Raw genomic sequence first — 56,302 nt, forward strand, 5'->3', positions numbered from 1 at the left:
GCGGCGGGGTGGGGGTGGGGTGGGGGTGGGTTACGGGCGGACGGTTTCCTGGTGGACGGTCTGTTGTCCCAGGTCGGCCTGGCTGGCCGTGCTGCGGGCGGTCGACGGGACCGGGTTGTCCGCCGTCTGGTGGAGGCCGGGCACGCGGTCCTCGATCACGAACGAGGCCCGGGTGTACGCGGGCGCGCCCGGCTGACTCACGTACGGCAGCACGTCGAAGTCGGCGGAGAGTTGTCCCGGGGTGATCGTGGTGCGCACGTACCCCCGCAGGTTGTTCTGGAAGCGCAGGTGCGGGTTGAACGGGAACCACGGGTGCGACCCGGACGCCGAGTCCGCGCCGTCGCCGCCCGAGGTGATCGAGGAGCAGACCAGCTCGGTGCCGACGGTGCGCGAGGTCGGGTCGGCGTAGTCCAGCTTCAGGTCGCTGGCCCAGTGCGCGTGCACGTCGCCGGTCAGCACCACCGGGTTGCGCACCCCGGCGGCCAGCCAGCCCCGGGTGATCCGGTCCCGGGAGGCGACGTAGCCGTCCCAGGCGTCCATGCTGGTGACGGTGAGCGGGCCGGCGTTGTTGTCCCGCTGTGCGAAGAACACCTGCTGGCCCAGGATGTCCCAGCGGGCGTCCGAGCGGCGGAAGCCGTCCAGCAGCCACGCCTCCTGCTCGGCGCCGGTGATGGACCGGGCCGGGTCGTACGCCGCCGGGCAGGCGTCGTACCCGTCGCCGCAGGCCTGGTCGTCGCGGTACTGCCGGGTGTCGAGCATGTGGAAGGTGGCCAGCCGCCCCCAGCGGACCCTCCGGTAGAGCTGCATGTCGATGCCGCGCGGGATCGAGGTGCGCCGCAGCGGCATGTTCTCGTAGTACGCCTGGAACGCCGCCGCCCGCCGGGCGGGGAACTCCGGGTCCGGCGCCTCCGGCACCTCGTCGGCCCAGTTGTTCTCCACCTCGTGGTCGTCGAAGACCACCACCCACGGCGCCACCGCGTGCGCGGCCTGCAGGTCGGCGTCGGTCTTGTACTGGGCGTGCCGCTGCCGGTAGTTGGCCAGCGTCCGGGTCTCCGGCCCCTCGTGGTCACGCGGGTTGCCACCCGGGACGGTGTACGTGTCCGGGGCGTACTCGTACTGGTAGTCGCCCAGGTGCAGGATCAGCTCCGGCTCGGTCTCGGCCAGCCGCCGGTAGGCGGTGAAGTGGCCGTGCTCGTACTGGGAGCAGGAGGCGAAGCCCATCGCCAGGGCGGCCGGCATGGTCCACGGCGCCGGGGCGGTGCGGGTGCGCCCGACCGGCGAGACGTGCCGTTCGGCGCGGAACCGGTAGAAGTACTCCCGGCCGGGCAGCAGGCCGGCCAGCTCCACGTGCACGCTGTGGGCCGAACGGGTGCGGGCGACCGCGACGCCGCGCCGCAGCACGTGCCGGAACCGCTCGTCGGCGGCCAGCTCCCAGTGCACCGGGACGTCGCGGGCCGGCATGCCGGCGAGGCCGTCCTCGGCCAGCGGCTGCGGGGCCAGGCGGGTCCACAGCACGAACCCCTCGTGATCCGGGTCACCGGAGGCCACGCCGAGGGTGAACGGGTAGGCCAGCGGCCCGCGGGCCGCCGCCGCGCCGGCCGCCACCGGCAGCCCGGTGACCGCACCGGCGGCGCCGAGAGCGGCGCCGGACAGCAGGATGGTACGTCGGGACAGTGACATGAATCCTCCCCAGAGTCCGATTTCTCGTGACTCAGGGAGCCTCGCGAGCCCTGATGACCGGCAGGTGACGGCGAGTGCCCCGGCTCGTCACCGGCAGTCGAACACCGATCACCGCGATCGATCCCGCCGGGCGCGGCGTCAGGCCTCGCCGAGCATCCTGCGCAGCTCACCGGGCGGGTGGTCGAGGTGGGCGCGCAGCGTCCGGGTCAGGTGGGCCTGGTCGGCGAAGCCCAGCTCGGCCGCGAGCTCCGCCAGGCTCGGCGTGCCCTCCGCCAGGCGGTCCAGCGCGCGGCCCACCCGCAACCGGTTGCGGTAGCGGGTCAGTGGCACCCCGACCAGAGCCTGGAACGACCGGCTCAGCCGGTACGGGGACACCCCGAGTGAGCGGGCCAGTGGCACCAGGCCCTCGGCCTGCGGCCCGCCGTCGTGCAGCGCTGAGCGGGCCGCCTCCACCACCGGGCGGTCCCGCTGCGGGGCTCCCACCGCCGGGCCGGTGGCCGTACCCACCAGGCGAACCAGCCGCTCGGCCGCGGCGAAGCCTGCTTCGGGACGTCGGGTTGCCCGCAACAGCAGGCGGTGCGCCAGGTCGACCCGCGCGTCCAGGTGCACGACCGCCGGGGCGGGCCGCTCGTCGAGCATTTCCCGCCAGAGCCGCGGCGAGACGTGCACCGAGGTGCAGTCGTCGCCGCCGGCCGGATGGGCGAACCGCTCCTCCTCGCCCGGCGTCGTGAGGTAGCCCACGGTCGGGTCGACGAACTCCTCGCCGGCGCGCCCGCGTCGCCGAAAGCCGCCCCGGCGGGCCAGCACGATGGTGTACCCGGTGACCGGCTCGGGGCGCGACCAGCCGGTGTGGTCGTCGCGGCAATGCACGGCGTGGACCGCGAAATCCGGCTGGCGCACGAGGGTGCGGCTGCTGCGCATGCCGTTCAGGGTAGGCGGGCGCACCGACACCATCCGCCCGCAGAACCGCTGCGACGCGGGCCGCAAGGATCTTCAAGACCGGCGGCCCCGGCGGCGGCAGGGTGTCCGGCATGACGACCACGGCCACTCCGGGACGCCGCGCTCTGCTCGTCGTGCTGCTCACCGGGCAGGCGATGGCCTCGATGGACACCTCGATCGCCGCGGTCGCCGCCCCGACGATCCGGGCCGACCTGGCCGGCCCGCCCGCGCTGGCCCAGTTGGTGCTGGCCGGCTACACGCTGGCCTTCGCCCTGCTGGTGGTCACCGGCGCGCGGCTCGGCGCCCGGTACGGCCCCGCCCGGGTCTTCCTGATCGGACTGACCGGGTTCACCGTCACCTCGCTGGCCTGCGGCCTCGCCCCGGGACCGGTGACCCTGGTCGTCGCCCGGGTGGCGCAGGGCGGCACCGCCGCGCTGATGGTGCCGCAGGTCCTCGCTCTGATCCAGGCGACGTACACCGGCGCGGCCCGGGGGCGGGCGATCGGGGCGTACTCGATGATCCTGGCGCTCGGGGTCGCGGCCGGGCAGGTGGCCGGTGGCCTGTTGGTCACCCTGGACGCGGGCGGCCTCGCCTGGCGGACCGCGTTCCTGGTCAACGTGCCGGTCGGCGCGGTGCTGCTACCGGTCGGTCGGCGGGTGCTGGCCACCGTGCCGGCGCCTTCGGCCCGGCCCGGCACGCTCGACCTGCCGGGGGTGCTGCTGCTGGCCGCCGCGATGCTGGCCCTGGTGGCTCCGGCGGTGCTCGGTCGGGACCTTGGCTGGCCCGGCTGGTCGGTGCCGGCCGGAGTGGGTGTGGGCGGGGTCGGGCTCGGGCTCTTCCTGCGCCACGAGGACCGGCTGACCCGGCGCGGCGGTGCGCCCCTGTTCGACGTGGCGGTCCTGGCGCGGTCGGGCGTGCCGGCCGGTCTACTCGCCGGCTGCCTGGTGATGGGCTGCTACGCCGGCTTCCTCTTCACCCTCACCCTGCGTCTGCAGGATGGACTCGGCTTCTCCGCGCTCGCCGCCGGTCTGGCCTTCCTGCCGTACGCCGGTGGGTTCGCGCTCTGCGGGGTGGCGGTGCCCCGGCTGCGCCAGCGGCTGCGGGACGCGCTGCCGCTGCTCGGCCCGCCGGTGCTGGCGGTCGTGGTGCTGGCGGTCGCCGTGCTGACCCGGCACGGCTGGCCATGGCTGCCCGGCAGCCTTCTGCTGCTGGTGGGCGGGGCCGCGCACGCCGGCGGGTTCAGTCCGCTGGTCGACCGGCTGGCCACCGCGCTGCCGGCCAGCACGGCCACGGCGTTCTCCGCGCTGATCTCCACGGGAACCCTGCTCGCCGCGGTGCTCGGCGTGGCCGTCATCGGCGGCCTCCAGCTGACTCTGCCGGGCACCCCGGCCGCCGCCGTGCTGACCGCCGGCCTCCTGCTGGCCGCCCCCGTCGCCGCCGGTCGGTGCGCGCGCGCCCTGCGCTCCGCCGACCCGTTGTCGGCCCGGCCGGCGGCACCCACCCCGTCCCGCGCCGCCCGCTCGACCGGCGTGACCGAACCTGATCGCTGAGCTGAGCGGCCGGCGCGGTGCGTACGATGTGGCCGTGGCGCAGGAGGTCGTTCCCGGAACGGGTGGGCCGGTGGACCGTGCCGGCCTGGCCGCCGACGTGGTACGCCGGATGGCGCACGTGACCGCCGCCCTGCGGCACCGGCAGGGCGCCGCGTTCGCCGAACTGGGGATCACCCCGGCGGCGGCCCGAGCGCTGTACGAGCTGGACCCGGACCGGCCGCTGCCGGCCCGCGATCTCGCCGAGCGGCTGGGGTGTGACCGGTCGAACGTGACCGCGCTGGTCGACAAGCTGGAGCAGGCCGGCCTGGTCGAGCGTCGCACCGACCCGGCCGACCGGCGGCAGAAGACGCTGGTGGTGACCGTGCGGGGCCGGGGCGTGCGGGGCCGGGTGGCCGGGGTGATGTCCGACTCCCGACTCCTGGCCGGGCTGACCGACCGGGAGCTGGACACGCTGCGCGACCTGGTGTGGAAGGTGTCCGACGGTGGCTGTCCGGAGCCCTGCGGGCCGGAGTGAGCCGACGGGTGCCCGCCGTGTCCCACTGGGCGACCAGGGCTTCCGTCGGTAATGCTGTCGGACGTGACCACCCCGCAAGATCTCGACGACCGGTTCCGGGAGACGTTGGCGGCGCTGCCCGCCGCCGAGCGGCGGCGTGACCCCGCCGACCCGGTCACCGACGACGCCCCACTGACCGGCGCGCAACTGCTGGATCTGTTCGACGCGCAGGTGACCAGCCGGCAGCTTGACCTGGCCGGCCGCTGGCTGCGTAGCTTCGGGGAGGGCTTCTACACCATCGGCTCTGCCGGGCATGAGGGCAATGCGGCGGTCGCCGCCGCGCTGCGCCCCACCGACCCGGCGCTGCTGCACTACCGCTCCGGCGCCTTCTACTGCGTGCGCGCCGCCCAGATCACCGCCGACCCGGCGCCCACAGCCGAACGGGAACCACCCGCCGAACCGGCCGAGCCCGAACCGGACGGCCCCGCGCCGCCCGCCGGCGGGTTCGCGGCGTACGCGGGCGCGGCCCGGGACGTGCTGCGCGGGATGGTCGCCTCCAGGCAGGAGCCGATCGCCGGCGGCCGGCACAAGGTGTTCGGCCGAGCCGACCTGGCCATCGTGCCGACCACCTCGACCATCGCCTCGCACCTGCCGCGGGCGGTCGGAATGGGACTGGCCGTGGAGCGGCTGCGCCGGCTGGACAGCGCCGGACGGCGCGCCGGCCCCGGAGTGCGGGTCGGCAGCGGGGCCGGCGCCGAGCACGCCCCGTGGCCACCGGACGCCATTGTGGTCTGCTCGTTCGGCGACGCCTCGGTCAACCACGCCAGCGCCACCGCCGCCTTCAACACCGCCGGCTGGTACGACCACGCCGGGCTGCGCATCCCGGTGCTCTTCGTCTGCGAGGACAACGGGCTGGGCATCAGCGTCCGCTCGCCGGAGGGCTGGGTGGAGGCGACGCTGCGGGCCAGGCCGGGCGTCCGCTACCTGGCCGCCGACGGGGCGGACCCGGTGCAGGCGTACGCGGTGGCGGCGGAGGCGGCGGCCTGGGTACGCCGGCACCGACGGCCGGCCGTGCTGCACCTGCGCACCGTCCGCCTGATGGGGCACGCCGGGGCCGATGCGGAGTCGGCGTACCGCAGCCCGGCGGAACTCGCTGCGGACCTGGACCGGGATCCGGTGGCCGCCACCGCCCGGCTGCTCGTCGACGCCGGCGTGGCGACGGGCGAGGAGTTGCTGGCCCGGTACGACGAGACCGGCTGGCAGGTCCGCCGGCTCGCCGAGGAGGTGCTGGGCGAGCCGAAGCTGGCCTCGGCGGCCGACGTGGTGTCCGCGCTGGCGCCCCGTCGACCGGTGCGGGTGGCGCGCGCGGTGGCCGACGCGGCGGCCCGGGCCAGCGGCCCGGGCGCGGGCGCCCGGGCCGAGGCGTTCGGGGGCAAGCCGCCGGAGCTGGCCGGCGCGCTGACTCTCGCGCAGAGCATCAACGCGGCGCTCGCCGACGGGCTGCTCGACCACCCGCAGATGGCGGTCTTCGGCGAGGACGTGGCCGCCAAGGGCGGCGTGTACGGGGTGACCAAGGGGCTGCGCGACCGGTTCGGGCCGGCCCGGGTCTTCGACACCCTGCTCGACGAGACCTCGGTGCTCGGGTTGGGGTTGGGTGCGGGGCTGGCCGGGATGCTGCCGGTGCCGGAGATCCAGTACCTGGCGTACCTGCACAACGCCGAGGACCAGCTGCGCGGCGAGGCGGCCACCATGCAGTTCTTCTCCCAGGGCGCGTTCCGCAACCCGATGGTGGTGCGGGTGGCCGGGCTGGCGTACCAGGAGGGGTTCGGGGGGCACTTCCACAACGACAACTCGGTGGCCGTACTCCGGGACGTGCCCGGCCTGGTGGTCGCGGTGCCGGCGCGGCCGGACGACGCCGCGCCCATGCTGCGGACCTGCCTGGCCAGCGCGGCGGTCGACGGTAGCGTCTGCGTGTTCCTGGAGCCGATCGCGCTCTACCACACCCGTGACCTGTACGCCGAGGGCGACGGGGAGTGGCTGGCCGGGTACCCGGAGCCGGGCGCCTGGGTGGCCGGGCACGTGCCGATCGGCCGGGCCCGGGTCTACCGGGTCGGCTCGGCCGACGACCTGACGATCATCACCTTCGGTAACGGGGTACGGATGTCGCTGCGGGCCGCGGCCGTCCTCGCCGAGGAGGGGGTGGGCACCAGGGTGGTGGACCTGCGCTGGCTGGCCCCACTGCCGGTGGCCGACATCATCCGGGAGGCCTCGGCGACCGGCCGGGTGCTGGTGGTGGATGAGACACGCCGCTCGGGCGGGGTCGGCGAAGGGGTGATCGCCGCACTGGTCGACGCCGGATATGTCGGTGCAGCGCGACGAGTAGCCGGAGTTGACTCGTTTGTACCATTAGGTCCGGCGGCACGCCAGGTTCTGGTCTCCGAGGAAGCCATTACCGACGGTGCCCGTACGCTGCTGGCACGGTAAATTCCGTTCCACCCGGTGCGCCACTTGCGCGCGGACGCACAACTGTGTGGACTTTGCCTGACGGCGTCGGTTCCGGCGCCGCGAGCAGGGACGAGATGAGGAGGCACGCGACAGTGAGCGCGACCGCTGGTCAGGCCGCCGACGGGGTACGCAGCCTGGCGGACCGGTTCGGAATCGAACCGGGGATGGTCGTCATGGAGATGGGGTACGACGACGACGTCGACCAGGATCTCCGGGACGCCCTGACCGACCGCTGTGGAGATCTGGTCGACGAGGACACCGACGAGGTGGTCGACGCGGTGCTGGTCTGGTACCGCGACGGCGACGGTGACCTCTTCGAGCTTCTCGTCGACGCCCTCGGCCCGCTGGCCGACAACGGGGTCGTATGGCTGCTCACGCCGAAGGCCGGGCGTGACGGGCACGTCGAGCCGAGCGAGGTCGCGGAGTCCGCGCCCACCGCCGGCCTTCAGCAGACCTCGACCGTGAACGCCGGCCGGGACTGGAGCGGCGCCCGCCTGGTGCTGCGCCGAGGGGCCAAGGCCAAGAAGTAGGCCGACCCGTTCCCCTCGCGCGCCCGGCGGTCCGCGCCGCCGGGTGTGGCAGGCTCGTGCCATTCCCTGACCCGACCCGAGGGAGTCCGCATGCCCGTCGAGGTTGGCGCCGAGGCGCCGGACTTCGTGCTGAAGGACCAGAACAACCAGGAGGTCCGGCTCTCGACCTTCCGTGGTAGGCGCACCGTGCTGCTGGTCTTCTACCCGCTCGCCTTCACCGGCACCTGCCAGGGTGAGCTGTCCGAGGTGCGGGACAACCTCGACGAGTACGCCAACGACGACGTCCAGGTGCTGACGGTCAGCGTCGACTCGGTCTACAGCCACAAGGTCTGGGCTGACCGGGAGGGCTACCAGTTCCCCATGCTGGCCGACTTCTGGCCGCACGGCGCCGTCGCCCGGGCGTACCGGGTCTTCAACGACGTGGCCGGCTTCGCCAACCGGGGCACGTTCGTCATCGACAAGACCGGCGTGGTGCGCTTCGCCGAGATGAACGGCCCGGGCGAGGCGCGCGACCAGCAGGGCTGGCGCAAGGCCGTCGCCGAGGCTGCCTGACCGGGTACGCCGTGCGCCCGGGCCGGCGGTGGGCAGGGTAAGCTTGCCAGCCTCCGGCCCGCCGTACGGGCGTTCCGGGCGCGTAGCTCAGTGGGAGAGCACCCGCCTTACAAGCGGGGGGTCGCAGGTTCGAAACCTGCCGCGCCCACCCTTCAGCGATCAGCACGACCGCCAGACCGGTCTCGCGGGATCTGGACCGCTCCTGGATCGGCCCGTTAACTTCGATCCCCATGACCAGCGCGGACGACCACGGTCACCCCGAGCCGCCGATCGCCGGCGACGAGACCGTCACCCTGCTGGGCTCGCTGGATCGCCAGCGCGCCACCCTGGCCTGGAACACCGGCGGGCTCGACGCCGCCGGCCTCCGGGCGACGCTCGGCCCGTCGTCGGTCACCCTGGGTGGGCTGCTCAAGCACCTGGCTCTGGTCGAGGACCTCTACTTCTCGCTGAAGCTCGGTGTCACCTGTCCACGAGGCCGACAACGCGAGTTGCTCTGGCCTCGCTGAGGGCGCCTGCTCCCGGCACCGCCATGATGGGCGCGTGCAGGACACCGTCGCCGTCGCGCTGATCACCGCTCTGTCCACGTTGGCCGCCGCCGCCCTGACCGGGCTGGTCGGCGCGCGCAGCACCCGCCGGCAGCTGGCCCACCAGCTCACCGTCGCCCGGCAGGAGAACGTCGAACGGCGGGCCACGCGCCGCGGCGAGCTGCGCCGGGAGGCGTACGTCGGGTTCCTGAGCGCCTGCGACCAGGCGTACCGGCGGTTGGACCGGCGGTGGGTGGAGGCCGGCGGGGACGAGCCGGCGCCCGGCTATGACGAGACGTACGCGGCGATGCGTGCCGTGGACGAGGCGTACAACCTGGTGTTGCTGGAGGGCCCGGCGGAGGTCGCGTCGGCGGCCCGGTCGGTGCAGGCCAGCGTCACTGCGGAGCACGCCGACCAGCGCCGGCTCGGTGGCGAGCCGGGCAGCGTGACGGTGCCGCTGCGCGAGCGGCACCGGGAGCGATGGCTCGCCGCGATCGAGGTACGGACGAATCGCCGGATTTCATTCGTCAATGCCGTACGCCCGGTGTTGGATCGGGACGAGTGACGCCGACGATCGGGGGTGCCGGGTGAGCTACGCGGAGCTCAACGGGCTCCGGCTCTGGTACGAGTCGCACGGCGACGGTCCGCCGTTGGTGCTGCTGCACGGCGGCTACGGGTCGGTGGAGATGTTCGCCCCGATCGTGCCGGCGCTGAGCCAGCGACGTCGGGTCGTCGCGGTCGACCTTCAGGGCCACGGGCGCACCGCCGACGTCGACCGCCCGCTGCGCTACGAGACGATGGCCGACGACATCGCCGCGCTGCTCGGGCACCTCGACCTGTCCTCGGCCGACGTGCTGGGCTACTCGCTGGGCGGCGGTGTCGCGCTGCGTACCGCCATCCAGCACCCGACTCTGGTGCGCCGGCTGGTGCTGGTCTCCACTCCCTGCAAGCGGAGTGGCTGGTATTCGGACGTGCTGGCGGCCATCGCCACCCAGGACGAGCGGGTCGGCGAGGAGATGCGTGGCACGCCACCGCACCAGCTCTACGAGCGGGTCGCCCCGCGCCCGCAGGACTGGCCGCAGCTCTGGGCCAAGACCGGTGACCTGCTGCGCCGCGACTACGACTGGTCCGCTGAGGTGGCCCGGCTGGTCATCCCGACGTTGTTGGTCTTCGCCGACGCCGACTCGATCCCGACCAGTCACGTGGCGGAGTTCTTCGGGCTGCTCGGCGGCGGCCACCGCGACGCCGGTTGGGACGGCACCGACCGTCCGGCCGCCCGGCTGGCTGTGCTGCCCGGGCACACGCACTACGACATCGTGGGCGCACCTGCTCTGCCGGCCGCGGTGCTGCCGTTCCTCACCCACCAGGTCGGCGCGCCCGCCTGACCCGCCCGTCGAGCGGGGGAGATGGTTGAGGCCGGGCGCGCCGGATGGTGAGCCCGGTGTGCTCAGCTGGTGAATCCGCCGTCCACGTTGACCACCGCACCGGTCACGTAACCGGCCTCGGGGCTGGCCAGGTGCGCGACGGTGGCCGCGATGTCGGCGGGGCGAGCGTAGCGGCCGACGGCGGTGAAGCCGGCGATCGCCGCCGCGTTCGGCCCGTCCGCCGGGTTGGCGTCGGTGTCCGTCGGGCCGGGGTTCACCAGGTTGACGGTGATGCCCCGGGGTCCCAGCTCGCGGGCTAGGCCCCGGGTCAGCCCGACCAGGGCGGTCTTGCTCATCGAGTAGAGGGCCAGCCCGGGGAACACGGCCCGTTCACCGACGTTGCTGCCGATGCTGATGATCCGCCCACCGTCGCCCAGGTGCCGCAGCGCCGCCTGCGCGGCGATGTACGGCGCCCGGACGTTGACCGCGATCGTCTGCTCCAGCTCCGCCGTGCCGAGATCGTCCATGGCGCCGACCAGGAACACCGCGGCGTTGTTCACCAGGATGTCCAGCCGGCCCAGCTCGGCGACCGCCCGGTCGACCGCGTCCCGCACGGCGGTCGGGTCGGCGCCGTCAGCCTGGATGACCAGCGCCCGCCGGCCCAGCGCCTCGATCTGCTTCACCACGATCGCGGCCTGCTCCGCGTTCTCCCGGTAGGTCAGTGCCACGTCGGCCCCGTCCTGTGCCAAGCGCAGGGCGATACCCGCTCCGATGCCCCGGGAACCCCCGGTCACCAGCGCTACCTTGCCGTCAAGTGTCGTCGTCATGCAAACGATCATGTCGGCGCGCCGGCCCCTCGTCTGGCGGCCATCGGACGCCTCGTTCCCACCCCCGGGTCCGTTTTCCGCCATGCCCACCCGGTCCTCCCGCGGCACCGGGGGAGACCGGGAGAGGGGGCGGTGATGGCGGCCGAACTATTGTCGTGAGACGAGCTCAGGAGGCGTGGCTGTGCAGCTGTCAGACATCGAGGCGGTGCTGTTCGACATGGATGGCACCCTGGTGGACTCCGACGCCGCCGTCGAGCGGGCCTGGTGGAGCTGGGCGGTCGAGTACGGCGTCGCACCCGCGGCGGCGCTGGCGATCGCGCACGGCAGCCCCGCCGACCGCACCGTTCGCCGGCTCCTGCCCGGGCTCGATGGCACGGCCGTCGCGGCGGCGTCGGCACGGCAGCTGGCGTTGCAGTACGACGACCTGTCCGACGTCACGGCCACCCCGGGCGCCCACGAGCTGCTGCTGACACTGGCCCGGCTGGGGTTGCCCTGGGCGGTGGTGACCAGCGCCGACGCCCGCCTGGCCGAGGTCCGGCTCCGTGCGGCCGGCATCGATCCGCCCGTGCTGGTCACGGTGGAGGACGTCAGCGCGGGCAAGCCGGACCCCCAGGGCTACCTGCGGGCCGCCGAGCTGCTCGACGTGTCCGCGGCGCGGTGCCTGGTGGTCGAGGACGCCGAGGTGGGGCTGCTCGCGGGGCGGGCGGCCGGGGCGATGACCGCCGCGCTGAAGGGGCTCGACGGCGACCTGCGCCTCGACGACCTGACGCATCTGGCGGACCGGCTCGAGTCGGCACCAGCGTCCCCCTGACCGTTGCGGCACCCGTGCGGGTCGCCGCGCCCCGGGCGGGTCAGCCCAGGCGGTCGACAACCAGGGGAGCAGGGCGTCGGCCTGAGCCTGCTGGAACGCGCGGACCGTGGGGATGCCGGGCGGCGGGCGCCGTCGGTGAAGAAGCCGGCCAACCCGGCGTAGAACCCGGTGAGCACGGCGGGGTCGACGCCGGCGGTGAGCGGCAGCCGGCGCAGCGCCTCGGTCAACGAGGTGCGGGCCCGGCCAGGGACGGCGGATCGGGGCGGGTGAGGCGGACCGCGGTCAGGGCGATCAGGAGCAGGGTCAGGGCGAAGAGCAGCGCGTTGAGGACGACCGTGGGGTACCCGAGTCGGGGTACGTCGAGGAACGGGTAGAGGTAGCGGTCCTCGTCCCGGCCGAGGGCGCCGCGGACCAGGATCACCGTGATCCACACCAACGGATAGCCGAGCAGGCTGACCGCGTACGCCGGACGCAGGGTCGCTCGGGGACGGCGGGTGAGCCACTCCGCGGCGGCCAGCGGCGGCGCGACCGCGTGCAGCAGCAGGTTGCCGGCATCGGAGACCGGCCCCCGGGCGTCGGTCGTCGCCACCATCGCGTAGCCGCTCCACGGATTCGCCAACACCAGGACGAAGACCAGGGCGGTGCCGACCAGGTAGACGGTGAGCGCGGTGCGCAACCGGTCGCCGCCGCCGGCCAGCAGCGCCACCAGGTAGGCCAGGTCGACCTGCACGGTGAAGTAGAACAGCAGCTCGACAGGCTCGTCGCGCGCGGCGATCACGGAGAGGGCCAGCCCGACGGCGATCACCGCGCCGGCGCTGACCCGCAGGACCCGGCCCGACACGCGGCGGACGCTACCATCGCCGCATCGACGGACGCCATGACGAGCAACTGCGCCGGGTGCGGGCGATCCTGGCCGCCGACGTCGACCGGGAGCCGGATGCCGCGCTCGCACTCCTCGGCGACAAGCGGTTCCACTTCTCGCCGTCCGGGGCCAGCTTCCTGATGTACGGGGTGTGCGGCCGCTCCTGGATCGCCTTCGGACCGCCGGTGGGGCCGGCCGCCGAACGGTACGGGCTGCTGGCCGACTTCTGCGCGACGGCCCGGCGGGCCGGCCGGCGCCCGGCCGTGTACCACGTCGGCGCCGCGCTGCTGCCCGAGCTGCGCCGGCTGGGCCTCGCCGTGCATCCGGTGGGGGAGTCGGCGAGCGTTGCCGATCGCGGTGCTGCGACAGCGCGGCCGGGCGGTGGCCTTCGCCGCGCTGCTGCCGACGCCGCACCGGTGGGGCGTGGACCTGCTGCGGTACCGCCCGGACGCGCCACCCACCGTGATGGACCATCTCCTGGTCGAGGTGCTGCACGCGGCGCGGGACCGGGGAATGACCAGCGTCGAGCTGGGGCTGGCTCCGCTGTCCGGGCTGACCGGCGCGGACCCGCTGTGCCGGCTGGGCCGGACGGTGTACGCGTACGGCGAGCACTGGTACCGCTTCCGGGAGCTGCGCCGGTTCAAGGCGAAGTTCGCGCCGGTCTGGTCCCCGCGTCACCTCGCCGCACCTCGGGGATGGCAGCTCCCGCTGGTGCTGGCCCAGGTCGGTCGGCTGTCGTCGCGTCCGCTGCGCTGACGGGCCGCAGCGTCGCGTACAGGGCGGTCAGCTCGGCCAGGTAACGCGGCCCGGACCAGGCCGCCACCGCCGCCCGGCCGTCCCGGACCACCGCGGCGCGCAGCTCCGGCTCGGTCAGCAGCCGGGTCAGCAACGCCCCGAACGCCGTCGCGGTGGGCTCGGCGACCGGCCGGGTGGTGGCGGTGCCGGGCCGCTCGGTCAGCGCGGGGTCCACCATGGCCACGGGCAGTCCGTACGCCTCGGCCTCGGAGAGCGTCAGACCCTGGGTGTCGGTGGTGGAGGCGAACGCGAGCACGTCCGCCGCCCGGTAGTACGCGCCGACCCGGTCGTGCGGCACCGGGCGCAGAAGGTGCAGCGCGTCAGCCACGCCGAGCCGGCGGGCCGCCCGACGGACCGCGAGCCGGTACCGCCGCGCCCCGAGCAGCACCAGCCGTGCCGCCGGCAGCTCGCGGCGGACCCGGGCGAACGCGGCCAGCAACAGGTCCGGGTTCTTCTCCGGCGTGGTGCGGCCCACCGCGAGCAGCACCGGCGCGTCCGCCGCGATGCCCAGCCGGGCCCGCAGCCTCCGCCGGTCGTCGGCGTCGGCGCCCGGTGCGGCGACCGGGGTCGGCAGCACCACGATCGGGGTCCGTCCGGCCATCGGGGCCATCAGCGCCGCGGTCTTCGCCGACGGGGTGATCAGCACGCTGGTGTACGCCAGCAGGCACCGCCCGAGCGCCGCCAGCCGAGCCTGCCGGGCCGGCCCCGGGCGGGCCAGCGCCCACAGGTCCCGGACCCGCCAGCGCAGGCCCAGCCGCAGGCCGGCGTACGCGGCGCCGATCGGCACCTCGGGGTAGTGCGCCGCGTACGCCACCAGGTCGGTGTGCCAGGTGAGCACGGTCGGTACGCCCCGCTCGGCGGCCCAGCGCAGCCCGGCGATGCCGAGCGGGCCGGTGGTGTGGACGTGCACCACGTCGACCGGCGCGTCTGGCGGCCGCGGCGGCGCCAGCCGGTACGGCCGGGTCGGCACCGGCAGCGAGGGCACCTCACCCGGTTGGCGGCGCCGTCGGGACAGCGGGCCGGGGCAGTGCAGGACGACCCGGTGGTCGGCCGCGCGCAGCAGCCCCACGGTGGTGCCGACCGAGGTGGCCACCCCCTCCGGGTTGGCGAGATGGCTGTCGCTGACGTGGGCGATCCGCACCCTGCCATCATCGCCGGGCCGCGCTCGTCGGGTCGCCCCGTCGGGCTCGCCCGGAAGGATCCCGGTGGCACGTCTGGCCCGGTTCTGCTGCACTACCCGCTGGACCCGACGCTGAGGGGGAGACGGTGACGCTGACGCTGACGCCGATGACCGAGCAGGACCTGGGCCGGCTGCGCGAGCCGCTGGAGCGGTTGTACGCCGAGGATCTGGCGGCGCACCGCGGGTTGACCCCGGAGGCGGCCCGGGACCGGTCGGCGAGCCAGTTGCGGGAGCTGCTGCCGGGGGGCGCGGCCACCGAGGGCGTGCTGCTGCGGGTGGCCCGGGTCGACGACGCCGAGGTCGGCTGGATCTGGGTGACCCTGCCCGGAACGGCCGGCGCGACCGACACGGCCGGCTCGCTGCGGGCCTGGATCCACAACATCGAGGTACATCCGGCGCACCGGGGCCGGGGGTACGCACGTCGGATGATCCAGCTCATGGAGGTGGAACTGAGCCGTCTCGGCGTGCCCGAGCTGGGGTTGAACGTCTTCGGCACGAACACCGTGGCGATCGGGCTCTACCGGAGCCTGGGTTTCGAGGTCACCGCCCAGCAGATGGCCAAGCGGATCGACCCGGCGGGCTGATTACGGGTCGTGGCCGGCTCCGGGGCGGTGGCTGTGGTGAGCGGTATACCGGTGAGTCACGAACATGCCTCTGAGGTATAGCGCTCGTTGACGACCTCGCCCGGGCTCGCCCCGGGCTCGCCCCGGGCTCGCCTCAGTCTCCTCGGCAGGACTGTTCACCCGACGAGCGGGAACCCCCGGCGGACCGCACCCGGGGAGGAGCGACGGATGACGCATGGTGCTGCACTGACCATTGGTGTGCTCGGCTCGTACGGTGGCCGAAACCTCGGCGACGAGGCGATCCTCACCGGCCTGCTCGCCGATCTGCGCGCACAGGAGCCGAACGCCCGCATCATCGTCTTCTCCCGCCACCCGGAGCACACCCGGCTCGCCCACCCCGACGTCGAGGCGGTGCCCTGGGAGGGCGTCAGCCGCACCGACTCCGCCCTGATCCTGGCCCAGCTCGACCTGCTCATCCTGGGCGGCGGTGGGATCCTCTACGACCGGGAGGCCCGCCGCTACCTGCGGGTGGTCCGGGTCGCCCAGGAACGCGGCCTGCCCCTGATCACGTACGCGGTGGGGGTCGGGCCGCTCAGCGACGCGGTGGACACCGGGATGGTCCGGGAAACGCTCGCCAGCGCGGTCCAGGTGACCGTCCGCGACCAGGAGTCCCGGATGGTGCTGGAGGAGGCGGGGCTGCTCAACCCGATCACGGTCACCGCTGACCCGGCGTTCCTGTTGCAGCCGGAGGACTTCCCGCTCGAGCTGCTGCGCGAGGAGGGTGTGCCGGCCGGCAAGCGGCTGGTCGGGATCAGCGTGCGGGAGCCGGGACGGGCCGCCGAACGGCTCGACGTGGACGGCTACCACCGGCTGCTGGCCCAGATCGGTGACTTCCTGGTGAACCGGATCGACGCGTACGTGCTGTTCGTGCCGATGGAACGCGACGACATCCGGCACGCCCACGGGGTGCTGTCCCACATGATCGCCGCCGAGCGCGGGCGGATCCTGCACGGCACATACTCGCCGGAGCAGGTCCTCGGGTTGATGCGCCACTTCGACCTGGCCGTGGGCATGCGACTGCACTTCCTGATCTTCGCGGCGATGGTCGGCACCCCGTTCCTGCCGCTGCCGTACGCCGGCAAGGTCTTCGATTTGGCCCAGCGGCTCGGCGTGCCGGCGCTGCGCGGCGTCGAGCGGGAGGTCGAGGGGCCGCTGCTGGCCGAGGTCGACCGACTCTGGGACGAGCGGGAGCAGCGCGCCGAGGCCACCGCACGGCGGGTGGCCGAGGTTTGCGAGCAGGCCCGGGGCACCTCCGAGGTCACCCGTGGCGTGTTGGACAGCCTCCGTAGCCAGACCCTCACCCGCGTCTGACTGGGCCGGTCACACCGCCGGGCCGGTCCACCGGTAGCGCCACTCGCCGGCGTCGTCGCCCGCGGACTCCAGCTCGTAGATCTGCGCCTCGGCCAGCCCGCCGGACCCGAGGTGATGGTGGGTCAACGGTGGACGGCCGTTGCTGTCCAGCTCGACGGTGACGCTCTGCCCGTCCGCCGTGCCGCCGACGAGGAGGATCTGCACGGATGAAGCCATGCGCCCATCCTGCCCGCCGCGCTCCGACCGCGCAGCGGATAGCGGGGCAGTGGGACGGCAAGCTCTTTCCGGCGGCGGTGTTGCCGATCCGCAGCTCGATCGGCTCGACGGTGTGTGAATCGGCGGCCGGTAGCGGCAACGCGGGCACCCGGCCCCGTACGTCCACTCCGAGCCCGCCGACACCAGCAGGTCGACCGTGGCGACGCTAGCCCACCGGGGCCGCCTATTCTGGGCGCGGGCGGCGACGAGGGGGAGTACGTGCTGGTCATCCACGGGCTGTGGTTGCCCGGCGACGGCTCGACCGCCGGCCTCGCGGTCTGGGCCGAGGACAGTGCGGCGCCGGCCGCCACTGCGCCGCGCTCCGGCCGGGCGCCCCGGGAGCGGCCGCACCCCTTCGCCGCCGGGCACACCGCCCTGGCCACCGCCCTCGCCGACGCCGCCGAGCCGGCCCGTCCGGACACCGCGCTGCTCACCCTGCCCACCCGGGCCCGCGCGCCGACCGACTCACCCGAGCTGATCCGGACCGCCGTCGAGCCCGCGACCCGTAACCGGGTCACCCTGGCCCGGTGGCGGGTCCCCGTGCTGGTGTACGCCCCCGACGACGCGCTGGCCCTGCTGCGCGCCCTGGACGAGCTTCCGGTGGTGCCCGGGACCACCCTGCGCCACCTGGCCGAGCTGGCCGACTTCGCCGCCGACCTGGTGGCCCGGGGCCGTGTCCTCCCCGGCGTCAGCACCACGGTGCGTGCCCTGCCGGGTGCTGGCACGGCCGGGTCGGGGGACCGACCGGCCGGAGCGTCGTCGGCCGACGCTGGCGTGCAGGTGCCGGCGCTGGCCGTCTGGCGACCGCTGCTGACCGGCACCGATGCCGCCTGGGCGCGGTCCCTGGCGTTGGCTCTGCCACCAGCCGCCCGAGCCGCCACCGCGCCGGCCGCCACCGCGCCGACCGCTCCCGGGCAGGACAGCGCCGAGTTGACGGCGGGTGTGCTGGTCGCGGACGCGCTCGACGCGCTGACCGACGCGGCCGCCCGGGCCGCCCTTGCGACCACTACGCTGGCCCGGGGGTTGCGTCCGGGCGGTCCGGCGCCGGCCTGGTTGGCGGCGCTCGCCGGCCCTCGCCGCGACTTCACGGTCGATCCGGCGGTGCTGGCGACCCTCCGCGCCGCCCTGGACGTCTGGCAGCGCGACGCCGCCGGCGGCCCCGTCCGGGCCAGCTTCCGCCTGGTGGAGCCGGCGCCCGACGAGGTCATCGAGCCGGTCCTGGCGACCCGCCCGCGCCCGGCCGGCACCGCGCCGTCGACGGTCGGAGCCGGCCCGGTCGAGGCCGAGTCGGTCGGTCCGGGGCTGACCGCGCTGGAGCCGGTCGGGGCTGGGCGGTGGCGGCTGGAGTTCGGCTTGCAGGCGGCCGACGAGCCGGGCCTGCACGTCGACGCCGGGCAGGTCTGGCGGGCGCCGCAGACGCTCGGGGGCCTGGCCGGCCGCACGGCAAGCCCGCAGGAGACCCTGCTCGCCGAGCTGGGCCGTGCCAGCCGGCTCTGGCCGGACCTGGACGCCGCGCTGCGCACCGCCGCGCCCGAGGCGATGGAGCTGGACGTCGAAGGTGCGCACCGGTTCCTCAGCGAGGGGGCCCCGGTGCTGCACGCCGCCGGCTTCGGTGTGCTGCTGCCCTCCTGGTGGCAGCGCCCGTCGGCGCGGCTCGGCGCTCGGCTGCGTGCCCGCAGCCGGACCGCACCCGGCACGGTGGCCGGCGCCGACGCCGGCGTCGGGTTGGACGCGCTGGTCGACTACCGCTGGGAGGTGGCGCTCGGCGAGCACCCGCTGTCCGCCGAGGAGTTGGCCGCGCTGGCCGAGCTGAAGACCCCGCTGGTGCGCCTGCGCGGCCGGTGGGTGGAGCTGGACCCGCGGCGGCTCGCCGCCGGGCTGCGCCTGCTCCGCTCGGCCGGTGAGCTGACAGTCGCCGACCTGCTCCGCCTCGGGCTGGCCGACGGCGAGGACACTGGCGTGCTGCCGGTGCTGGAGGTGACCGCCGACGGGGCGCTGGGCGACCTGCTCGCCGGTGCGGTCGAGCGACGGCTCACCCCGCTGGACCCGCCACCGGGCTTCCAGGGCACGCTGCGGCCCTACCAGCGGCGCGGGTTGGCGTGGCTGGCGTTCCTGCGGTCGCTGGGCCTGGGCGGCGTGCTCGCCGACGACATGGGGCTGGGTAAGACCGTGCAGCTGCTCGCGCTGCTGGCCGGGGACCCGCCGGACGCCGGACCGACCCTGCTGGTCTGCCCGATGTCCCTGGTCGGCAACTGGCAGCGGGAGGCGGCGCGGTTCACCCCGGGGCTGCGCGTGCACGTACACCACGGGGCGGAGCGGGCCCGGGGGGCGGAGTTCACGACGGCCGCGCACGACGCGGACCTGGTCCTGACCACCTACTCGGTGGCCGCCCGCGACGCCGTCGATCTGGCCGGCATCGACTGGCACCGGGTGGTGGTGGACGAGGCGCAGGCGATCAAGAACGCCTCGACCCGGCAGGCCGAGGCCGTGCGTGCGCTGCCCGCCCGGCAGCGGGTGGCGGTGACCGGCACGCCGGTCGAGAACCGGCTCGCCGACCTCTGGTCGATCATGCAGTTCGCCAACCCGGGCCTGCTCGGCCCGGCCGCGACGTTCCGCAAGCGGTTCGCCGAGCCGATCGAGCGGCACGGCGACGCCGAAGCCGCCGAGCGGCTGCGCCGGATCACCGGCCCGTTCGTGCTGCGCCGGCTCAAGACCGACTCGTCGATCATCTCCGACCTGCCGGAGAAGCTGGAGATGGAGGTGCTCTGCAACCTCACCGCCGAGCAGGCCGCCCTGTACCGGGTGGTGGTCGACGACATGCTCGCCCGGATCGAGTCCAGCGACGGCATCGAACGGCGCGGGCTGGTGCTGGCCACCATGACGCGGCTGAAGCAGGTCTGCAACCACCCGGCCCAGCTGCTGCGGGACGGTTCGCCGCTGGAGGGCCGTTCCGGCAAGCTGGCCCGGCTGACCGAGATCCTGGAAGAGGTGCTGGCGGCGGGGGAGCGGGCGCTGTTGTTCACCCAGTACGCCGAGTTCGGCGCGATGCTGCGCGGTCACCTGTCCGCGCGGTTCGGCCGGGAGGTGCTGTTCCTGCACGGTGGGCTCGGCAAGGCCGAGCGGGACGCCATGGTGCAGCGGTTCCAGTCGGCGGACGGGCCACCGCTGTTCGTCCTCTCGCTGAAGGCCGGCGGCACCGGGCTCACCCTGACCGCCGCCAACCATGTCGTGCACGTGGACCGGTGGTGGAACCCGGCGGTGGAGGACCAGGCCACCGACCGGGCGTTCCGGATCGGGCAGCGGCGGCGGGTGCAGGTCCGCAAGTTCGTCTGCGCCGGCACGGTGGAGGAGAAGGTGGCCGCCCTGATCGCTGACAAGCGCAGCCTCGCCGAGCGGGTGGTCGGCACCGGCGAGCAGTGGATCACCGAGCTGTCCACCGGGCAGCTGCGCGAGCTGTTCGCCCTGGAGGCCGGGGCGGTGGTGGAGTGAGCACCGACCGGTTTGCCGACTACGGGCGCCCCCGTCGCGTCGACGGCGGCCTGCGGGCGCGCAGCGCCCGGGGCGCGATCGGCCGGTCCTGGTGGTCCCGGCGCTTCCTGGAGGTGCTGGAGTCGTTCGCGCTCGGCACCCGGCTGACCCGGGGCCGGTCGTACGCGCGGGCCGGTCAGGTGCTCCGGCTCGACATCGCGCCCGGGCGGGTCAGCGCCGTGGTGCAGGGCTCCCGGCCGCAGCCGTACCAGGTCTCCATCGCGCTGGCGCCGTTCCCGGCCGCGCTCTGGTCCCGGATCGAGGCGGAGCTGGCCGGGCAGGCGTTCTTCAGCGCCCGGCTGCTCGCCGGGGACCTCCCCGACGAGCTGGAGGAGCTGTTCGCCGCCGCCGGCGCACCGCTCTTCCCGGCCGGCGTGGACGAGCTGACCCAGCGGTGCAGCTGCCCCGACTTCGCGGTGCCGTGCAAGCACCTCGCGGCCACCTTCTACCTGCTGGCCGAGGCGTTCGACGCGGACCCGTTCGAGCTGCTGCACTGGCGTGGCCGGGCGCGCGCGGAACTGCTCGAGCGGCTCCGGGTCCGGCGGGCCGAGGCCACCGGCGCCGAGCTGCCGCCCGGGCCGATCACCGCCTCGCCCGCGGACGTGGACCTCGAGTTCACTTCGGACGAATCGGGGTCCGCTGTGGACATCGCGGTGTCCGCGGTCGGCGCGGCTCGGGCGCTCGCCGGGCTGTCGGCGACCCCGCTGGCGGAGGCGGTGGACCGTTTCTGGCTGCCACCGGTGCCGTTGCCCGACCGGCCGCCCAGGCTGGCGACCGGGCCGGATCTGCTGCTGCGCCAGCTCGGCCCGCCGGCGCCGGCCATCGGCGGGCCGGGACTGCTCGAACGGCTGCGCCGGGCGTACCGGGCGTTCGGCCCGGCCGACCGGTGAGCCGTTACGTCCAGCGGCGTCGGAACCGCCACATGATCGCGGCGTTCGCCACCAGCACCACCGCGCAGATCGCGCCGGCCAGGCGACCGGCGAACACGGTCATCGCCGGCAGTGACGCCCACAGCACGATGGTCAACAACATCAGGTAACGGCCCCTGCGGGCCCGGACCCGATGGTCCAGCCGGTTGAAGAAAGCCGGGTCGCTCTCCCGGAGCTGACGGGTGATCTGGTCGAACCTGCGCTGATCCTCTTTGCTGAGCATGGCGCTGCCTTCCCCTCACGCGTTCAGCGGTTCGGCGGCATACCCGCTGTGGCGGCGGCTCACGCTCACCCGTTGCTGCTACTTTTCCCCCGCGCGAGGACGCCTCACGTCCGGCTTATCCGAACCTTAAGTTTGCCTGTGGTGGTGAACGGCTCGGAAAGTGTCGCGTACGGCGGCGTGGCCCGATCCGTACCCGGTTGGCGTGCGTCCGCCCTGCTGGGAAGGTCCGGGCCCGACGCCGGTGCACGGCACGCGGGCGATGCGGCGCTGAGGGCTGTCTTAAGTGCCCTCACGAGGGCGTTCAACCCGCCTTGAAGGCGCCTGAGCGCTTGGTTACCTTGCCGTAGCAACCCCCTCAGGCAACAGTCGCCGCACCTGCCGCACCTGCCCGGTCGCAGCTTCCGGCGCTCTTCAGAAATCGGGATTGGTACATGGCCGACCAGAATGTGCCACCACGTCGACCGCGGGACGACCGCGGCTGGGACGGACGCCAGCACCACACCTCGGACGGGTACGGCGACCACAACGCGTCTGCGCCGTACGGGTACGACTCGCCCCACCCCTACCAGGGCGGCCACCCAGCCCAGGCCGACCCGCGTGAGCAGTACGCCGACGGGTACGTACACGCCGGACAGCCCGCACCCGCACCGCGTGGGCCGCAGTGGGTCGGCCCGGAAGGCCTTGGCCGTCCCGCCCCGTCCCGCCCGGCCGGCACCGGACTGCCCACCCTGGACGATGACGACGAGCCCGGCCGCAAGGTCGGTCGCCGCAGGGCCATCGTCGCGCTCAGCGGCACCGCCGCCGTCGTCGCCGGTGGCGCGGCGCTCGCCATGACCCCGCAGTTCCGCGGCCTCTTCGGCGACGACGCGGTGGCCGACGCGACCGGCAGCACCGTCACCGACGGCACCGCGGCCCGGCCCAGCGGCCAGCAGCCCAGCACGGTGCGCACCTACACCGAGCAGAACGAGAGCTACATGGGCTCGCGGGCCGGTGAGGCGCTGAAGAAGAACGCGCCCTCCGGTGGACGGACGTTCTCCGGCCCGGCCACCGCCGCGGCGGAGACCAAGGTGACCGTCAAGACGGTGCTGGCCAAGGACCCGATCCTGCACCTGGCCCGGCGGGCCACCTTCGGGGCGACGCCCGCGGTGGTCGCCGACATCAAGAAGCTCGGCATCGACGGCTGGATCCGCGCTCAGCTCGACCCGGACAAGATCGAGCCGAGCAAGGCCGAGCTGAAGCTCGCCGAGCTGCCCACGCAGAAGCTCTCGGTGCAGCAGCTGCGCGACCAGCGGGACAAGCTCAACGAGCAGGGCGCCCAGCCCGAGCGGGAGATGATCGACGCCACCCTGGCCCGGCAGATCTGGTCGAAGCGCCAGCTGTTCGAGGTGATGGTCGACTTCTGGAACGACTTCCTGCACGTCGCCGCGGAATTCGACGGCGGCGAGGTGTACCGCAACTCGTTCGACAAGGACGTGGTGCGGGCGCACGCGCTGGGCAGCTACCCGGAGATGCTGGTCGCCGCGAACAAGCACCCCGCACTGCTGATCTACCTGAACCAGAAGGACTCCCGCAAGGACGCGATCAACGAGAACCTCGCCCGGGAGAACCTCGAGCTCTACTCGGTCGGCGTGGACGGCGGCTACAAGGAGCCGGACGTGCGCCAGGCGGCCATGCTCCAGACCGGTCGCGGCGTCGAGGACGGCAAGTACGTCTTCAAGCCCGAGCAGCACTACGTCGGCAAGGTGAAGATCCTCGGCTTCACGCACGCCAACAACTCGGCGGACCCGAAGAAGGCCGAAGCGGCGATCGACCAGTACATCACCTACATCGCGCTGCACCCGTCGACCGCGAAGTACGTGGCGCAGAGCCTGGCGACCCGGTTCGTCTCGGACACCCCGCCGAAGTCCCTCGTGGACCGGCTGGCGAAGACGTACACCACCAACAACGGCCTGATCAAGCCGGTGTTGATGGCCCTGTTCAGCTCCTCGGAGTTCTGGGCCGCGGTCGGCCAGAAGGTACGCCGGCCGATGGAGTACCTGGTCTCCACGTACCGCGTTCTGGGCGTCTCGCCGGACCCGTCGCCGAAGCAGGACAACGGCGACAACAAGCGCACCCCGTTCGCCCGCGGCCTGCGGCAGATTTACGACAAGCTGCGCGAGCTGGGCCAGTACCCGATGGGCCAGCCCACCCCGGACGGCTACCCGGACGTCTACGTCGCCTGGACCTCGGCCGGCACCATGGTCAACGGCTGGAACGAGGCCGGCGAGATCCTGGCCGGCTACCGCACCGCCTTCACGTACACGGCGCCGGAGAAGCTGGTCGCCAAGCCGCCGGCGACCGCCGGGGCGTACGTGGACGCGCTGGCCCAGCGGCTGGTGAACCAGAAGCTGAGCGCCCGGGAGAAGAACCTGATCCTCGGTGTGGCCGGCCTGCCGGCGAGCGCCAAGGTCGATGCCACGTTCAACGGGGCCATCACCGCCGTCGCGCGGGCGATCCTCGCGTCCCCCCAGCACCACCTCCGGTGAGGCACCCGATGGAGAAGACTGTGTACAACTCTTTCCCCCTGCACCCCGAATGCCGCGACCTGCGGCGGCTGGCCGACAACCCGGCCGAGGCGCTGCTGCGGGCGGAGGCCGACCTGGTCGCCGCCGAGAACGCCGCCGAGGCCGACCGCTACCGCACCCTGGAGGACCTGGAGGAGGCCCAGCAGGACGGTCGCGGCGTCACCCGACGGACCTTCGTCGCCGGTGCCGCGGCCACCGCCACCGCGCTGGCCACCGCCCAGTTCGTCACCACCTCGGCGTCGTTCGCGGCGACCAAGACCGGCACCCTGATCCACGTCTTCCTCTACGGCGGGCTGGACGGGCTGAGCCTGATCGCGCCGGACAACGACCCGGTGCTCGCCAAGGCCCGCCCTGACCTGCTGCTCGGCAACGACTCGCTGGCCGTGGGCCGCGGCTTCAAGCTGACCAGCGCGTTCAAGCCGCTGGAGCAGTGGCTCAAGGCCGGCCAGTTGGGCTTCATCCCGGCGGTCTCCGACGAGCGGCTGTCCCGCAGCCACTTCCAGGCCGCGGACGCCTGCAACCTCGGTGGGCTGCCCAACGAGACCGGCGGCCGGGGCTGGCTGGACGGGCTGGTCGACAACCTCGGCAAGGGCACCGCGTTCCGCAGCGTCGGCGTCGGCAGCACCCTGCCCCGTTCGCTGGTCGGCAACAACGGCGCGCTCTCGCTGAACAACGTCGGTTCGCTGCGACTCAACGGTGACGACCGGTTCCGGGCCGCCACCGAGAAGGCCATCAAGGGGCTCTTCACCGGGATCAACCACCCGGTCGAGGAAGCCGTGCAGGAGGGCATGGGCGCGCTGGCCACCGCGCAGAAGCTCGCCGCCAAGCCGTACCAGCCCGCCGCGGGCGTCGAGTACGAGGGCGTCGGCAACGCGTTCAAGCAGCTGGCCCGGCTGATCAAGGGCGGCGCGAACGTCCGGGTCGCGACCGTGGGGATGGGTGGCTACGACACCCACGAGAATCAGGGCACCCGCGACGGCGGTCAGCTGCACCGTCGGCTGAACGAGCTGGCCAGCGCGATGGCCGCGTTCTTCACCGACCTCGGCCCGCAGGCCGCCGACGTGACGATCATGGTGTCCAGCGAGTTCGGCCGGCGGGTCGGCTCCAACAGCGGCGGCACCGACCACGGGCACGGCGGGGTGGTCACCCTGCTGTCGGGCAAGAAGCTGGCCGGCTCGCTGCTCGGCACCTGGAACGGCCTGGACAAGCTCGACTCCGGTGACGTGCCGGAGTACAACAACATGTTCAACGTCTATGGCGCGGTGGCCCAGGGCCGGTTCGGGCTCACCAACGCGGAGGTGGACAAGGTCTTCCCCCGCCAGAAGTACGCCCCGATGAAGCTGTACGCGTGACGTATTCGCACACCCACGCCGCCGGCCGCCGCACCGGGACCACGTCCCGGCACGGCGGCCGGTCGGCTGCCCCCGCACCCCCGCAGACCCCGCCCCGGCGCGGCCCCGGCGGCCGGCGGTTGCTGGCCGCGCTGCTCCTGGTCGGCCTGCTCGCCAGCGTGCTGCCGTGGTGGCTGGGGACCCCCGCCGGCTCGCTGCGGACCACCGCGGCGACCCTGACGGCCGCCGGCCGGATCACCGGCCTGGTCGCCGGCTACCTGCTGCTGGTGCAGGTGCTGATGATGAGCCGCCTACCGGTGCTGGAGCGGTGGATCGGCGGCGAGCAGCTGGCCCGCTGGCACCGCGACATCGGCGCCACCCTGCTGGTCGCCGTGCTGGCGCACGTGTCGCTGACCCTGGTCGGCTACGCGGACCTGCGTAACCAGTCGGTCCTCGCCGAGGTCGGCACGCTGCTCGGCGACTACGAGGACATGGTCTCCGCGTTCGTCGCCGCCGGCATCATGGTGCTCGTCGGGTTCACCAGCATCCGGGCGATCCGGCGGGCGCTGCCCTACGAGCTGTGGCACCTGCTGCACCTGTCCAGCTACCTGGTGCTGCTGCTCGGCTTCGGGCACCAGTTCTCCCACGGCGCGCAGCTGTACAGGCCCGGCCCGGTGCGCACCGGCTGGATCGCCCTCTACCTGCTGGTGGTCGCCGCCCTGCTGTGGGGTCGGGTGATCGCGCCGCTCGCGTTCAACCTGCGGTATCGGCTGCGGGTCGCCGACGTGGTCGCGGAGAGCCCCGACACGATCTCCATCTACCTCACCGGCGAGCGGCTGGACCGGCTGGCGATGCTCGGCGGACAGTACTTCCGCTGGCGCTTCCTCACCCGGGGCTGCTGGTGGCAGTCGCACCCGTTCTCCGTCTCCGCGGCGGCCAACGCCCGCTGGCTGCGGCTCACCGTCAAGGTGGTCGGCGCGCACACCGCCGCCCTGCGCGACCTGGAACCGGGCACCTGGGTCTGGGCGGAGGGCCCGTCGGGCACCTTCACCGCCGCGCACCGGGTCCGCGACCGGGCACTGCTGATCGCCGGCGGCAGCGGCATCACGCCGATCCGGGCCATGCTGGAGGAGTTGCCGCCGGGCGCCGCGCTGATCTACCGGGCCCGTACCCCGGCCGACGTGCTGCTCAGCCGGGAACTGGACTGGCTGGCCCAGGCCCGGGACACCTCGATCTGGTACGTCATCGGCTCCCGCGACGACCCCGGCCCCCGCCAGCTGATGAGCCCGGACGGGCTGCGTCAACTGGTGCCCGACGTGGCCCGGCGCGACGTCTACCTCTGCGGGCCGCCCGGCCTCGTCGAGCAGTCGGTGCGGGCGTTGCGCCGGGCCGGCGTGCCCCGCCGACAGATCCACCTGGCCACCTTCGAGCTGTAGGAAGGCATCGCATGCGTCGCGCGTTCCTCGCGATCACCGGTCTGGCCGCCAGTACCACCGCGCTGGTGGTCCTCAAGGGCTCGCCGGGCACCACCCAGGTCGCCCAGGACCTGCCGGCCGCCCAGCCGGTCAACCCCACCCCGCAGGGTGCGGACCCGAGCGTCGCTCCGGCGGCGGCGGGCGACCCGGCGGGCGCGGCGCCGAAGCCGTCGGTGAGTGCCGGCGCGCCGGCGTCGCCCAAGCCGAGCAGGAGCACCGCCCGACCGTCCGGCACCCGCACCACCGCGAAGGCCCCCACCACGCCGCGGACCACCACCAAGGCGCCGCAGCCGACCACACGCCGGGTCACCGGCCCGGGCGTGGACAACGAGTACGGGTACGTGCAGGTGCAGATCGTGGTCTCCGGTAACCGGATCGTCGAGGCCATCTCGCTGTCGCTGCCCAGCGGGGGCGAGTCCGACATCCACAGCGGCGACGTCCGGGACAGGTACAACGGCACGGGCGGCGAGGTGGTGCAGAAGCAGAGCGCCAACCTCAACACCGTCTCCGGCGCCACCGAGACCAGCAACTCCTACAAGCAGTCGCTGCGGGGCGCGATCGAGCAGGCGTTCTGACGTGCCGGCGGCGATGACCCGACCCGGGCTGTGCCGGGTCGAGCAGATCATGGGTACGGCGATCACCCTGGATCTCGCCGACGACCTGGCGCCGGCGACCCTGCACGAGCTGGCGGATCAGGTCTTCACCTGGATGCGCGAGGTGGACGCCCGGTTCAGCACGTACCGGGCGGACAGCGAGGTGTGCCGCTTCGACCGGGGCGAGGTGCTGCTCTCCGAGGCGTCGGCGGACCTGCGGTTCGTGCTGGAGGCCTCCGCCGACCTGTGGGGCGCCACCGACGGGTTCTTCGACGCGTACGCCACCGGCCGGCTCGATCCGTGCGGGTTCGTCAAGGGCTGGGCGGCACAGGTCGCCTCGGACCGGCTGCTCGCGGCCGGCGCGCCGAACCACTGCGTGAACGCCGGCGGCGACGTGCGGGTGCGCGGCCGCTCCCCGTCCGGGGAGCCGTGGCGCATCGGCATCCGGCACCCGTGGGACCCGATGGCGACCTGCCTGGTGCTCGCCGGGACCGACCTGGCCGTGGCCACCTCCGGTGTCTACGAGCGGGGCCGGCACGTGCTGGACCCGCGCCGGGGCGCGCCGGCCGGTGGGCTGCGCTCGGTGACGGTGGTCGGCACCGACCTCGGGGTGGCCGACGCGTATGCCACGGCGGCGCTGGCCATGGGGGTCGCCGGCATCGGCTGGCTGGACCGGCTCGCCGACCACACCCACGCCGTCATCACCGACGACGCCTACCAGCTGCACTCCAGCGCGCTTCCGCTGACGGACTAGCGGAGGGGTCGGTGGGTGCCGGCGGGGCGGGAGCCGGTGGGGCGGGGCCGGCCGGGGCGGGAGCCCGACGGGCGGGTGCCGGCCCAGCGGTGCCGCCGGTGGCTGCGACGGGGCGGTTCGGTGCCGCCGGGATGAGACGCTCTGTCGTCCGTGGACATCATTCCCCCGCTCGTGGCGCGCGTTCGCGCCGTCCCCCTGTCAACGAGGACCGGCGCCCCGGCGACGCTGTCGGCTGCCGGCTGGAATCGCTGCCGGCCGGTTCACATGCCCCGCCGGGGCAGCGGCAGGTGACCGGGGAGCAGGTCGGGGGCGAGTGTCACCCCGGTGGCGCGCAGGGCCTCGATCAACGTGTTCTGCACCAGGTAGGAATCCGGGAGCTGCCAGCGGGCCTGCTCCGGGGCGACCGCCCAGCGGACCGTCCCCTCCGGCAGCCGGGTGGGCGGCGCCGGGATCCACGAGCCCGGCCCGTGCCGGACCACGTGGAAGCAGTGCTCCAGCTCCGGCCGGAGCGGATCGCCGGGGCGGACGAGGAACATCCAGCGCCCGGTGGGGGTGACCAGCACCGGCCCGCGTACGCCGGTGCCGGCCGGGTGGGTCTGCACCGCGCCGAGCACCTGCCGGCCGAGGTGGGCCGGCACCTCCAGCACGTCGAAGGCCCGACCGGTGGGCAGCAGCACGCCGTGCGGGCGGCTCCGCCACCAGGTGGCGACCCGGGCCGGGTCGGCGCTGGCAGCCAGCTCCCAGTTCTCCAGTGCCGGGTGGCAGCCCACGGTGGGGCAGCCGGCCCGGCCGCAGACGAACCGGCTGCGGGCCAGACAGGCCCCCGGGGTCACCTCCCAGCCGTGCGCGGCGTACCGCACGGCGACCCGGCGCAGCCGGACCCGTTCCAACGGCGACAGTTCGGCGACGCGCGGTCCGACGTTCCCCCACATGTGTGCCATCTCCCCTCATCGGGCCCGGCGAACGCCAGGTCGCATGTCGAGCACCGTCACTGCCGTAACCCACGATCGTTGAGGTTGACGAACGGCTCGTGCAACTTGCACGAAAAGTACGAGGACTGGCTGTACGGCTGACGCACAAGCTGTGCGACCAGCGAAAACCTGAAGATGAACGAGGATCGCCGCACCCGCGGACATCGCCCTGGCCCGATGGCCGGGGCGGCAGGGGGAGGGATGGGGAGATGGACGAGCTACCCATAGGGCGGCGAGTGGCCTACTGGCGGGGGCGACGCAAGATGTCGCAGCAGGTCTTCGCGGACCGGTTGGGCAAGTCGAAGAGCTGGGTGGACAAGGTCGAGCGCGGCGTCCGTCGGTTGGACAAGTTCTCGGTCCTCTACGAGATCGCCGACATCCTCCAGGTGGACGTGCAGCTGCTGATGGGCAAGGACCCGGAGCGGCGGACCGACGCGCTGAACTGCATCGACCAGGTCGAGGTGCAGGAGATCAGGGCGGCGCTGGAGCGGTACGACTCGATGAGCGCGTACTTCGACGCCGCGCCGTACCCGCCCCCGCTGGACGACATGCGCAAGGCCGTCAATCACGCCTGGCTCACCTACCAGTACGGCCGCTACGGGATGCTCACCCGGGCGCTGCCGAAGCTGCTGCGCGACGCTCAGGCGGCCGACGCCGGCTACGGCGGCGAGCAGGCCCCGGAGGCGGCACACCTGCTCGGGCAGGTCTACCAGATCGCCTCCTCGGTGCTGCGCAAGCTCGGCGAGTGCGAGCTGGCCTGGCTGGCCGCGGACCGCTCGATGGCGGTGGCCCAGCGGGCCGACGACCCGCTGCTGGCCGGCATCGCCACCACCCGGGTGTGCAACGCGCTGGTCGCGATGGGCCGCGCCCGTCCGGCGCTGGAGCTGAATGTCACCATCGCCAACCGGCTCGCACCCGGCGGCGGCAACGACGCCACTCCGGCCCGGCTCTCTGTCTACGGGATGCTGCTGCTCCAGGGCGCGATGGCCGCCTCCCGGATCGGTGACTCGGCCACCGTCGACGACCTCATCAACGGCGCCGAGGAGGCGGCCACGCTGCTCGGCGGCGACCACAACCACTACTGGACCTCGTTCGGGCCGACCAATGTGGAGCTGCACCGGGCCGCGGCCGCGGTGGAGCTGGGCGACGGGGGGCGGGCGGTGGAGGTGCACCAGCTGCGCATCGTGGAGCCCACCTTCAACGCGTTGCTGCCCGAGCGCCGGGCGCACCACCTGCTCGACATCGCCCGCGGGTTCGCCCAGATCGGCGACGTCGCGAACGCTGGCGAGATGCTGCTGCGCGGCGACCGGCTCGCCCCGTCGGAGATCCGCTGCCGGCCGATCGCGCACGAGGTGATGTCGGACATCCTGCGTCGCACACGTGGTGCGCCGCCTTCTCCGGTAGCGGAGTTGGCTGAGCACATGGGAGTAGGGGTATGAGCGCGGAGCCGGTTTGATGGCCGGTTCACAGCGCACCAGCGGGCACCGCGAGGTGCTCTATGTCATCGCCTGCGGTTCGCCGCTGGCCCGGCACGTCGGCCGCCTGGTCGACCTGGCCCAGCAGGACGGCTGGGAGGTCTGCGTGGTCGCCACGCCCGACGGCGCCAAGTTCGTCGACAGGTCCGCCCTGATCCGGCAGACGGGCCATCCGGTGCGGACGCACTACAAGAATCCCGGTGACCCGGACGTGCTGCCGCCAGCCGACGCCATGATCGTCTGTCCGGCCACCGTCAACACGGTCAACAAGTGGGCGGCCGGGATCGCCGACACCCTCGCGCTCGGCCTGCTGGTCGAGGCGCAGGGCAAGGGCGTCCCGATCGTGGCGGTGCCGTACACCAACGCCGCGATGGCCGCCCACCCCGCGTTCCGGGCCGGGGTGGCGCGACTGGCCGAATGGGGGGTCACGGTGCTATTCGGTGATCACGTGGTCGCCCTGCACCCGCCGGGGACGGGCGAGCAGCACCTGCACGCGTTCCCCTGGCAGATGCCGCTGGCCGCACTGCTCGCCGGCTACCGCCGCGCCGCCTGACCGTCGGCGGGCGCGTCCGGCTCGCCGCCTGATCGTCGGGCGGGGGGCGTCCGGCTCGCCGCCTGACCGGCGCGGCCGGGCCGGGCGTCGCCGCCCGACGGCCCGCGCGACGGTAAGCTGGCCCGCCGTGAGCGTATGCGGATCCACCCCCACGGTGATCGACGTGGTGGCCGAGCTGGAACGGCGCTACCCGCCGGTCTGGGCCGAGGAGTGGGACCGGGTGGGTCTGGTGCTCGGCGAGCCGACCGCCCCGGTCCACCGGGTGCTCTGCGTGGTCGACGTGGTGCCCGAGACGGTCGCCGAGGCGCTGGCCGCCGGCGTCGACATGATCGTTGCGCACCACCCGCTGCTGCTGCGCGGGGTCTCCTCGGTCGCCCCGACGACGTTCAAGGGGCGGATCGTCCATCAGCTGATCCGGGCCGGGGTGGCGCTCTACGTGGCGCACACCAACGCCGACGTGGCCTCCCCGGGCGTCTCCGATGCCCTCGCCGCCCGGTTCGGGCTGACCGGGTTACGCCCGCTGCACCGGCCCGCGCCCGGGTCGCCCGCGTACGGCGACGACCGGGGTGTCGGCCGGATCGGCGAGCTGCCCCGCCCGATGACCCTCGCCGAGCTGACCCGGCATGCCGCCGCGGTGCTCCCCGTCACGTCGTGGGGAGTTCGCGCCGCGGGGGATCCCGGGCGTATGGTTCGTATCCTCGCCGTCAGCGGCGGGTCGGGGGACAGCTTCCTCGGCGCCGCGACCGCCGCCGGGGTGGACGCGTTCCTCACCGCCGACCTGCGGCACCACCCGGCCGGCGAGCACCTCGCCGCCGATGGTCCCGCCCTGATCGACGCCGCCCACTGGGCGACCGAACGACCGTGGCTGGACGACCTGGCCGCCCTCCTGCGGGAGGCGCCGGGCGTCGAGACGCTGGTGTCCGACCTGGACACCGATCCGTGGACCGTGCACGCCGCCGCACCCGTTGTGGACGACAAGGAGCCCGACCATGAAGGCTGACCCCCAGGTGCAGCGCCGCCTGCTCGACCTCCAGGCGATCGACACCAACCTCGCCCAGCTCGCCCACCGCCGGCGTTCGCTGCCCGAGCGGGCGGAGCTGGAGGCGCTGGCCCGGGAGCTGTCGTCGCTGGAGGATGAGCGGGTCCGCGCCCAGGTGGCGGTCGACGACCTGGACCGCGACATCGCCCGGCTGGAGAAGGACGTCGAGCAGGTCCGGGCCCGCAAGGAGAAGGACGAGAACCGGCTGGCCGCCGGCACCGGGCCGGCCCGGGAGCTGGAGGCGCTCCAGCACGAGCTGGTCTCTCTGAAGCGTCGCCAGGGCGACCTGGAGGACGCCGAGCTGGAGCTGATGGAGCAGCGGGAGACCGCGGAGAGCGTGCTGGACGGCGTCGAGCAGCGGCTGGCCGATACCCGGGAGAAGCGGGCCGCCACCGAGCAGCGCCGGGACGAGGCACTGGCCGAGATCGCCAAGGAGGAGGAGTTCAAGCGAGGGGCCCGTCAGCCACTCGCCGCCGATCTCCCGAGCGAGCTGGTGACCCTCTACGACAAGATCCGCCAGGACACCGGGCTGGGCGCCGCGCTGCTCACCGCGGGCCGCTGCGGCGGCTGCCGGTTGGAGCTCTCCGGCGCCGACCTGGCCCGGATCCGCAAGGCCGCCCCGGACGACGTGGTCCGCTGCGAGGACTGCCGGCGAATCATGGTCCGTACCAACGAGTCGGGCCTGTAGGTCGTGGCGCCGCGCGTGGTCGTCGTCGAGGCCGACGGCGGGTCCCGGGGCAACCCGGGTCCGGCCGGCTACGGCGCGGTGGTGCGCGACCCGGAGACCGGCGAGGTGCTCGCCGAGCGTTCCGAGTCGATCGGTACGGCGACCAACAACGTCGCCGAGTACCAGGGGCTGATCGCCGGGCTGACGGCCGCCGCCGAGCTGGGCGCCGCCGAGGTGGACGTCCGGATGGACTCCAAGCTGGTGGTCGAGCAGATGTGCGGCCGGTGGCAGATCAAGCATCCCGGCCTGCGACCGCTCGCCGCCCAGGCGGCCGGGCTGGTGGGCCGGTTCGCGGCGGTCCGGTTCGCCTGGATCCCCCGCGAGCAGAACCGGCACGCCGACGCGCTGGCCAACGCCGCGATGGACGCCGCCGCCGGCCGGCCCGCGCCGGCGCCGACCACCGCCGCGATCGACGCCGCCGCCGGCCGGCTCGCGGCGACGACCACCGGCAGCGACCCGGCGACCGCGCCGGCCTCCTGGGAGCCGCGTCCGAGCTTCACCGCCACCCGGTTGATCCTGGTCCGGCACGGCGAGACCGCCTACACCGAGCAGCGGCGCTACTCCGGCCGGGGCGACGTGCCGCTCTCCGAGCGCGGCCGGGCCCAGGCCCGGGCCACCGCTACCCGGGTGGCCGCGCTGGCCCCGTCCGTCGCGGCCGTGCTCAGCTCACCGCTGTCCCGGTGTACGCAGACCGCGGCGGCGATCGCCGGGGCGCTCGGTGGCGTGCCGGTACGCACCGAGGACGACCTGATCGAGTGCGACTTCGGGGACTGGGAGGGGCGTACCTTCGCCGAGGTGCGCGCGCAGTGGCCGGGGGAGATGGACGCCTGGCTCGCCTCCCCCCGGATCGCCCCGCCGGGCGGTGAGTCGTTCACCCACGTGGCCGAGCGCTGTCACCGGGTGGTCGCCGGGCTGCTCAAGGCGTACCCCGGGGAGACCGTCGTGGTCGTCTCGCACGTCTCGCCGATCAAGTTGGTGCTGCGGGACGCGCTCGCGGCCAGCGACGCCTTCCTGCACCGGCTCTTCCTGGACGCGGCCGGCATCTCGGTGCTCGACATGTGGCCCGACGGCGGCGTCGCGGTACGCACGGTCAACGACACCGCCCACCTCTCCGCTGGCTGATCCGGCCGTACCTCCACGCCCGACCGCCTGCGCCGTTCGGCGCATGCCGTCGGCCGCTCGGCGCAGCACCCTCCGCGCAGCGCACGTGACAGCGGTCACAGAGTCGTAGCCTCCGGCCGTTACATCGCGAGCCACGACTTCCCGGAGGTGTGTCACATGGCTGCACCGGAACCGGAGGCGCCCACCACGGCGCCGTCCAGGGCGAAGGACCACAGCCCCTGGAACTGGTTGCTCTTCATTCCCATCGTGGTGCCGCTGATCCCGGCCTTCTTCAACGGCGACTCGCCCCGGATCTTCGGTTTCCCGCGTTACTACTGGCTTCAACTGGCCTGGATCCTTCTCGGCGTGGCCACCACCACGCTGGTCTACCAGATGACGAAGAAGCGGGGTGAGCGCTGATGTGGCGCGACCATCTCACCGAGATCATCGTCTTCTCCCTGCTTTTTCTGCTGGTCAGCGCGATGGGCTTCGTGGCCGCCCGGTGGCGTGCCCCGAAGGACATGGCCCACCTCGACGAGTGGGGGCTGGGCGGGCGCAGCTTCGGCGGCTGGATCACCTGGTTCCTGGTCGGCGGTGACCTCTACACCGCGTACACCTTCGTGGCGGTTCCGGCGCTGATGTTCGGGGCCGGCGCCGCCGGGTTCTTCGCCGTGCCGTACACCATCGTGATCTACCCGTTGGTCTTCCTGGTGCTGGTCCGGCTCTGGTCGGTGTCGCACCGGCACGGGTTCGTCACGCCGGCCGACTTCGTCCGCAACCGGTTCGACTCGCCGGTGCTGGCGCTGTTGATCGCGATCACCGGCATCGTGGCCACCATGCCGTACATCGCGTTGCAGCTGGTCGGCATCGAGGCGGTGCTCAAGACGATGGGGGTGACCGGCGACAACGCACTGGCCCGGCACCTGCCGATCATCATCGCGTTCGCCATCCTGGCCGCCTACACCTACCAGTCGGGGCTGCGCGCACCGGCGCTGATCGCGTTCGTCAAGGACACGCTGATCTACATCGTGATCCTGGTGGCGATCATCTACCTGCCGTACAAGCTGGGCGGCTGGGGCGACATCTTCGCGGCCGCGGACGCGAAGTTCGACGCCTCGCCCAACCCGAACGACGGGATCCTGCTCAACGCCAACAACCAACTCCAGTACGTCACGCTGGCGTTCGGCTCGGCGCTGGCGCTCTTCCTCTACCCGCACAGCATCACCGGCGTGCTGGCCAGCAGGAACCGCGACGTGATCAAGCGGAACATGTCGGCGCTGCCGGCGTACAGCCTGCTGCTCGGGCTGATCGCGCTGCTCGGTTACATGGCCATCGCGGCCGGCGTGAAGCCGCTGCCGGGGGCGACGGAAGGCAGTGTGGACAACAACACCGTCGTGCCGCTGCTCTTCGACCAGCAGTTCCCGGACTGGTTCGCCGGTGTGGCGTACGCGGCGATCGGCATCGGCGCGCTGGTGCCGGCGGCGATCATGTCGATCGCGGCGGCGAACCTGTTCACCCGCAACATCTACAAGGAGTACCTGAAGCGGGACGCCAGCCCGGCGCAGGAGGCGAACGTCTCGAAGATCACCTCGCTGGTGGTGAAGGTCGGCGCGGTGGCCTGCATCGTCTTCCTCGACCCGCAGTTCTCCATCGACCTCCAGCTGATCGGCGGCGTGATCATTCTCCAGACGCTGCCGGCGGTGGCGCTGGGTCTCTACACCCGCTGGTTCCACCGCACCGGCCTGATCGTCGGCTGGGCGGTCGGCATGGGGCTGGGCATGTGGATGCTCTACCAGGTGGCCAGCCCCACCCGGAAGCACTTCGGTGGGTCGGCCTTCCCGCTGTCGGAGTTCGGTTTCGACACCACCAAGACGATCTACGTGGGCATCGTGGCGGTGCTGGTGAACCTGGCGGTCGCGGCGCTGGTGACGCTGGCCGTGCGCGCCGCCAAGGTGGCCGAGGGCGTCGACGGCACCACGCCGGACGACTACTTCGCCGACGAGGGTGACCCTCGGGTCACCCCCGGTACCGAGCGCGACGCCGACTCCGCCCGGGAACCGGTCGCCTGACGTCCCCCGAAAGGAAGGGCCCCTTGTTGACGCCAGGCGTTGACAAGGGGCCCTACCTTTCACGGGCGGCGTGCGGCGTGCGGCGTGCGGTGCGGTGGCTCAGCGGCTGCGGTTGCGCGATTCCAGGGCCGCGTTGAGGCGGCGCAGGAGCACCGCGAGGGTCTCCCGGTCCTCGGCGGGCCAGTCGCCGAGCATGTCGCCGTAGAGCCGGGTCCGCGCGGCCCGCACCGCGGCCATCCGCTGCAGGCCCGTGGCGGTGGGGGAGATGACGGTGCCCCGGCCGTCGGACGGGTCCGGGGTACGGGTGATCAGGCCGTCGCGCTGTAGCGCGGACACCTGCCGGGTCACGGTCGAGCCGTCCAGGTTGAGTCGGGCGGCGAGCGCGGAGACGTTCTGCGGGCCGGCAGCGTCCAGGTGACGCAGGATCACGTACGCCGCCCGGTCCAGCACCCGGTGCTCGGCGGTGCCGGTGGCCCGGCGGGTCGCCTCGCCGAAGCGCATCAGCAGGGCCACCTCGGTCTCGATCCGGCCCAGGGTGACCTCGTCGGTCTCGGCCTCGGTGTCCCGGTAGGGGTCATCGCTCATAGCTGTATGATACAAGATAAGTACCTGTACCATACAGTTAATTGGGAGTCGGAGTGGATCGGCGTTCCGAACCGAACCGCAGTGCCATCTACGCCACCACACTGGTGGCCTTTCTCGCCATCGCCGGCATCGCCGTCGTCGACCCGATCCTGCCGGCCATCGGCGACGCGATCGGGGTCACCGCCTGGCAGGTCGAGCTGCTGTTCACCGCGTACATCGCGGTGATGGCCCTCGGCATGATCCCGGCGACCCTGGCCAGCGGCCGGTCCGGCTTCAAGCCGGTGCTGATCGCCGGGGTCGCCGTGGTCGGCCTGGCCGCGATCCTCGCCTCGTTGAGCAACAACATCGTGCAGCTGTCCGTGCTGCGCGGTGTCTGGGGGCTGGGCAACGCGATGTTCTTCGCCACCGCCATGGTGGTGCTGGTCAACCTGGCCGTCGACCGGGAATGGGTGGTCGGTCTCTTCGAGACGGCCCTCGGTCTCGGCTTCGCCGTCGGCCCGCTGATCGGTGGCCTCCTCGGCGAGGTCAGCTGGCGACTGCCGTTCTTCGTCTGCGGCGTGTTCATGGTGCTGGCGCTCGGCGTGGCCGCCCGCAAGCTGCGTGAGCCGAGCAACCGGCAGGCGCCCGTACGCGTCGGTCAGATCTTCGCCACCTACCGCCGTCCCGCGTTCATCGCGCTCTGCGTGGTGACCGGCGCGTACAACTTCGTCTTCTTCGTGGTGCTCGGCTACACGCCGCTCTTCCTGGGCCTGGACGTCATCCCGCTGGGGTTGGCGTTCACCGGCTGGGGGCTCGGCCTTGCCGCCGGGATCCTGGTGATCGGCCACCGGCTGGCCCACCGGATCGGCGCGGTGCAGACCGTCGGCGTGGCCATCGCCGGGCTGCTGGTCTGCATGGTCCTCTTCGCCACGTCGACCAGCACCACCGAGGCGCTCGTGGTGCTGGTGCTCGCCGGGCTCTGCATGGGGCTGGCCAACGCCAACCTCACCGACCTGGCGCTCGGCCTCGGCTCCAGCGACCGCCGGGTGGCCACCGGCGCGTTCAACCTGGTCCGCTGGGGCGCCGCCGCGCCCGCGCCGATCATCTCCGGCAAGCTCGCCGAGCACTCGCTGTCGCTGCCGTTCTGGGTCGGCTTCGGGGTGCTCGCCGTCGGCGTGCTGGTCTACCTGGCCTTCGCGCACGTGATGGCCGCCGGCTACGGCGAGCGGGTGCTCTGGTCCCGGTGGAACCGGACCGCCGCCGCCACCGAGCACGCCCCGGAAGAGCCGGTCGGCGAGGCGTACTGACCGCCGTCCCGCCCCCGCCGCGTCCCCGTCCCGTTCCCATCCCTCCCCGTTCCCGTCCCTCCGTCAAGATCCGCGCACTTTCGGGGAAACTGCTGTCTCCGACGCTCATTGAGGCAGCACTTTCCCGGAAGTTGCGCGGATCTTCGGTGTTGGGGGTTCAGCTCAGGGCGCGCCAGAGCAGGTAGAGCCCGATCACCGTGCCGAACACCACGATGATCGTCTTGAGCAGCACCGACGGCAGCCGGCGGACCAGTCGGGCGCCGAGGTACCCGCCGATCAGCGTGGCCGGGGCGACCATCGCGACCGCGGCCCAGTTCACCGGCCCGAAGAGAGCGAACACCACCAGAGTGGTGAACCCCACCACCGCGGAGAGCAGGTTCTTGATCGCTGTCACCCGGGCCAGCGTCGCGTCCAGCACCAGCGCCAGACCGGCGACCAGCATCACGCCGAGCGCCGCGCCGAAGTACCCGCCGTACACCGCACCGAGGGCGACCATCGTCTGCACCGCGACCGTCCGCTGGCGCGGCGACAGGTCCCGGGGGTGACCGACCAGCCGGCGCAGCGGGTCCTGAAAGGCGAGCAGGGCGGTCGCGCCGAGCACCAGGAACGGTACGACCACCTCGAACGCGCGGGCCGGGGTGGCCAGCAACAGCAGCGCCCCGAGGAGGGTGCCGACGATCGTGGTGGGCACCAGCGTGGCCAGCGCACGCCCACGCGGAAGATCCAGGCGGCTGCCCGCCACGCTGGACAGGTACCCGGGGAACACGGCGACGGAGTTGCTGACGTTCGCCGGTACCGGGGGAAGCCCCACCGCGATCATCGCCGGGAAGGTGATCAGTGAACCACCACCGGCCACCGCGTTGACCGTGCCAGCGGCGAGACCGGCGGCGAGCAGCAGCGCGGCGTGGGAGAGATCCATAGCCCCACGAGGCTAGACCCCGCCCGGTTGGGCGGGAACGCCGGACTCCCCGCCCGATGGCCGCCGCCACCGCCCCTGAGCTGCGCGATCTTGACCAGGCGGGGCGGCAATACCGGCGGGCCGCCCGTCGTTAGGATGAGAGCGCGACGGACGAGTCGACCGGGCGGCCGCGTCGGCGGGCTTCGGCCCGCCGCCGAGGAACGTCCGGACTCCACAGGGCAGGGTGGTTGTTAACGGCAACCCGGGGTGACCCGCGGGACAGTGCCACAGAAAACAGACCGCCGACCCCATCGGGGCCGGTAAGGGTGAAACGGTGGGGTAAGAGCCCACCAGCACCCCGGGTGACCGGGGTGGCTCGGTAAACCCCACCCGGAGCAAGGCCAAGTAAGGGCCGTCACCGCAAGATGACGACCCGGCGCAGACGTTTGAGGGCTGCCCGCCCGATGTCTGCGGGTAGGCCGCTGGAGCCTGCCGGCAACGGCAGGCCGAGATGGATGGCCGCCGCCGGCGCACACCCTTCGGGGTACGCGCCGCGCACAGAATCCGGCGTACAGGTCGACTCGTCCGTCGCCCACCAGGCCAGCCGCCGCCATATGACGGCTGGCCTGCCGTTCCTTCGGGCACTGCTGATCGTCGTTGGTCGTCTTCGGCCGGCGGTTGGCGGCACAGACGGCCCACGAACGGACCCCAGAGCGACCCTCGCTCATGGGCTCTGCACCATGCCCCCGTATCCGCTCGCGTTCTGGGCGTCGTAAGGCCCGAAGCTGCGTGTCCCGCCGGCATCGTCGGAATCGTCACCATAGGCTGCCGATCCATGCACGGGTTCACGGACGTCGACCGCCAATCAGACCCGAACTCGTGGGTGGCCGTCCTGGAGCGTCTCAGCGAGGAGCCCTTCTATCAGGCATACCAGCACCGGGTACGTGAACTGCTTGATCCGGCACCTGGCCGTTGCTACCTCGAAGTCGGCGCTGGCACAGGGGCAAGTGCAGCCCAGCTGAGAGACGAGCACGGTGTCAGTGTGGCGACCGTCGACCATGCGCAGACCATGTCCGCAGCAATGCGAGCTTGCGGCTTGACCCAGTCCGCCGTTGCCGACGCCCACCACCTGCCGTTCCTCAGCCGCTCCTTCGACGGGGCCTGGGCCGATCGCACCGTGCAACACCTCGCCGATCCCCGCGCGGCCATCAAGGAACTCATCCGGGTTGTCCGGCCGGGTGGCCGCGTCGTTCTAGCAGACCCCGACTACGACACTCAGGTACTCGACATCGCCGACCAAAGTCTGGCCCGGCGCGTGCTGAGATTCCGGGCTGAAGTCCTCCTCCGCAACGGCACTTTGGCTCATCAACATGCCGGTCTCTTCGCCGCGCACGGCCTGGTCGACATCACCGTCGAACCCCGAACTCTCCTGGTCCGAAACCCGACCGATGCCGACAACGTTCTCGGCCTCCGTAGCTGGGCTGCCACAGCTGCTCAACGCGGCACACTCGACCCAGCCGAAGCCCGTGCTTTCGAAGACCAGTTCGACGAAGCCGTCACTGCCCACCGCTTCACATACGCAGTCACGTTCTTCCTCACCGCCGCCACCGTCAACGGAGACGAGAGCATCCGCTAGGAGATCGTCAAACTTATAGGCGGAACGTAGAGCCGCTGTCCCGCCACCAGCCGGACCGCGACACCTGCTCCGACGGCATGTCGGGCTGCCATCGTTGGTAGCGGCTTGACGACGTTTGACAGCGCCTTGTGCCCCCTGTGTGCCCCACACCGGCGGGATGCGGCAGCGCTTGCAGCGTCCCGGACCAGCGGATTAAGAGGCACACACCTCGGTGTACAGGCCGACTCGCCGTCGCGTACCAGGTCAGATGCCGTCACGTACGGGGCGCCGGCCCCAGCAACCTCACGCCTGCTGTCAGGACGTACAGCTCTCTGCGATCTACGGCATCGCCCTTCTTGTCAAGTTGGTAGCCGTCCAGCCAGATCCAGCCGTCATAGGTGTCCAGATCGGTGTGGATCCGGATGAGGCGAAGGTAGATGGGCCGTGCGAACTGCGGGCTCGCTGCACGGGTCAGGTGCAGGACGTCACCGGCCTTCACTTCGGCCGTTCCTGTCTCGCCAGGCGCGTAGGGTCTCGCCGGCCGCCGTCAAACGCGGGCATCCGTCGTCGGAGCACTTCGAGCAGGCGTTGCGGTGATGGAAGTCGAGGACGTAGCCGGCCATCTGAACCGCGAATGGCGGTTCGGGCTGCCACCGCGGGAGCGACATGGTCACCTCAGGTCGGGGCGCTTGGCGGAGTGCCAGTCGACTGGCTGACCGGGACGTTGGGACCATTTACCTCTAGTCATGAGTAAAGAGTAAACGACTAGAGCGGGTAGGCACTAGGTGTCCATCAACTTGATACGTGCCTAGGCGGCATGTGCCTAGCGTCAGTGCATGGCCAGAAAGCTGCGGTTGGTGGGTTCGGGCGAGATCCGCATCCTGCTCGGCGGCATCTCGCGGCAGCGCGTCTACCAGATCACCAACCGGCGCGACTTCCCTGAGCCGGTCGCCACTCTTCAGATGGGCAACGTCTGGCTTGCCGAAGATGTCGAGGCGTGGATCGCCACCAGGCGCGGGGATCTGGACTAGACCCAGCGAGGCCCGATGTTCAACGTGTCCAGGCGGTAGATTCAGTCACCGTCGCAGTGACCGGTGAAGCAATAGTTGATGTGCCGGCGCACCCACTCGCCCAAGGCGAGTCGTACAGCGGGTGGCAGACGGTTGCGGCGGGCGGGCTGTTGGCCTCCGCGTGACTGCTGGGTCCACGAGGTGCGGACCGACTGGGCGACGGACGTCCACCGGCTGGATGTTTCAGGCTTCCCGGGCTCCTGGCAATCCGGTTACGGGCGGGGGACTGCTCGTAACGCCACGAGCCCGGAGCGCGGCGTTCTAGGCTCCGAGATATGGCGGCGGCGTGCCCATCTTGAGCTGGCACATAAGTCCGGGCAGGGCCTTAACCCCATGATTCCCCTCGCGAGGCGCGAACTCAGACGGAGAGGAAGCGCGCATGGCTGTCAGAACCAAGACGCGACCAGGCACCACGGAAATCCGGCCGTTCACGGTGGATATCCCCGAGGCGGACCTCGATGACCTGCGGAGGCGCATTGCGGCCACGCGCTGGCCCGAGAAGGAAACCGTGCCGGACCAGTCGCAGGGCGTGCAGCTTGCGACGATGCAGACGCTCGCGCGTTACTGGGAGAAGGAGTACGACTGGCGCAAGGTCGAGGCGAGGCTGAACGCCCTACCGCAGTTCATGACCACCATCGACGGTCTCGACATCCATTTCATCCACGTCCGCTCGAAGCATGAGGACGCCCTGCCGCTCATCGTCACGCACAAGTGGCCCGGCTCGGTGATCGAGCAGCTGAAGATCATCGACCCGCTCACCAATCCCACGGCACATGGCGCGAGTGCCTCCGATGCCTTCCATCTGGTGATCCCGTCGATGCCCGGGTACGGCTTCTCGGGCAAGCCGAGCATGCCCGGCTGGGACCCGCAACACATCGCAACCGCCTGGATGGAGTTGATGAAGCGCCTCGGCTACACGCGGTACGTGGCGCAGGGTGGCGCGCTCATCACGGATCTGATGGGTCTGCAGGCGCCTCCGGAGCTGATCGGCATTCACACCAACATGCCGGGCGTGTATCCACCCGAGATCGACGCGCTGCTCCAGTCCGGTATCACCGGCGCGAACAGCCCGCTCGACTCGCTCCCATCCAATCTCTCCGACGATGAAAAGCGCGCGTGTGAGCAGGCGGACTTCTTCTGGAAGCATTCCGGTTACGCCCTCGAGATGGGGCGCGCTCAGACGCTGACCGGATTGGCGGATCCGCCCGTCGCCCTGGCGACCTACATGCTCGACCACGATGTGGCCAGCCTGAAGCTCATCTCCGAGTCCGTCGCCGGTCAGCCCCGCGGCATCACGCCGGAGGACCTCCTCGACAACAGCACGCTCTACTGGCTGACGAACACCGGGGTGTCCTCGGCCCGCCTGTACGCGGAGAACCAACTCTCCTTCTTCGCGGCCAAGGGAGTTTCCATCCCGGTTGCCGTGAGCGTGTTCCCTGACGAGCTCTACGAGGCTCCGAAGAGTTGGGCGGAGCAGGCGTATCCCAACCTCATCCACTACAACAAGCTCGACAAGGGAGGGCACTTCGCGGCCTGGGAACAGCCGAAGATCTTCTCCGAAGAGCTCCGGACCGCCTTCCGGTCGCTTCGCTAGATGAGCGTGTCCGGCCGTCCGCACCTGCCCTCGTTCAGCGGGGCGACCGAGTGGCTCAACTCCGAGCCACTCGGTCACGCCGAGCTGAGCGGCCGCGTCGTCGTCGTGAACTTCTGGACGCTGACCTGCATCAACTGGCTGCGCCAGGAGCCGTACGTCCGTGCGTGGTCGCAGGCATACCGGGACGACGGGCTGGTCGTCATCGGAGTCCACACGCCGGAGTTCTCGTTCGAGCATGAGACCGGCTGGGTGCGACAGGCGATCACGGCGCGCGGGATCGACTACCCGGTCGCGGTCGACAACGACTACGGGGTCTGGAGCGCTTTCGACAACCACTACTGGCCGGCGCTCTACTTCGTCGACACGGACGGCGTCATCAGCGACAGCCACTTCGGCGAGGGACGCTACGAGCAGTCCGAGCGCGTCATCCAGCAGCTGCTCGGCATCGAGCGCGACCTCGTCCCCGTCGAAGGGCGCGGGGTGGAGGCGGCGGCCGACCGGGCCCACCTGCGTACGCCCGAGACGTACCTCGGTTTCGAGCGCGGCGAACACTTCGCGTCGCCGAACGGCGCCGTGCTGGACGAACGCCGCGCCTACGAGGTCCCCGGGAGCCTGGCCCTCAACCAGTGGGCCCTCGCGGGGGAGTGGACGGTCGGCCCCGAGAACGTCGTGCTCGGCCAGGCCGGCGGGCGCATCGCCTTCCGGTTCCACGCACGGGACGCGCATCTCGTGCTGTCTCCCGGAGCGCGCGAGTCGATCCCGTTCCGGGTGCTCCTCGACGGCGAACCTCCGGGCCCGTCACACGGCGTCGACGTCGACGTCGACGGCAACGGACTGCTCCGGGAAGGTCGCCTCCACCAGCTCGTACGCCAGCATGACGCGGTCCGCGAACGGACCCTGGAGCTCTCGTTCGGCGAGCCCGGCGCCGAGGCGTACGCCTTCACGTTCGGGTAGCACCGGCCACCTCTGCACCTGGCGACCCGCGATAGCATCGGCTGCTGTGACGGCACCCGAGATCACCATCGCCACTCCAGCGGACCGTGGCCAGGTGATCGGCTCGCTGGTCGCCGCGTTCACCAAGGACCCCGTCCTGCGGTACCTGTTCCCTGACGAGGCGACCTACCCGCGGTACACCGCCGCCTTCTTCGGGCACCTCTTCGACAAGCGGGTGCACAAGGAGACGATCTGGATGGTCGGGCAGGGCGCCTCGGTCGCCATCTGGGAGCCCCCGGCAACCGAACCCGGGTCGTACGAAGACATGCTTGCCGGGCAGCTCCCCGCCGACGTCCTGGCCCGCGTCCACGCCTATGACGAGGCGGTGCACGACGCTCTGCCGGATTCTCCGTTCTGGTACCTCGGCGTCCTGGGCACCCACCCCGACAGCGCCGGTCGTCGTTGGGGCCGCGCCGTGATGGGGGCCGGACTGCGCCGCGCCGCCGTGGACGGCCTGCCGGCGGTCCTGGAGACCAGCAACCCCGGCAACGTCGAGCTGTACCGCCGCGCCGGCTGGGAGGTGGTCCGCTCCGTGCCGGACCCCCTGCCCACCTGGATCATGCAACAGTCGATCCGCTGACCCCGGCGATTCCGCGTCTGTCCGGTGATCGGCGGGCCCAGCGCCTATTCGCCTGTGCGGACCGCCCCGTCCGGCGGTTCGACCACCACTGCTCCTGACGAGGCGAAGATGCGCGCGTAGATCTCGTCGATGACGTCGTTCTTCGCCAGGCTGTAGTCGCTGGGCCGCTGCGCGGTGTCCCGCGCGAGGCGGCGTTTGGTCGTGGCGTACCGCTCCCGGTCGTCCGGATGCGACCGCAGCCAGTCGCGGAAGAGCCGGTGCCGGACGGGTTCGGGCGCATTCTGCGGCCAGACGTGCAGGTTGACGTCCTCCCCGGGACTGACGAGCATCCGGTGCCCGTGCCACCACGGCTCCCGGAGGACGAGTCGGTACCCGAGCCTCTCCAGGGCAGGCAGGTAACGAGACTCGTCGGTCGTGTCCTCGATGAGGAGGTCGATGTCGATGATGGGCTTGGCCGCCAGCCCCGGCACCGACGTGGACCCGACGTGTTCCACACCGATGACCAGGCCACCCAGCGCGTCGGTGAGCACCGAGTGGGCGGCACAGAACCGATTCACCCAGGCCGGGTCGTAGTCCTCGATGACGACCGACTGCCATGTCCGTGGTGGCTCGCCGACCAGGCCGGCGCCCACCTGCTCGGGGCTGCCGTGGAAGCGTTGCACGACGTCCTGCGGATACTCGGCCACGTCAACCTCCGGAAGAATCAAAGTCCGCCAGGGTACGACACCGGAGATCGCCGCGGTCGCGGCCGGCGATCCGGGGGTCAGCGCCACCCGACCGTTGCGGGCACCGGATGTCGGGTGCGGCACCTGCCCCGCCGCCTAGCGTCAGTGCTCGAAAGGGAAGGAGGCCCGGGTGCTGGAGCGGCTCAACGAGGCCATGGCGCACATCGAACGGCACCTCGACCAGCGGATCGAGGTGACCGAGCTGGCGCGGATCGCGGTGACGTCGGAGTACCACTTCCGGCGACTGTTCTCCGCGTTGGCCGGCATCCCGCTGTCCGAGTACATCCGGCGGCGGCGGCTCACCGTCGCCGGCGCGGACGTGCTGGCGGGGGAGCGGACGTTGCTCGACATCGCGGTGCGCCACGGCTACGGCTCCGCCGAGGCGTTCGCCCGTGCGTTCCACGCCGTGCACGGCGTGACGCCCGGCGAGGCCCGGCGTACGGGGGCGGCGCTGCGCGCCCAGCCCCGGATGTCCTTCCGTCTCACCGTCGAAGGGAGCGGCAGCATGGAGTATCGGATCGTCGGCAAGGACGCGTTCACCCTGGTGGGACGCAGGGCCCGGGTCCCGCTGGTGCACGAGGGGATGAACCCGGCGATCGTCGCGTTCATCAAGGGCATCGACCGGGAGACGGTCGGGCGGATCGAGGCGCTCTCCGATCAGGAGCCGACCGGGATCGTCAACGTCAGCGACAACCTCGCCGGCAGTCGGGCGGAGGGCACCGAGCTGGACTACTGGCACGGGGTGGTCACCGGCGCCGCACCGCCGGACGACCTGGACGCGTTGCCGGTTTCGGCCGGGACGTGGGCGGTCTTCACCACCTCCGGCGCGTTCCCCCAGGCCGTGCAGTACCTGTGGCGGGACGTCTTCACCCAGTGGTTCCCGTCCAATCCGTACCGCAGCCGGCCCGGCCCGGAGATCTCCCGGGTGCGGGTGTCGCCGGACGGCGGCCAGGCGGACGCGGAACTGTGGATCCCGGTCGAACGGATCCCCACCCCTATGTAGATATCCGATACAGTGGTCGGATGCGGATCACCATTCCGGTCGCGAAGGTGCTGGCGGCACTGCTCGCGGAGCCGGGCGTGGAGCGGTACGGGCTGGACCTGATGCGGATGACCGGCCTGCCGAGCGGCACCCTCTATCCGGTGCTGCACCGGCTGCGGGCGGCCGGCTGGCTGGCCGCCGACTGGGAGGCGATCGACCCCGTCGCGGCCGGCCGGCCCGCCCGCCGCTACTACCGGCTCACCGCGCAAGGGGTGGCGGAGGCCCGTCGGGCGCTCGCCGACCTGCGGGCCGTCATCCCCGAGGGTCGTCCCTCCTGGGGCGCCGGCGGAGCCACCGGAGCACCGGCGTGGTGACCCGCCGGGCCGCCGAGTTGCTGCTGGAGATGGCCGCGCGCCGCTGGCCGGCCGACGTCCGTGACGACCTGCGCCGCGAGTGGGCCGCCGAGCTGCACGTGCTCGCCGAGAGTGGCCGCCGGACGAAGATGGTCGGCTTCGCGGTGAGCCTCGCCGTCAGCCGGGCCGGCGCCCCGCTCGTCGACCGCACGATGATTCACGGTCGGGCCCGCCGCACCGCGGCCGCGTTGCTGCTGTCTCCGATCGCCTGCGTCGGGATCGTGGTCGTCAGTGCGTACGCCCTGCACCCGATCCAGGTCTGGCTGATGGGAGTGAGCTGGTCGGACCGGGCGCAGAAGCCGATCTGGACGGCGCTCACCGTCGGGTTGGCGGTGCTGCTGGCGGTGTTCGCCGGGCGCTGGGCCCGGCACACCGCACTCGACGGCCCGCTGCGCATCGCGCTCGGCGTGGTGCTCCCCATCGGCGCGACCGCGGTCGTGTTCGTGTCTGCCATCTCCCCGGACGACATGGCCACCCTCGTACCCGGGCTGTTGCTCTGGTTGGCCGGCCTGACGCTGGCCCTCTGGGCCGCGGCGAGCCTCGCCGCCCGGAATCGCCTCCGCGCAGCCTGGTGGGTGGGCGTCCTCGGCGCGCTCGCCGCCGCCGACCTCGCGGTGGTCCGCGCCGTTCTCGACGCCATCTCGGCGGGCAGTCGCGCTGGCCCGGTCAGCGGTGCGACGCCATTGGACAGCGCCGCCGACTGGGTCTCCGCGCCGCTGTGGCTCTTCGCCGCCTGGACGGACTGGAACATCGGCCTACCCCGGCCCACCATCCCATGGGAGATCTTCCACATCATCACCAACCACGTGCTGGCGGAACCCATGCTCTACCTGGCGTGCATGCCCTACGCGCTCGCGTACGCCATCCGGGCGGCCCGGTCGGCGCCCGCCGCGCCGGTCGCCCTCGCGCCAACTCCAACTCCAACTCCAACCCCGACCCCGTCGTCGGTCTGATCCGCGCAGCTCAGCTGGGTACGTCGAACCACGTCGTGCGCGGCTCCAGGTAACCGGCCGACTGGTTCTCGCGCAGCGCGTAGGCGATGACCAGCAGGGCGTGCTTGTCCAACTCGGGCAGCCGGTCCAGCGGGAACCACCGGACGGCGAGCGACTCGTCGTCGTTGACCCGGGCGGTGCCGGCCACCAGCCGGCACAGGAAGCCCAGGTTGAGGTACTCGCAGCGGTCCCCGTTGGGGTAGGTGTGCGGGTGCGAGACGGCGCTGGACAGCCGTACCGGCACCACGTCCAGGCCCGTCTCCTCCCGCACCTCGCGGACCAGCGCGGTGGCCGGTTGCTCGCCCGGCTCGACGAACCCGCTGATCACCGACCAGCGCCCGTCGTCGGCGCGCTGACCGAGCAGCAGCTCACCGGCGTCGTTGCGGACCACCGCGCTGACGCTGGGCAACCACAGCAGCCCGTGGCCGACGTGCTTGCGCATCCGCAGGATGTAGTCCGGTACCGCCATCGGGCGATCATAGGCCGCGACCCCACGGCCACCGCCGTCCCGCGACGCCGCGCCGGCGTCAGGCCGATCAGCTGACGGTACGGCGGAAGCCTCGCCCTACCCGCCTCACCTGCACTTCTTTCGGCGTTCAGGCCCGAGGCGCGGAAAGCGGCTCTACTGTGGAGAAGGTCGGCGACTTGTGCGATCCGGTGGCGGCCGGCTGGATCGCAGTGCACAGTGAATCCCATGAGCGACAGCGGACGTGGTGGGCAGTTCTACTGGTGCACCCGACACCACCGGGTCGAGACGGACGCCGACGTGTGCCCCGCGACGCATGTCCTCGGCCCTTACGACTCGGCGGCTGACGCGGAGAACGCCCTGCAACGGGTGCAGGAGCGGAACGAGGCGTGGGACGCCGAGGATGCCCGTTGGGCCGGGGAGGACAGGTAGACGGCGCGGGACGGCCCGCGCCGAGGTATTTCGTGCTCCGCGAGGACGCACGCGAGAGCACGTCCCCAAGGAGGGAACCACGATGGCCGAAGCACAGCAGGCCACCACCCGCCCGGCCGCCCGGCGTACCACCGCGAAGAAGACCGCCGCGGCGGAGCGGAACACGGCAGCGAGCCGGACCACCCCGGTGCGCAAGTCCACCACGACCGCGGCGAAGGCGCCGGCCCGCAAGGCGGCCGGCGGGGCGGGGCGTGCCCCGGCCAAGAAGACCACCACGGCGGCCAAGGCTCCGGCGAAGAAGGCCGCCACCAAGACCTCCACCGCGGCCGGGAAGGCGCCAGCGAAGGCCTCGGTCGCCACCCGCAAGACGACCACCGCCGCGAAGCAGGCGCCGGCGGCGAGGAAGACCACCGCCACCGCGAGGAAGACCGCCGCGACCGCGAAGAAGACCGCCGCCACCGCGAAGAAGACCGCGGCCGGTACGGCGAGGAAGACCGCGGGCACGGCGAAGAAGACGACCAGCGCCGCGAAGAAGACCACCAGCGCCGCGAAGAAGACCACCGGCGCCGCGAAGAAGACCACCACGTCGGCGGCCAGGAAGACCACTGCCGCGGCGAAGGCGCCGGCGCGCAAGGCCGCGACCAAGGCGTCCATCGCGAAGAAGACGGCCGCCAAGAAGGCCCCGGCGAAGAAGGCGGCGAAGAAGACGGCGTCCACCGGCCCGAGCGGCGGCGCCCGCAAGGCCCCGGCGAAGAAGGCGCCGGCCGCGAAGTCGACCGCCACCTCGTTGACCACCACCCGCAAGGCGGCGGCGAAGAAGGCCCCGGCGACGAAGACCGTGGCGGCCAAGGCTCCGGCCCGCAAGGTGACCGCCCGCAAGTCACCCGCACGTCCGGTCGCCGCCCGGGCCACCGCCCCGCGCGGCACCCGGACCACCGCCCGGAAGGCGACCGGCTGACCGTAGGTCGCCCCAACTCGGCACTTCCCGGCGCACCGATCGGGAATCTCGGCCGGTCACCGGAAGCGGATCACCGGCGGCGCTGTCAGGATTGACCCGTGGTCATCCGACGCGTACTCGCGCCCCGCATCGACTTCGGCGCGCTGCGCCGCGAGCTCGGCCTGCCCGACGAGTTTCCGGCCGCCGCTCAGAAGGAGGCCGACGAGGCGGCCGCCGCACCGCCGCGGCCGCCCGTCGATCGCACCGACGTGCCGTTCGTGACGGTCGACCCGGCCACCTCGCGGGACCTGGACCAGGCGATGCACCTCGCCCGCCGCCCGGGTGGCGGCTACCGGGTGCGGTACGCCATCGCGGACGTCGCCGCGCACGTCAGCCCGGGCGGCGCGCTGGAGGCCGAGACCTGGCGGCGGGGGCAGACCGTCTACCTGCCCGACGGGCACGTGCCGCTGCACCCGTTGACGCTCAGCGAGGGCGCCGCCAGCCTGCTGCCCGACGACGACCGGGCCGCCGTGGTCTGGACCATCGACCTGGACGCCGACGGCGGCACGGTGGCCGTCGAGCTGGAACGCGCCCTGGTCCGCAGCCGGGCCAAACTCGACTACTCCGGGGTGCAGGCGGCGGCCGATGCCGGGCGGCTGCCCGAGCCGATCGCGCTGCTGCCCGAGATCGGCGACCGGTTGACCGCCCGGGGGCTGCGTCGTGGCGCCATCAACCTGCCGCTGCCCGAGCAGGACGTGGAGCCCGACGGCGACGGCTGGCGGCTGGTGCTGCGCGGCCCGGTGCCGATGGAGGAGCACAACGCCCAGATCTCACTGCTGACCGGGATGGCCGCCGCCGACATCATGCTGGCCGGCCGGATCGGCCTGCTGCGCACCATGCCGGCGCCGAAGCCGGAGGCGGTGCAGCGGTTGCGGGCCGCCGCCGCGCCGCTGGGCGTGCAGTGGCCGGACGGCATGGGCCCGGGCGAGGTGATCGCCGGGCTGGACGCCGCCCAGCCGCGAGCCGCCGCGTTCGTCGACCAGGCGGCCGAGTTGATGCGCGGCGCGGCGTACACCGCGTTCGACGGGACGCTGCCCGAGCGGCCGGAGCACGGCGGTGTGGCCGCCGCGTACGCCCACGTCACGGCGCCGTTGCGGCGCCTGGCCGACCGGTACGCCACCGAGGTCTGCCTGGCCCTGCACGCGGGCCGGCCGGTGCCCGACTGGGCGCGCGCCGCGTTGCCCCGACTGCCCGAGGTGATGGCCACGACCGACCGGACCGCCTCGGCGGCCAGCCGGGGCGCTGTCGAACTGGCCGAGGCGGTGCTGCTGGCGCACCGGGTGGGCGAGACCTTCGACGCGGCGGTGCTGGACGTGGACGCCCCACCGAACGGCCGCTCCCGCCCCCGACCGCCCGGCGGAACGGTGGCCCTGGACGCCCCACCGGTACGCGCCCGCTGCCTCGGCCAGTTGCCGCTCGGCGAACGGGTCCGGGTCCGGCTGGTCACCGCCGACCCGGCGACCCGCACGGTCCTGTTCGAGCTGGCCTGACCCGGCCGCCCGCTCGGCCTGTGCGAGCTGGCCTGACCCGCGGCTCGCACAGTCTTTCGAGCCCGCCTGACCGGCGGCAGCGGGGATTGTCACAGCGCCTGGCGCTGCTGTCGGACCGGGCGGTTTGCGAGGATGAGCCCATGGCATACGACGCGAGCACGCTGCCCGACGTGTCCGGGCTGACGGTCGGCATCATCGGTGGCACCGGCGACCAGGGGCGGGGCCTCGCCTACCGGTTCGCCCGGGCCGGGCAGACGGTGCTGATCGGCTCCCGGTCCGCGGAGCGGGCCGCCGAATCCGCCGCGGAGATCGCCGCCCTGCCCCGGATGCCAGCCGACGCCAGCATCACCGGTGCCGCCAACGACGAGGTCGCCCGCCGCAGCGACGTGGTCATCATCGCGGTGCCGTGGGACGGGCACGCCGCGACCGTCGCCGCTCTCGCCGAGCCGCTCGCCGGCACGATCGTCGTCGACTGCGTCAACCCGCTCGGCTTCGACAAGCAGGGCCCGTACGCGTTGACCGTCCCCGAGGGCAGCGCCGTGCAGCAGGCCGCCGCGTTGCTGCCCGACTCCCGGGTCTGCGCGGCGTTCAACCACGTCAGCGCCCCGCTGCTGGCCGACCCCGAAGTCGACCGGATCGACCTGGACGTGCTGATCTGCACCGAGGACCGCGAGTTGGTCGACGTGGTCGGCGCGCTCGCCGCCCGGATCCCCGGGATGCGCGGCATCTACGCCGGCCGGCTGCGCAACGCCCACCAGATCGAGGCGTTCACCGCCAACCTGATCGCCATCAACAAGCGGTACAAGGCGCACGCCGGCATCCGCGTCACCGACCTCTGATTCCCTATCGGGGATCGGCTGTCAAGGTGGTGCTTGGCTTGACCTTGTAGGTGGGCTGAGCGCGCAGCCGCCGGCGAGCCCGTCTGCCGGGGCCGCGTACCGGCGAACCTGTCTGCCGCTTGGCCGCCGCACGCCGCTGTGGCCGCCGCACGCTGGCGCGGCTCCGTGGCGGTGAAGCCGGCTCCTGGCCTGCGCGCACTGCCGGGCACCCACCGGTGAGTCTGTCTGCCGGTGGGTGCGCTCGGCGGCCCTGAGTCGGCTCGACGGCGACGGGCGGCGTCCGATGGCCGGGTGCCTGACTCGTCGACCTGCCGCCTTGTCGTTGGTCGAGGGTCGTCCGCACGTGCGCCGGTGGTACTGGTTGCGGCGGGGGAGCCGGTCGAGATCGAGCCAGGCCGGCGGAACGAACTCCGGGTGACCGTCGCCGCCCAGCCGGACGGCCCAGTCGCCGCGATGGATGTGTCGGTGGTGGTGCGCACAGAGCAGCACCGCGTTCGCCAGGCTCGTGCCGCCGCCGTCCGCCCAGTGTCGGATGTGGTGGGCGTCGCACCAGCGGGGCGGGCGGTCGCAGCCCGGGAAGGCGCAGCCGCGGTCCCGCAGGACCAGGGCGCGCCGCAGAGGCCCGGTGACGAGCCGGCGTTGCCGGCCCACGTCCAGCAGCTGACCGGCTCCGCCGAAAACGGCGGGCAGGATGCCCGCGTCGCAGGCGAGCCGGCGCACCGTCTCCGGGGTGAGCCGGAGGCCGGTGTCCAGGGTGCCGACGTCGAGCTGCCGGGCCAGACCGTCGAAGCTGGTGGTGACGACGACCTGGGCGGGCTCGCCGCCGTGCTCGGGTAGTTCACCCGTGCGGAGACTGAGCCGACAGAGGTCGGCGAGCGCGTCATGCCGGCGTTGCCCCGGGGTACGCGCGTCGTCCGGGCTCGACGGTGCGGTCAACGGTTCGATCGCTGCGCGCAGCAGGCCGGCCGCCTCGGCGTCCAGGCTGCCGGTCAGGCGCAGGCGGCCGTCGTGCAGCTCGGACAGCGTGACATGACGGTCTCGGGCGGACCGGTGGGCCTCGGCTTCCAACGCGGCACGGGCGGCGGTCTCGGCGGCCTCCGGAGCGACGTGGTCGAGGATCCGTGTGCCCAGCCTGCGGAGCAGGGCAGGTCGAACTGCCCCGCCCACTCGACGAGGACGCCGACCGCCTTGTCGGCGGCCTCCGCACCGGCGGTGGCGTGCACGGTGCTGACCGTGTCGCCGATGACCCGGGCCTGCTCCACGCTGATGGCCCCGTCGGCCAGCGCGCGGCGCACGCCCGGGGCGCCGGCGTCCAGCGTGCCGGCGAGGTCGACCAGCCGCCGGGCGGCGGTGACGGTGAGCCGCAGCCGATCTCGGAGCCAGACCGCCGTCGACGACGCGCCCTGCGCGCCGGCCGTGCCCCCGCCGTCCAGCTCGCGCACCAGGGCCAGCCGCACCGCCGCCAGGCGCTGCTCGAGCCGGTGCGCGGCGTCGAGCGCCGCGACCAGCTCGTGCTCCGCGACGGCCCAGGTGGCCACGTCGAGGCACGCCGCCACCGCGCCCTCCGCCTGCGCCAACTCCTCGACCACGACCCGAGGCTAGAACAGGTGTACGACAAGTTCAGTCCCGATTGCCGCTGCCGCTGCCTCCCGCGCTGCTGCGGTGTCAGGTAGCGGCGCTGGGCCGGCAGGTGAGCAGAATGCCGGCCGGCCGGCCCCTGCCGTGGACGGTTCTGGCCGTGGGCGTTCTAGAAGGTGTGCTCGGCGGCCGGGAACTCGCCGCCGCGGACCTCGTCGGCGAATCGGCGGGTGGCGTCGGTGAGGGCGCCGGACAGGTCCGCGTACCGCTTCACGAAGCGTGGTGCCTTGCCGGTACGCAGGCCGGCCATGTCCTGCCACACCAGCACCTGCGCGTCGGTGGCCGGGCCCGCCCCGATGCCGACCGTGGGGATGGGCAGCTCGTGGGTGACCTGCTTGGCCACCTCACCCGGCACCATCTCCAGTACCACCGCGAACGCGCCCGCCTCGGCCACCGCCCGCGCGTCGGCCAGCACCTCGTCGGCCGCGTCGCCCCGGCCCTGCACGCGGTAACCGCCCAGGGTGTGCTCGCTCTGCGGGGTGAAGCCGATGTGCGCCATCACCGGGATGCCCGCGCCGACGATCGCGGCGATCTGCGCGGCGCAGCGGCGGCCACCCTCCAGCTTCACCGCGTGGCAGCCACCCTCCTTCATGAACCGCACGGCGGTGCGCAGCGCCTGGGCCGGGCCCTCCTCGTACGAGCCGAACGGCAGGTCGCCGACGATGAGCGCCTGCCGGGTCGCCCGTACCACGGCCCGCACCAGCGGGAGCAGTTCATCGGCGGTGACCGGCAGGGTGGTCTCGTAGCCGAACACGTTGTTCGCGGCCGAGTCGCCGACCAGCAGCACCGGGACTCCGGCCTGGTCGAAGATCGCCGCCGTGTACTGGTCGTACGAGGTGAGCATCGGCCACCGTTCGCCGCGCTCCTTGGCGGCGATCAGGTCGCGGGTGCGGACCCGTCGCGTGGCCGGCCCGCCGTACAGGGCGGTCACCTCGTTCGGAGTGGACTCCACCATCACTGTCTCCTTCCTCGAGGCCGCCTGCGCGGTCCCCGGGTTCCGCAGCGATCGTCGCACCGCGGGACGGGATGACGGCAGAGCGCAGTGCGAGATGTCACTACACCGCGGCGTGGCGCCGGACCGGGCCACGGCCCGGCGCGCACCCGGGCGGCTCAGCCGTGCTCGCGCCACCGGTTGGTGATCGGCAGCCGGCGGTCCCGCCCGAACGCCTTCATCGAGATCTTCGCGCCCGGAGCGGACTGCCGTCGCTTGTACTCGGCGGTATCCACCAGCCGCAGCACCTTGTCCACGACCGCCGGGTCGTGGCCCGACTCGACCAGCCCGTCCCGGCCGAGGTCGCCGTCGACGTAGCCGATCAGGATCGGGTCCAGCACGTCGTAGTCGGGCAGGGTGTCGCTGTCCAGCTGGCCCGGGCTCAGTTCGGCGCTCGGCGGCTTGCCGATCGAGTTCTCCGGGATCGGGGCGGTCTGGCCCCGCCGGATCGCGTCCGCGTTGCGCCACTTCGCCAGCCGCCAGACCAGCGTCTTCCAGACGTCCTTGATGGGGTTGAAGCCGCCCACCGAGTCGCCGTACAGGGTGGAGTAGCCGACCGCCAGCTCGCTCTTGTTGCCGGTGGTCAGCACCAGGTGGCCCTCCTGGTTCGACAGGGCCATCAGGATCACGCCGCGTACCCGGGCCTGGAGGTTCTCCACCGCCACCCCGGACAGCGACAGGTTGGCCAGGAAGCCGTCCACCATCGGTTGGATCGGCTCCACGCGGTAATCCAGACCGGTGCGCTTGGCCAGGTCGGCGGCGTCCTCCCGGGAGTGCTCCGAGGAGTGCTGGCTGGGCAGCGACACCCCGACCACCCGGCCCGGGCCGAGCGCGTCGACGGCGAGCGCGGCCACCACCGCGGAGTCGATGCCGCCGGAGAGGCCGAGCACCACCGACGGGAACCGGTTCTTGTTGACGTAGTCGCGCAGGCCGAGCACCAGCGCCTGCCACACCTCGGCCTCGTCGGCCACCGGCTCGATCAGCCCGCCGACCGAGGCCGGGCCGGACGGCGTGGGCGGAATGGCGTCCACCGTGCTGTGCACCACCCGCAGGTCGTCCGCGACGGCCTCCGCGGCCGGTGGTTCGGCGGCGGCCGGCAGCTCGAGGTCGTGCACGAGCAGGTGCTCGACGAACTGCGGGGCCCGGGTGAGCAGCTCACCGTCGGCGGCCACGATCATCGAGTCGCCCTCGAAGACCAGCTCGTCCTGGCCGCCGATCATGTTGACGTACGCGATGGCGGCGCCGGCCTCGGCGGCCCGGCGGCGGACCAGCGGCAGCCGGATGTCGTCCTTGTTCAGCTCGTACGGCGAGCCGTTGATGTTGACCACCAGGCCGACCCCGGCCTGCCGGGCGGCGGCGAACGGGCCGCCGGCCTGCCACAGGTCCTCACAGATGGTCAGCGCGACGTCCACCCCGCCGATCCGCACCACGGTCAGCGTGTCGCCGGGGATGAAGTAGCGGTCCTCGTCGAAGACGCCGTAGTTCGGCAGGTGGTGCTTGAAGTAGCGGGCGGCCACCGCGCCGCGGTGCAGCAGGGCGGCGGCGTTGCGGGCGCCCCGGCCCGGCTCGGCGTCCCCACTGAC

At 72.8% G+C, this 56,302-nt stretch carries 53 protein-coding genes, 1 tRNA gene, 1 other RNA gene and 4 pseudogenes (1 of these 59 cut by a window edge); 43 read left to right on the plus strand and 16 right to left on the minus strand.

Annotated elements, in window-relative coordinates; all coding sequences use genetic code 11:
• Positions 1 to 30: 30 nt before the first annotated feature.
• Positions 31 to 1,680, minus strand: a complete 1,650-nt coding sequence (locus KBX63_RS24565; RefSeq protein WP_210914958.1) for an alkaline phosphatase — start codon at positions 1,678 to 1,680, stop codon at positions 31 to 33.
• Between the two features lie 138 nt (positions 1,681 to 1,818).
• The gene (locus KBX63_RS36265) at positions 1,819 to 2,601 is read right to left on the minus strand and encodes an AraC family transcriptional regulator (protein WP_210914962.1); all 783 of its coding nucleotides are present in this window, start codon (positions 2,599 to 2,601) and stop codon (positions 1,819 to 1,821) included.
• Between the two features lie 110 nt (positions 2,602 to 2,711).
• On the opposite strand from KBX63_RS36265, the gene KBX63_RS24575 reads away from it, so the two are divergent.
• The 10 genes and pseudogenes from KBX63_RS24575 to KBX63_RS24615 all read left to right on the plus strand — a co-directional run bounded on the left by KBX63_RS24575 (position 2,712) and on the right by KBX63_RS24615 (position 10,158).
• Complete coding sequence (locus KBX63_RS24575; protein WP_210914966.1) at positions 2,712 to 4,169, plus strand: MFS transporter; 1,458 nt, start codon at positions 2,712 to 2,714, stop codon at positions 4,167 to 4,169.
• Between the two features lie 34 nt (positions 4,170 to 4,203).
• Positions 4,204 to 4,683 (plus strand): MarR family winged helix-turn-helix transcriptional regulator, encoded by a 480-nt coding sequence (locus KBX63_RS24580; RefSeq protein WP_374102263.1) that lies wholly within the window; start codon positions 4,204 to 4,206, stop codon positions 4,681 to 4,683.
• A 51-nt stretch (positions 4,684 to 4,734) separates the two neighbouring features.
• Positions 4,735 to 5,077, plus strand: a pseudogene (locus KBX63_RS36830) (transketolase); the annotation flags it as partial.
• A gap of 98 nt (positions 5,078 to 5,175) precedes the next feature.
• A pseudogene (locus tag KBX63_RS24585) lies at positions 5,176 to 7,146 on the plus strand (thiamine pyrophosphate-dependent enzyme); the annotation flags it as partial.
• Positions 7,147 to 7,259: 113 nt separating this feature from the next.
• Positions 7,260 to 7,697: a DUF3052 domain-containing protein gene (locus tag KBX63_RS24590; RefSeq protein WP_007463483.1), complete on the plus strand. Its 438-nt coding sequence runs from the start codon at positions 7,260 to 7,262 to the stop codon at positions 7,695 to 7,697.
• A 90-nt stretch (positions 7,698 to 7,787) separates the two neighbouring features.
• Entirely contained in the window at positions 7,788 to 8,249 is a 462-nt protein-coding gene (locus KBX63_RS24595) for a peroxiredoxin (RefSeq protein ID WP_210914973.1), read from the plus strand.
• A gap of 76 nt (positions 8,250 to 8,325) precedes the next feature.
• Positions 8,326 to 8,397 (plus strand) — tRNA-Val (locus tag KBX63_RS24600).
• A gap of 82 nt (positions 8,398 to 8,479) precedes the next feature.
• A complete protein-coding gene (locus tag KBX63_RS24605; protein WP_210914974.1) occupies positions 8,480 to 8,755 on the plus strand; it encodes a DUF664 domain-containing protein in 276 nt (91 codons plus the stop codon).
• A gap of 34 nt (positions 8,756 to 8,789) precedes the next feature.
• Entirely contained in the window at positions 8,790 to 9,338 is a 549-nt protein-coding gene (locus tag KBX63_RS24610; protein ID WP_210914975.1) for a hypothetical protein, read from the plus strand.
• Positions 9,339 to 9,360: 22 nt separating this feature from the next.
• Entirely contained in the window at positions 9,361 to 10,158 is a 798-nt protein-coding gene (locus tag KBX63_RS24615) for an alpha/beta fold hydrolase (RefSeq protein ID WP_210914978.1), read from the plus strand.
• Between the two features lie 62 nt (positions 10,159 to 10,220).
• On the opposite strand, the gene KBX63_RS24620 is transcribed toward KBX63_RS24615, so the two are convergent.
• Positions 10,221 to 10,964 (minus strand): SDR family NAD(P)-dependent oxidoreductase, encoded by a 744-nt coding sequence (locus tag KBX63_RS24620; RefSeq protein WP_210914981.1) that lies wholly within the window; start codon positions 10,962 to 10,964, stop codon positions 10,221 to 10,223.
• Positions 10,965 to 11,145: 181 nt separating this feature from the next.
• On the opposite strand from KBX63_RS24620, the gene KBX63_RS24625 reads away from it, so the two are divergent.
• Entirely contained in the window at positions 11,146 to 11,775 is a 630-nt protein-coding gene (locus tag KBX63_RS24625; protein ID WP_210914985.1) for an HAD-IA family hydrolase, read from the plus strand.
• Positions 11,776 to 11,998: 223 nt separating this feature from the next.
• Here the strand turns inward: KBX63_RS24625 and KBX63_RS24630 are convergent, their stop codons facing one another.
• Entirely contained in the window at positions 11,999 to 12,616 is a 618-nt protein-coding gene (locus KBX63_RS24630; RefSeq protein ID WP_210914988.1) for a Pr6Pr family membrane protein, read from the minus strand.
• A 56-nt stretch (positions 12,617 to 12,672) separates the two neighbouring features.
• Here KBX63_RS24630 and KBX63_RS36835 point away from each other — a divergent pair.
• Positions 12,673 to 12,964, plus strand: a pseudogene (locus tag KBX63_RS36835) (phosphatidylglycerol lysyltransferase domain-containing protein); the annotation flags it as partial.
• An 18-nt stretch (positions 12,965 to 12,982) separates the two neighbouring features.
• Positions 12,983 to 13,393 (plus strand): phosphatidylglycerol lysyltransferase domain-containing protein, encoded by a 411-nt coding sequence (locus tag KBX63_RS24635; RefSeq protein ID WP_210915269.1) that lies wholly within the window; start codon positions 12,983 to 12,985, stop codon positions 13,391 to 13,393.
• Here KBX63_RS24635 and KBX63_RS36505 read toward each other — a convergent pair.
• On the minus strand, positions 13,278 to 14,573 hold the full coding sequence (locus tag KBX63_RS36505; protein ID WP_210914998.1) for a glycosyltransferase: 1,296 nt from the start codon (positions 14,571 to 14,573) through the stop codon (positions 13,278 to 13,280). The two genes, KBX63_RS24635 and KBX63_RS36505, sit on opposite strands and share 116 nt — an antisense overlap.
• A 125-nt stretch (positions 14,574 to 14,698) precedes the next feature.
• On the opposite strand from KBX63_RS36505, the gene KBX63_RS24645 reads away from it, so the two are divergent.
• On the plus strand, positions 14,699 to 15,196 hold the full coding sequence (locus KBX63_RS24645; RefSeq protein WP_210915009.1) for a GNAT family N-acetyltransferase: 498 nt from the start codon (positions 14,699 to 14,701) through the stop codon (positions 15,194 to 15,196).
• A gap of 207 nt (positions 15,197 to 15,403) precedes the next feature.
• On the plus strand, positions 15,404 to 16,546 hold the full coding sequence (locus KBX63_RS24650) for a polysaccharide pyruvyl transferase family protein (protein WP_210915016.1): 1,143 nt from the start codon (positions 15,404 to 15,406) through the stop codon (positions 16,544 to 16,546).
• A 9-nt stretch (positions 16,547 to 16,555) separates the two neighbouring features.
• On the opposite strand, the gene KBX63_RS24655 is transcribed toward KBX63_RS24650, so the two are convergent.
• The gene (locus KBX63_RS24655; protein ID WP_210915020.1) at positions 16,556 to 16,762 is read right to left on the minus strand and encodes a hypothetical protein; all 207 of its coding nucleotides are present in this window, start codon (positions 16,760 to 16,762) and stop codon (positions 16,556 to 16,558) included.
• 258 nt (positions 16,763 to 17,020) lie between these two features.
• On the opposite strand from KBX63_RS24655, the gene KBX63_RS24660 reads away from it, so the two are divergent.
• Complete coding sequence (locus KBX63_RS24660) at positions 17,021 to 20,290, plus strand: DEAD/DEAH box helicase (RefSeq protein ID WP_210915023.1); 3,270 nt, start codon at positions 17,021 to 17,023, stop codon at positions 20,288 to 20,290.
• Entirely contained in the window at positions 20,287 to 21,219 is a 933-nt protein-coding gene (locus tag KBX63_RS24665) for an SWIM zinc finger family protein (protein ID WP_210915025.1), read from the plus strand. The genes KBX63_RS24660 and KBX63_RS24665 overlap by 4 nt, the downstream gene beginning before the upstream one ends.
• A 4-nt stretch (positions 21,220 to 21,223) precedes the next feature.
• Here the strand turns inward: KBX63_RS24665 and KBX63_RS24670 are convergent, their stop codons facing one another.
• Positions 21,224 to 21,481, minus strand: coding sequence for a DUF3040 domain-containing protein (locus tag KBX63_RS24670; protein ID WP_074313327.1), 258 nt, complete (start codon positions 21,479 to 21,481; stop codon positions 21,224 to 21,226).
• A gap of 431 nt (positions 21,482 to 21,912) precedes the next feature.
• Between KBX63_RS24670 and KBX63_RS24675 the strand changes: the two genes are divergently transcribed.
• From KBX63_RS24675 to KBX63_RS24695, 5 genes are read left to right on the plus strand one after another with little or no spacing between them, the layout of a single operon-like run.
• Entirely contained in the window at positions 21,913 to 24,006 is a 2,094-nt protein-coding gene (locus KBX63_RS24675; protein WP_210915026.1) for a DUF1800 domain-containing protein, read from the plus strand.
• 8 nt (positions 24,007 to 24,014) lie between these two features.
• Positions 24,015 to 25,397, plus strand: a complete 1,383-nt coding sequence (locus KBX63_RS24680; RefSeq protein WP_210915029.1) for a DUF1501 domain-containing protein — start codon at positions 24,015 to 24,017, stop codon at positions 25,395 to 25,397.
• Positions 25,394 to 26,812, plus strand: coding sequence for a ferric reductase-like transmembrane domain-containing protein (locus tag KBX63_RS24685; protein ID WP_210915032.1), 1,419 nt, complete (start codon positions 25,394 to 25,396; stop codon positions 26,810 to 26,812). The genes KBX63_RS24680 and KBX63_RS24685 overlap by 4 nt, the downstream gene beginning before the upstream one ends.
• A gap of 11 nt (positions 26,813 to 26,823) precedes the next feature.
• Positions 26,824 to 27,426 (plus strand): FMN-binding protein, encoded by a 603-nt coding sequence (locus KBX63_RS24690; RefSeq protein ID WP_210915033.1) that lies wholly within the window; start codon positions 26,824 to 26,826, stop codon positions 27,424 to 27,426.
• Positions 27,427 to 27,475: 49 nt separating this feature from the next.
• Positions 27,476 to 28,198 carry an FAD:protein FMN transferase gene (locus KBX63_RS24695; protein ID WP_210915252.1) on the plus strand — a complete coding sequence of 241 codons (723 nt, stop codon included), beginning with the start codon at positions 27,476 to 27,478 and terminating at the stop codon, positions 28,196 to 28,198.
• 260 nt (positions 28,199 to 28,458) lie between these two features.
• Here the strand turns inward: KBX63_RS24695 and KBX63_RS24700 are convergent, their stop codons facing one another.
• On the minus strand, positions 28,459 to 29,130 hold the full coding sequence (locus tag KBX63_RS24700) for a bifunctional DNA primase/polymerase (RefSeq protein WP_210915253.1): 672 nt from the start codon (positions 29,128 to 29,130) through the stop codon (positions 28,459 to 28,461).
• Positions 29,131 to 29,378: 248 nt separating this feature from the next.
• Between KBX63_RS24700 and KBX63_RS24705 the strand changes: the two genes are divergently transcribed.
• The 7 genes from KBX63_RS24705 to mctP all read left to right on the plus strand — a co-directional run bounded on the left by KBX63_RS24705 (position 29,379) and on the right by mctP (position 36,133).
• Positions 29,379 to 30,608, plus strand: coding sequence for a helix-turn-helix domain-containing protein (locus tag KBX63_RS24705; RefSeq protein ID WP_210915035.1), 1,230 nt, complete (start codon positions 29,379 to 29,381; stop codon positions 30,606 to 30,608).
• Between the two features lie 16 nt (positions 30,609 to 30,624).
• Positions 30,625 to 31,197 carry a flavoprotein gene (locus KBX63_RS24710; protein WP_210915036.1) on the plus strand — a complete coding sequence of 191 codons (573 nt, stop codon included), beginning with the start codon at positions 30,625 to 30,627 and terminating at the stop codon, positions 31,195 to 31,197.
• Positions 31,198 to 31,360: 163 nt separating this feature from the next.
• Positions 31,361 to 32,197, plus strand: coding sequence for a Nif3-like dinuclear metal center hexameric protein (locus KBX63_RS24715; protein ID WP_210915260.1), 837 nt, complete (start codon positions 31,361 to 31,363; stop codon positions 32,195 to 32,197).
• On the plus strand, positions 32,187 to 32,924 hold the full coding sequence (locus KBX63_RS24720; RefSeq protein ID WP_210915037.1) for a zinc ribbon domain-containing protein: 738 nt from the start codon (positions 32,187 to 32,189) through the stop codon (positions 32,922 to 32,924). Before KBX63_RS24715 ends, KBX63_RS24720 begins: the two co-directional genes overlap by 11 nt.
• Positions 32,925 to 32,927: 3 nt before the next feature.
• Entirely contained in the window at positions 32,928 to 34,085 is a 1,158-nt protein-coding gene (locus tag KBX63_RS24725) for a bifunctional RNase H/acid phosphatase (RefSeq protein WP_210915040.1), read from the plus strand.
• Between the two features lie 156 nt (positions 34,086 to 34,241).
• Entirely contained in the window at positions 34,242 to 34,484 is a 243-nt protein-coding gene (locus tag KBX63_RS24730; RefSeq protein ID WP_074313313.1) for a DUF3311 domain-containing protein, read from the plus strand.
• A complete protein-coding gene (gene mctP, locus KBX63_RS24735; protein ID WP_210915045.1) occupies positions 34,484 to 36,133 on the plus strand; it encodes a monocarboxylate uptake permease MctP in 1,650 nt (549 codons plus the stop codon). Before KBX63_RS24730 ends, mctP begins: the two co-directional genes overlap by 1 nt.
• Positions 36,134 to 36,232: 99 nt before the next feature.
• Here the strand turns inward: mctP and KBX63_RS24740 are convergent, their stop codons facing one another.
• Positions 36,233 to 36,718 carry a MarR family winged helix-turn-helix transcriptional regulator gene (locus KBX63_RS24740; protein WP_210915050.1) on the minus strand — a complete coding sequence of 162 codons (486 nt, stop codon included), beginning with the start codon at positions 36,716 to 36,718 and terminating at the stop codon, positions 36,233 to 36,235.
• Between the two features lie 53 nt (positions 36,719 to 36,771).
• Between KBX63_RS24740 and KBX63_RS24745 the strand changes: the two genes are divergently transcribed.
• The gene (locus KBX63_RS24745) at positions 36,772 to 38,004 is read left to right on the plus strand and encodes an MFS transporter (protein WP_210915055.1); all 1,233 of its coding nucleotides are present in this window, start codon (positions 36,772 to 36,774) and stop codon (positions 38,002 to 38,004) included.
• Between the two features lie 157 nt (positions 38,005 to 38,161).
• Here the strand turns inward: KBX63_RS24745 and KBX63_RS24750 are convergent, their stop codons facing one another.
• The gene (locus KBX63_RS24750) at positions 38,162 to 38,923 is read right to left on the minus strand and encodes a sulfite exporter TauE/SafE family protein (protein ID WP_210915056.1); all 762 of its coding nucleotides are present in this window, start codon (positions 38,921 to 38,923) and stop codon (positions 38,162 to 38,164) included.
• A 151-nt stretch (positions 38,924 to 39,074) separates the two neighbouring features.
• Here KBX63_RS24750 and rnpB point away from each other — a divergent pair.
• Positions 39,075 to 39,490: RNase P RNA component class A (gene rnpB, locus KBX63_RS24755), an RNA gene on the plus strand.
• Positions 39,491 to 39,737: 247 nt separating this feature from the next.
• Positions 39,738 to 40,538 (plus strand): methyltransferase domain-containing protein, encoded by an 801-nt coding sequence (locus KBX63_RS24760; RefSeq protein ID WP_210915058.1) that lies wholly within the window; start codon positions 39,738 to 39,740, stop codon positions 40,536 to 40,538.
• Positions 40,539 to 40,791: 253 nt separating this feature from the next.
• Here KBX63_RS24760 and KBX63_RS24765 read toward each other — a convergent pair whose 3' ends face one another.
• Positions 40,792 to 41,016: a hypothetical protein gene (locus KBX63_RS24765; RefSeq protein WP_210915061.1), complete on the minus strand. Its 225-nt coding sequence runs from the start codon at positions 41,014 to 41,016 to the stop codon at positions 40,792 to 40,794.
• A 337-nt stretch (positions 41,017 to 41,353) separates the two neighbouring features.
• On the opposite strand from KBX63_RS24765, the gene KBX63_RS24770 reads away from it, so the two are divergent.
• The 4 genes from KBX63_RS24770 to KBX63_RS24785 all read left to right on the plus strand — a co-directional run bounded on the left by KBX63_RS24770 (position 41,354) and on the right by KBX63_RS24785 (position 44,754).
• The gene (locus tag KBX63_RS24770) at positions 41,354 to 41,548 is read left to right on the plus strand and encodes an AlpA family transcriptional regulator (protein ID WP_210915063.1); all 195 of its coding nucleotides are present in this window, start codon (positions 41,354 to 41,356) and stop codon (positions 41,546 to 41,548) included.
• Positions 41,549 to 41,966: 418 nt separating this feature from the next.
• On the plus strand, positions 41,967 to 43,181 hold the full coding sequence (locus KBX63_RS24775; RefSeq protein WP_210915064.1) for an epoxide hydrolase family protein: 1,215 nt from the start codon (positions 41,967 to 41,969) through the stop codon (positions 43,179 to 43,181).
• The gene (locus KBX63_RS24780; protein WP_210915066.1) at positions 43,182 to 44,135 is read left to right on the plus strand and encodes a redoxin family protein; all 954 of its coding nucleotides are present in this window, start codon (positions 43,182 to 43,184) and stop codon (positions 44,133 to 44,135) included.
• A 46-nt stretch (positions 44,136 to 44,181) separates the two neighbouring features.
• On the plus strand, positions 44,182 to 44,754 hold the full coding sequence (locus tag KBX63_RS24785) for an N-acetyltransferase (protein WP_210915067.1): 573 nt from the start codon (positions 44,182 to 44,184) through the stop codon (positions 44,752 to 44,754).
• 44 nt (positions 44,755 to 44,798) lie between these two features.
• On the opposite strand, the gene KBX63_RS24790 is transcribed toward KBX63_RS24785, so the two are convergent.
• Positions 44,799 to 45,461, minus strand: a complete 663-nt coding sequence (locus tag KBX63_RS24790; protein WP_210915068.1) for a GrpB family protein — start codon at positions 45,459 to 45,461, stop codon at positions 44,799 to 44,801.
• 148 nt (positions 45,462 to 45,609) lie between these two features.
• Between KBX63_RS24790 and KBX63_RS24795 the strand changes: the two genes are divergently transcribed.
• From KBX63_RS24795 to KBX63_RS24805, 3 genes are read left to right on the plus strand one after another with little or no spacing between them, the layout of a single operon-like run.
• Positions 45,610 to 46,482: an AraC family transcriptional regulator gene (locus tag KBX63_RS24795; RefSeq protein WP_210915070.1), complete on the plus strand. Its 873-nt coding sequence runs from the start codon at positions 45,610 to 45,612 to the stop codon at positions 46,480 to 46,482.
• Between the two features lie 20 nt (positions 46,483 to 46,502).
• Positions 46,503 to 46,835, plus strand: a complete 333-nt coding sequence (locus tag KBX63_RS24800; protein ID WP_210915073.1) for a PadR family transcriptional regulator — start codon at positions 46,503 to 46,505, stop codon at positions 46,833 to 46,835.
• A complete protein-coding gene (locus tag KBX63_RS24805; RefSeq protein ID WP_307871823.1) occupies positions 46,829 to 47,827 on the plus strand; it encodes a hypothetical protein in 999 nt (332 codons plus the stop codon). The genes KBX63_RS24800 and KBX63_RS24805 overlap by 7 nt, the downstream gene beginning before the upstream one ends.
• Before the next feature lie 10 nt (positions 47,828 to 47,837).
• Here KBX63_RS24805 and KBX63_RS24810 read toward each other — a convergent pair whose 3' ends face one another.
• Positions 47,838 to 48,335, minus strand: coding sequence for an NUDIX domain-containing protein (locus tag KBX63_RS24810; RefSeq protein WP_210915074.1), 498 nt, complete (start codon positions 48,333 to 48,335; stop codon positions 47,838 to 47,840).
• Positions 48,336 to 48,560: 225 nt separating this feature from the next.
• Between KBX63_RS24810 and KBX63_RS24815 the strand changes: the two genes are divergently transcribed.
• From KBX63_RS24815 to npdG, 4 genes are all read left to right on the plus strand, one after another.
• Complete coding sequence (locus tag KBX63_RS24815; protein ID WP_210915075.1) at positions 48,561 to 48,764, plus strand: hypothetical protein; 204 nt, start codon at positions 48,561 to 48,563, stop codon at positions 48,762 to 48,764.
• An 82-nt stretch (positions 48,765 to 48,846) separates the two neighbouring features.
• Positions 48,847 to 49,722: a histone gene (locus KBX63_RS36270; RefSeq protein ID WP_305798343.1), complete on the plus strand. Its 876-nt coding sequence runs from the start codon at positions 48,847 to 48,849 to the stop codon at positions 49,720 to 49,722.
• A gap of 98 nt (positions 49,723 to 49,820) precedes the next feature.
• Positions 49,821 to 51,251: an RNB domain-containing ribonuclease gene (locus KBX63_RS24825; RefSeq protein WP_210915078.1), complete on the plus strand. Its 1,431-nt coding sequence runs from the start codon at positions 49,821 to 49,823 to the stop codon at positions 51,249 to 51,251.
• A gap of 140 nt (positions 51,252 to 51,391) precedes the next feature.
• Positions 51,392 to 52,090: an NADPH-dependent F420 reductase gene (gene npdG, locus KBX63_RS24830; protein ID WP_210915079.1), complete on the plus strand. Its 699-nt coding sequence runs from the start codon at positions 51,392 to 51,394 to the stop codon at positions 52,088 to 52,090.
• Between the two features lie 342 nt (positions 52,091 to 52,432).
• On the opposite strand, the pseudogene KBX63_RS24835 reads toward npdG, so the two are convergent.
• The 3 genes and pseudogenes from KBX63_RS24835 to KBX63_RS24845 form a co-directional block, all read right to left on the minus strand.
• Positions 52,433 to 53,679: pseudogene (locus KBX63_RS24835) on the minus strand (DUF222 domain-containing protein); the annotation flags it as partial.
• Positions 53,680 to 53,837: 158 nt separating this feature from the next.
• Positions 53,838 to 54,683, minus strand: coding sequence for a 3-methyl-2-oxobutanoate hydroxymethyltransferase (gene panB / locus KBX63_RS24840; RefSeq protein ID WP_210915081.1), 846 nt, complete (start codon positions 54,681 to 54,683; stop codon positions 53,838 to 53,840).
• Positions 54,684 to 54,838: 155 nt separating this feature from the next.
• Positions 54,839 to 56,302, minus strand: the 3' portion of a protein-coding gene (locus tag KBX63_RS24845) for an NAD+ synthase (protein WP_210915085.1). Its footprint extends 294 nt past the window's final position; the window shows 1,464 of its 1,758 coding nt (coding positions 295–1,758); its start codon lies beyond the right edge, outside the window; it ends in the stop codon at positions 54,839 to 54,841.

Origin of the sequence: Micromonospora sp. U21, from assembly GCF_018070045.1 — a bacterium.
Lineage (GTDB): Bacteria > Actinomycetota > Actinomycetes > Mycobacteriales > Micromonosporaceae > Micromonospora.

Coding starts and splice junctions, on each gene's coding strand:
- KBX63_RS24575 (WP_210914966.1), top strand. CDS start 2,712: ATGACGACCACGGCCACTCCGGGACGCCGCGCTCTGCTCGTCGTGCTG.
- KBX63_RS24650 (WP_210915016.1), top strand. CDS start 15,404: ATGACGCATGGTGCTGCACTGACCATTGGTGTGCTCGGCTCGTACGGT.
- KBX63_RS36265 (WP_210914962.1), bottom strand. CDS start 2,601: ATGCGCAGCAGCCGCACCCTCGTGCGCCAGCCGGATTTCGCGGTCCAC.
- KBX63_RS24710 (WP_210915036.1), top strand. CDS start 30,625: ATGGCCGGTTCACAGCGCACCAGCGGGCACCGCGAGGTGCTCTATGTC.
- KBX63_RS24695 (WP_210915252.1), top strand. CDS start 27,476: ATGGGTACGGCGATCACCCTGGATCTCGCCGACGACCTGGCGCCGGCG.
- KBX63_RS24670 (WP_074313327.1), bottom strand. CDS start 21,481: ATGCTCAGCAAAGAGGATCAGCGCAGGTTCGACCAGATCACCCGTCAG.
- KBX63_RS24705 (WP_210915035.1), top strand. CDS start 29,379: ATGGACGAGCTACCCATAGGGCGGCGAGTGGCCTACTGGCGGGGGCGA.
- KBX63_RS24700 (WP_210915253.1), bottom strand. CDS start 29,130: ATGTGGGGGAACGTCGGACCGCGCGTCGCCGAACTGTCGCCGTTGGAA.
- KBX63_RS24595 (WP_210914973.1), top strand. CDS start 7,788: ATGCCCGTCGAGGTTGGCGCCGAGGCGCCGGACTTCGTGCTGAAGGAC.
- KBX63_RS24605 (WP_210914974.1), top strand. CDS start 8,480: ATGACCAGCGCGGACGACCACGGTCACCCCGAGCCGCCGATCGCCGGC.
- KBX63_RS24730 (WP_074313313.1), top strand. CDS start 34,242: ATGGCTGCACCGGAACCGGAGGCGCCCACCACGGCGCCGTCCAGGGCG.
- panB (WP_210915081.1), bottom strand. CDS start 54,683: ATGGTGGAGTCCACTCCGAACGAGGTGACCGCCCTGTACGGCGGGCCG.
- KBX63_RS24720 (WP_210915037.1), top strand. CDS start 32,187: ATGAAGGCTGACCCCCAGGTGCAGCGCCGCCTGCTCGACCTCCAGGCG.
- KBX63_RS24740 (WP_210915050.1), bottom strand. CDS start 36,718: ATGAGCGATGACCCCTACCGGGACACCGAGGCCGAGACCGACGAGGTC.
- KBX63_RS24810 (WP_210915074.1), bottom strand. CDS start 48,335: ATGGCGGTACCGGACTACATCCTGCGGATGCGCAAGCACGTCGGCCAC.
- KBX63_RS24800 (WP_210915073.1), top strand. CDS start 46,503: ATGCGGATCACCATTCCGGTCGCGAAGGTGCTGGCGGCACTGCTCGCG.
- KBX63_RS24620 (WP_210914981.1), bottom strand. CDS start 10,964: ATGACGACGACACTTGACGGCAAGGTAGCGCTGGTGACCGGGGGTTCC.
- KBX63_RS24690 (WP_210915033.1), top strand. CDS start 26,824: ATGCGTCGCGCGTTCCTCGCGATCACCGGTCTGGCCGCCAGTACCACC.
- KBX63_RS24750 (WP_210915056.1), bottom strand. CDS start 38,923: ATGGATCTCTCCCACGCCGCGCTGCTGCTCGCCGCCGGTCTCGCCGCT.
- KBX63_RS24655 (WP_210915020.1), bottom strand. CDS start 16,762: ATGGCTTCATCCGTGCAGATCCTCCTCGTCGGCGGCACGGCGGACGGG.
- KBX63_RS24780 (WP_210915066.1), top strand. CDS start 43,182: ATGAGCGTGTCCGGCCGTCCGCACCTGCCCTCGTTCAGCGGGGCGACC.
- KBX63_RS24815 (WP_210915075.1), top strand. CDS start 48,561: ATGAGCGACAGCGGACGTGGTGGGCAGTTCTACTGGTGCACCCGACAC.
- KBX63_RS24675 (WP_210915026.1), top strand. CDS start 21,913: ATGGCCGACCAGAATGTGCCACCACGTCGACCGCGGGACGACCGCGGC.
- KBX63_RS24565 (WP_210914958.1), bottom strand. CDS start 1,680: ATGTCACTGTCCCGACGTACCATCCTGCTGTCCGGCGCCGCTCTCGGC.
- npdG (WP_210915079.1), top strand. CDS start 51,392: ATGGCATACGACGCGAGCACGCTGCCCGACGTGTCCGGGCTGACGGTC.
- KBX63_RS24770 (WP_210915063.1), top strand. CDS start 41,354: ATGGCCAGAAAGCTGCGGTTGGTGGGTTCGGGCGAGATCCGCATCCTG.
- mctP (WP_210915045.1), top strand. CDS start 34,484: ATGTGGCGCGACCATCTCACCGAGATCATCGTCTTCTCCCTGCTTTTT.
- KBX63_RS24760 (WP_210915058.1), top strand. CDS start 39,738: ATGCACGGGTTCACGGACGTCGACCGCCAATCAGACCCGAACTCGTGG.
- KBX63_RS24775 (WP_210915064.1), top strand. CDS start 41,967: ATGGCTGTCAGAACCAAGACGCGACCAGGCACCACGGAAATCCGGCCG.
- KBX63_RS24680 (WP_210915029.1), top strand. CDS start 24,015: ATGGAGAAGACTGTGTACAACTCTTTCCCCCTGCACCCCGAATGCCGC.
- KBX63_RS36270 (WP_305798343.1), top strand. CDS start 48,847: ATGGCCGAAGCACAGCAGGCCACCACCCGCCCGGCCGCCCGGCGTACC.